Here is a 57671-nt window from a genome sequence, read left to right on the forward strand (position 1 = left end):
CGAGCGCTCATCGACGTCACATCGGCGGCCTACTGCTGTGCGCGCGGGATGGCGCCCGTCGGGGCTTCTTCATCGACGGTGCTGTGCCGGGCCGTCGTGGCGTCCGGGAAGGCGCTGCCCGAGTGGGTGTTCGAGCCTTCGAGGTCGGCACGGATGGCTTCCTGCGCCTTGGGCGGCAGGGTGTGCATGATCTCGCGCACCCGGGCCTGCCTGCGGTAGACGGCCTGGCGCTCCGGCATACCGGGCGTCGCCTGGATCTGCGGCGGCACACCCTCGATCTCCTCGACACCGCCGTCGTGGTGACCGGCGTCGATCATGGCCTGCTCTTCGGCCATCGTCGACTCGTCCTTCTCCTCGGACATACCGATCGGACCGATACGGCGACCGTTGAGGAACTGCCGCACGACGGGCTCGTCGCTGGTCAGCAGCACCTCGCGCGGACCGAACATCACCAGGTGCTTGCGGAACAGCATGCCCATGTTGTCGGGCACGGTGCGGGCGATGTTGATGTTGTGCGTCACGATGAGGATCGTGCAGTCGATCTGCGCGTTGATGTCGATCAGCAGCTGGGAAAGGTAGGCGGTACGAACCGGGTCCAGACCCGAGTCCGGCTCGTCGCAGAGGATGATCTGCGGATCGAGTACCAGGGAGCGGGCCAGCCCGGCACGCTTGCGCATACCACCGGAGATCTCGCCGGGGAACTTGTTCTCGTCGCCGGCCAGACCGACCAGCTCGAGCTTCTCCATGACGATCTGGCGGATTTCGCTTTCCTTCTTCTTGGTGTGCTCACGCAAGGGGAAAGCGGTGTTGTCGTAGAGGCTCATCGAGCCGAACAGCGCGCCGTCCTGGAACATCACGCCGAACAGCGTGCGGATCTCGTAGAGCTCCTTGGCGGTGCACTGGATCACGTCGGTGCCGTCGACGATGATGCTGCCGCGCTCCGGGCGCAGCAACCCGATCAGCGACTTCAAGAACACGGACTTGCCCGTACCGGAGGGGCCGAGCAGAACGCTCACCTCGCCGGGCGGCAAGTCGAATGTGACGTCCTCCCAGATTCGCTGGGGGCCGAAGGACTTGGTCAGTCCCTCAATCTGGATGCCAATGCCCACGCGAGATCCTTCCGCCAATCATCGTCACGCCACAGGCTTCACCGCTTGTGGCTTGAGTCACTGTAGCCTACCGCTTCCGGCCACAACACGAGTCTGGTGTCGATTGTGACCCACCGAGAAAACGACTGTGGGGCCGACCCGTTTGCTGGATCGACCCCACAGTTGTGGTAGTGCCGGCGAGCCGGCGTGGTGTTACTTGACGGTGACCGTCGCGCCCGCGGCCTCGAGCTTGGCCTTGGCGTCGTCGGCGGCGGCCTTGTCGACCTTCTCGAGCAGCGGCTTGGGAGCGCCGTCGACGAGGTCCTTGGCCTCCTTGAGACCCAGGCCGGAGACGATCTCGCGGACGACCTTGATGACGCCGATCTTCTTGTCGCCGGCACCCTCGAGGATGACGTCGAACTCAGACTGCTCCTCGGCGGCCTCGGCGGGGGCGCCACCGGCGGCGGGGCCGGCAGCCGCGACGGCGACCGGGGCAGCGGCGGTGACCTCGAAGGTCTCCTCGAACTTCTTGACGAACTCGGAGAGCTCCAGCAGCGTCAGTTCCTTGAACGCGTCGAGCAGCTCGTCGGTGGACAGCTTGGCCATGAGTGGTCCTTTCTGATTCTTACTTCTAGTTGCGATTTGCGGAGTCCTGGCGGCGGTCAGCGCCGGTGCGGCTCCACAAATCGCGGGTTGGGGTGGGTTAAGCGGCTTCTTCGCCGGCCTTCTTCTCTTGCAGAGCGGCGGCCAGCCGGGCGACCTGCGACGCCGGAGCGTTGAACAGGCCGGCGGCCTTGGACAGATTCGCCTTCATCGCGCCGGCCATCTTGGCCAGCAGCACCTCGCGCGACTCCAGGTCGGCGATGCGCTCGACCTCGGACACGCTCAGCGGGCGGCCGTCCATATAGCCGCCCTTGATGACGAGGGCCTTGTTGTCCTTGGCGAACTTCTTGATCGCCTTGGCGGCGTCGACGGCCTCGCCCTTGACGAACGCGATCGCGGTGGGACCGACGAACAACTCGTCGAGCCCCTCGATGCCCGCCTCCGCCGCGGCACGCTTGACCAGCGTGTTCTTGGCGACTGTGTAGGTGGCGGAATCACCGAGCGAACGGCGCAGGTCCTTGAGGTTGGCCACCGTCAGCCCGCGGTACTCGGTGACGAGCGTCGCCGAAGCCTCCTTGAACTGCTCGGCGATGTCGGCAACCGCGGTGGCCTTGTCAGCCTTGGCCATGCATGCCTCCTCGTGGATGGGGACCGTGGGCCGAGTGAGGGTTGCGGGGCCGAAAAACGACGAACGCCCCGACGCAGACAGGTCGGGGCGCACAAAGCTGTAGCCTCGTCCTCCTGCGTGGGCCGCCCGGGTGATCCGGGACCTTCAACCGATTGCTCGAGCTATGTGCTCTTCGCGCGAGCGCTCATCGGTGACCGACGGTCTTCGGTGGAACGCCGTCAAGAATAGCCGACCGCCCCCTCATCAGCCAAAACGCACCTCCCCCATCTCCGCGAGCGTGCGCGTTTGCCCACGACACGCCCCGATTTTCCAGCCGCTTGCGCACGCTCACCCGGTCGCGAGCGTGCACAAACCGCCTACACCCCGGCGAGTGCAGCGACCGCCAGCCCGAACACCACCACAAGGAGGCCCACCCGCCGCCAGTGCAGCCGGTCCCACTGGCGCGCCAGCCCGCGGTCGGCGTCGGCGCCGCCAGACCAGCGCCCGATCCGGTTGTTGATCGGCACCATCAGCGCCACGGTCGCCACCACCGCCAAGGCCATGGTCAGCGCCGCGGTGATGAACAGCCAGTCCACCCGCAACAGCACTGCGGCCACGATCAACACCACCAGCGCCCCTGCGTACCAGAACGGCATCACCGTGCCCAGCACCCGCCCGCTGTCGCTGCGGGCCTGCGCGAACGCCCCGTCGGGCAGCCGGCCCAGGACGGGGTTCAGGAACACCGCGACCGCGAGCTCGACGCCGACCAACGGTCCGACGATCAGCAGGGCCAGCACTCCAATGATTGGTTCCATCCCTCGACCGTGCCCGTTACGCTGCCACAAAACAAGGTACTGCCAAATTTGTCAGCTCAGGAGGAGTCGTGGCGGTTTCCAAGAAGGGCGTCAACGAATGCCCGATCGACACCGCGCTGACGGTCATCGACGGGCGGTGGAAGGGCACCATCCTGTGGCGACTTCAGGACGGTCCGATGCGCACCGCGGAACTGCGGCGCAGCATCCCCGACATCACCGAGCGCATGCTCATCCGCCATCTGCACGAGTTGGTCGCCGACGGCATCATCGACCGCCACGATGCCCGCACCGTGCCGCCGTGCGTGCACTACTCGATCTCGGAATACGGCATGACGCTTGCCCCGGTGCTGCAGAGCCTGTGCGACTGGGGCCGAAACCACATGGACCGCAGGCACTCCCGGCAGACACGAAAGCGCACGCAACCGGCTTAGTCAGCCGTCTCCCGTCTGCTGCCGCAGCAAGGCCGCCGCCCCGACGAGGCCCGCGTCGCCGCCGAGTTCGGCGGGCACCACCTCGATGCCGCGGATGAAGTCCAGCCCGGCGTAGGAGGCGAGTGCTTCCCGGACGGGGTCGAACAGCAGCGCCCCGGCCTTGGCCACGCCCCCGCCGATCGCGACCCGGTCCAGGTCGCAGACCGCGCCGACCGACGCGATCATCGCGCCCACCGCGACTGCACCACGGCGAAACGCGCTCAGCGCCAGGGGATCTCCTGCGTTGGCGGCGTCGGCCAGTTCCTTGGCGTCGGCATCGGCTGGCGCATCCCACCCCTGCTCCCGTGCCCACTGCGCCATGCGCGGGCCCCCGGCGATGGTCTCGACGCAACCGCGCCCGCCACACGTGCACGGCGCGCCGTCCGGATCGACGACGATGTGACCGACGTGGCCCGCGTTACCGGTCCGGCCGTCGTAGGGAGCGCCGTCGAGCACCAGTCCGCCGCCGACACCGGTCGAAACCACCATGCCGAGCAGGAAGTCGGCGCCGCGGCCCGCACCGCGCCAGTGCTCTCCCATCGCCATGCACAAACCATCGCCGGCGAGTCGCACCGGCGTGCCGACAACTGAAGCCACCCGCGAGACGATCGGAAACCGTTGCCACGAGCCGATATTGATCGGGCTGACGGTGCCGGCCGACAAGTCGATCGGCCCGGCCGAGGCGATCCCGACACCGCGGATCCGTCCACCGGCGGTCGCCAACGCCTCGGTGATCAGCGAATCCACCGCGGCCCAGGTCGTTTCCGCATCACCGTCCGGCGTCGGTGATGCGGTCCTGTGCACCAGCGTGCCCGCACCGTCGACGAGACCGACGGCGATCTTCGTGCCGCCGATATCGAGGGCGAGAGCGAGATCGGCCATCAGTGCCGGTGGGTGTTGTCGGGTTGACGGGGATCGCCGGGATGTTCATAGCCGGGGGCGAGTTCGACGGCCGCCACACACCGGACGTCCAGCCACAGCCGGAAGGCCCGGCGACGCGCGGCGGCACGCAGATGCGCGGCGACCTCCGCTGTATTGCTGAAGCGCAACGGGTTTCGCTCCTGGTACGACGCCACCTCGTCATCGGCGACGTCGATGCCCGCCGTCATCTCGGCGAACAAGGCGCGGGCCAGCGGGTCAGCCAGCAGCGAAGCCGCCACGCTGCCGATCTCCATCCGCACGGTCATGTCCGGCAGCACCTCGGCCTCGGACGGCGCGCCATCGACGTTCAACCCGCGTGCCGCGGCCTCCGTCGCCACGACGCGCTCGGCAACCAAGAGCTGGGTCAGCCAACGCCGCAGCTGCCGACCCTCGCTGGTGCCGGGACGCGGCAGCGAGGAGGAAATCCGCGAAGCCCGCAGCGAGGCTTCGCGCGCGTCGACCTCGTCGAGTGACACTGGCACACCGTCCACCGTCGCCGCGACGCCCGCCCATGCCGACGCGCTCACCGCACCGTCACCTTCACCGCGGGTGAATAGACGAGTTGTCCGGCGGCGGCCAATCGGATCAGCGCCCACCATTCGCCCGGTTCGACCCATTCCGGCGGTGCGACGTCAAAGCTGATCTCGGTCGTGCCCCTAGCGGTCAGCTCGACACCGGATACTCCCGGTCCCAACCATTCCCACGTGCCCCACGGGCTGATCAGGTGTGCTTCCACCGCCACGTCCGCGCACGCATCGGTACCGACCCTGACCCCGATACGGGACGTCTCACCGGCCACCACGTCGACCGACTCAGGCCCGGCGACGAGCCGCAACAGGGTGTCGTCGGGAGGCGCGTCGACCGCGACGACGCATACGTCCTCGACCACCTGACGCCACGACGGCGGAATCGAGACATGCGCACCCGTCAACGCGAGTTCGGCGCGTATCGGATACAGCCCCGGTGACACCGCTTTCGGTGGGGTCACGTTCACGGTGGTGTCGACGTATTCACCCGGAGGCAGCATGAACGGCAGTACGCCGGGTTCTGCGGTCCAGCCGTCCGGACACAGCAGCCGCACCCGACCGTGCAGAACCTCGTCGTAGCAATCGCTGGCCACGGTGAGACGAAGCTGCACTAAAGAATCCGACGCCATGATGTGCTGCGGGTGCAGGTGGGCGACGGCCGGCAGCCCGCCAAGCGGTGCCGGACCGCGGTTGTGCAGCCAGTACCTGGCATAGAGCGGCTGGGCCTGCTCCGCCTCCGGCGCGAGGACGGCATGGTCGGCATGCAGAACCTGCGGCAGATTGAACCGGGCCAACACGGTAGCGACCTCGAAACCGTGCAACGACAGCCCGTCCGGCGTCACCTCCTGCACGCGGGGTTGCTCGAGCAGATCCACCCGGACCGCGGCGGACACCCGGCGCAGCCCCGAGGTGACCGTGACTTCGGTTGTGCTGCCGATGGTTTCGACCAGCCGCATCGCGACCCCGTCAGATGGGTGTACCGGCCGCGCGCTGCCGCTTGCCAGTGGGTTGCCTGCGGCCTTCAGCGCACCGAGCCGCACCGAGCCCGCCGGCTGAATCTCCAACAACGATCCCGACGGCGGCAGGCCACCCGCCGCTCCTGACTTCTCCGTCACCGCCAGAAGCGGGTTCGAGAACTCGGCGCTGCGAGCGAAGACGCCTGCCCGGCGCCAGTCGCCGTCCCCCGAGACCAGCGCGTAGTCGAACGTGTGCGTCCAGTGCTGTAACTGGAAGTTGGACCCGTCCGGCGCCGTGCGGCGCGGCGGATCGATCCACGTGCCCGAGGGCCAACCGGTACACGACCGCATCAAGGAAAGATTCAGCGTGCCATCCGATTCGACGGCAAACCCGGGCACACCGCGGTTCAGCACCACCACCGTACGGTCCTCGAACGCTTCCATATCGGCAGGCGCCGACTGCTCGACGAGGATCTCGAAGTCGGCCAAGTCGTCGACCATACCCGCCACCACATCGTCCAGAACCGGGCCCGCGAGAACCAGCACCGGTAGTGCCCGCACATCGCGCAGGTCCGCGCTCGGCACCCACGCCTCCGCCAGCCGGACGGCCGCAGGCACCCAGACCCTGGCCGCACCGGTCGCATCGAGCTGTCGCTTCACCTCCTCGCGGTACACCGAATCGACGGCTTCGAGAATGGTTGTGGTGAACGCGTTTTCGCAAGGACCGCCGAGTGCGATCCGCACATCCGGAAGGTTCGAGTCGACGGCGAGATCACCGTAGCGCGGCCTGTCTGAGCCGCTGCACGTCGCGGTGACACCGCCGCGCGCAAGCGCAACCATCAGCGGTCGCGCCATCGCGGAATCGCTTTCGGTCGGCATGATCACCTCGGCAACCGAGACCGCCCGACACCCCTCGCCGACCCGGACCCGCACCGTCGACGACAGCCCGAACCAGCCGTATGCCGGGTTGTCCAGCGTCCACGGATGCGTCGCGGCGTCGACCGACGTTTCGCGGTCATGTTCGTGCAGCAGCGCGAACCCGCGTCCGATCACCGCGTCACCGACCTCGCTGACCGGCATCGCACCGGGCACCGGGCACGGCCAGCGCAGCCGCAACAGCTGGTCGGCGCCGGTGAATTCGTTGATCGTGGTCCGGCAGTCGACGCGCGCCACACCGTGCCACAGCGTGAGAACCTGCGTGTAGCGCAGCACATCGGCGACGACGCCCTCGATGACCAGCCGCTCCCCGAGCGCTCCGCGATAGGCCTGCACCGTGGCAGGCGAGGACGACGAGCGCGCCACCGGGCCCGTGGGCAGGAGGTGCCACGGCCCCTCACCCGCCTCGGGATGCGCCGGGTACTCGTCGTACACCGCCAACTCGTTGCCGACCTCACCGTCAGCGATCACCGACCGGCCCGAACCACATTCGACCAACGACTCGACCGCGCCGCCTCGTGACGGATCGACCCGCAACCGGTAATGGTCGTTGCCGATCTCGTTTCCGCTCACCGGTTCCCACGCCACTGCCGCGCCATCACCGTCCAGGAGCCGGTAGGACTGCCACCCCAGCGACGGCACATCGCGGGCGAGCCAGCTGACCGTGCGCCCGCCGTGCTCGACGTGAGCGGGCATCTCCTCGCCCGCAGAATCGACGACACGCACAGATTCGACCGCCTTCGGGATGTGAGCGGTGACGACGTCGGTGCGCCTGTGCGCGAGGGGATTCCATACGACAACCGGTTTGTCGACGGCTCCCGACAGCACAGCCAGCGCATGGTCACGGGCGGCCCTTCCCAGCTCCCACGCGTCTCGCCAGCTCGTCAGCAGGTCGAGGTACACCTGGTCGGATTCCGAGCCGGTGATCGCATCGTGGTGCGCGCCGTATGCCAATTGCACCCACGCCTTGGCCAGGGCCGCCTGAGGGTACGTGGCACCACCGAGAAGCCCGGCGAACACCGCGAACTTCTCGGCGTCGAGCACGACGTCTTCGGCAGCCCGGTTAGCCTGCTTGGTGTCGATGTAGGAGACGTCTTTGCCGGTGTAGATCGGGTTCATGTCCCGGGTCTGCGGCGACGCCTGAACACCGGCCTCGGCGAGTTCGGCGCGGACCGCGGCGAAGAACTGGCTGGGTATCGCGCAGATGAACCGCGGCCAGGTGTAGCGGGCGTTCCAATCTCGATGAATATCGGTGACCCACTTGTTCGGTGGCGTGTAGTCGGTGCCGACGGGCAGGAGCACATTGCGAGTCAGCGCCACCTTCTTCAACGACGTGAACAGTTGATAGGTCTCGGCTTCGGCGTCCGCCAGCGTCGGCGCCGAATCCATCCACCAACCGGCCGCGTAGTGAGCAGGCATGTAATGCGTCAGCAACCCGCGGCCGGACGGGGATAGCCAGTCGAATTCACTGCTGAACTGCATGCGCTGTGGGTCGCCGCCGCCGGCCATCGGGCCCCACTGATGGTGCGGGCCGCGGGCCCATGAACTCGACGTCAGCCCCGCATCAGCGGCCATCCCCGGAAACTGCGGGTCGTGGCCGAACTCGTCGAGCTGCCAGGCCGTCGCCGGGTCGGCTCCGAGTACGTCGCACTGAAACCCGATGCCGTGCACGAAGTTCCGGATGGTCGTCTCGGGACTGGTGAGGTTGGTGTTCGGCTCGTTGTACGTTCCGCCCATGATCTCGACGCGGCCCTCGGCGATGAAACGGCGCAGATCGTCGCGATCCTCGGGGTGGGTGTCCCAGAACGGTTTGAGGTAGTCGACCTCGGCCAGCACGAACTTGTATTCCGGTTCCCTGCGGGCCATTTCGAGATGAGCGCTGACCAGATCGAAGCCGTTGGTCTGGCGGCACCGGCCCGGCGGGTCCTCGCTCCACACACTGGTGTAGGCGGCCTGCGTGTTCCACCACACCGGGTCGTAATGAAAGTGGCTGATCATGTACATCGTCCAGCCGGGTTCGGCGACGGTGAAGACGAACGGCGTGATGCCGTCGCCCGTGACGACCTGCGCCGGCCGCTGCTCACCGGGGACCGGGTCGATGACGGTGACCGCCACCTCCACGGTGCCGTCGCCGACCGCCGCTCGCGCGTGGCCCGCCAGCCCGTCGCCGTCGACGCGCACCTCGCCGGCCCCATCGGTGTAGGTCACCCGCACGATCTGCGACAGCGCGTCCGCGGGCCCGACGAACAGATCCGTCGACTCCGCCGAAATGACCCGCACAACCAAACCCTACGGCGGTTTCGGTCGACGGTCGGCGCAGCTGAGAAATCAGGCGCGGGTGATGTCGACGACGAGTGCGCGGTGGTCCGAGATCGGAAGCGAAGGCGCGCAGCACCGCTGCACCCGCAGGCCACTGTCGTCGGTGACGATGTGGTCGAGTTGACGGTCGGGCTCATCGGCCGGGAACGTGACCGCCGAGGCGAGCGGTCGCAGGCGGGTCCAGCGATGAATCGTTTGCGGCACCATGTTCAGATCACCCATCAGCACTCGCGGCGACGGGAAGCCGCGCATGTCACGCAGAAGTCGGCGCAGCTGCATCCGATTCCACCCCGGCACGAACGACAGATGGGTGTTGGCGACGGTCAGAGGCCCCAGCGGAGTGTTCAACTGGCCGACGACCGCCGCGCGCGGCTCCTCGTTGACGACCTTCACCCGGTTCGGTCCCGGCAGATACATCGGAAACGGCACCGGAATCCGCGGCAGCCGCAGCACCTGCCACGACTCGGCGGGAAACCGCGACAGCAGCGCGATGCCGTAGGCGGCGGTCCCCGGCTGTTCGTCGCCGGTGGCCGCCATCCACGTGGCACCGGGTGTGCCGGAGATCGCCGCCACGAACCGGTGGCTCACCGCACCCATCGCTTCGGCGGCGACCGCGGTCAGGTCGGCCATCCCCGAGCGCGGCTGGTCGAGGTCGACCTCCTGCAGGGCCAGAATGTCGGCGTCGAGTTCCCGGACGGCCTCCACGAGGCGGTCTCGGTGAACGAGCCCGTCGTGCACACTGCGCCCGTGCAAGATGTTGAAGGTGGCCATCCGCATCTGCATGGGTACTAGCTACCCACAATGGCTGCTAGCCCATCAGTCGGCCCCAGGAGAGTAGTGCCCCAGAGAAACGATGATCTGCGCGACGCGCTCAAACGCGCGGCGTCGGCGCTGCGCGCCCAGGGCCCCGATTTCGCTCTCGGCGGCAGCTACGCGCTGTGGGTGTTCGGTGGTCCAGAACCCGTGCACGACGTAGATTTCGTGGTCGCCGAGCCCGACACCGAGAAGGCCGCGGCGACGCTGGAGGAGGCGGGTTTCCGGGTCGAGCGCACTCCTGAGGACTGGTTGTTCAAGGCGTGCGTCGAGGACGACTTCGTCATCGACGTGCTGCACCGGCTCAACGGCGTTCCGGTCGACAAGGAAACGATCCTGGCGGCCGAGGAGTACGACGTGCTCGCGATCCGGATGCGCGTGCTGGCGCCCACCGAGGTCATGCGCGAGAAGCTTAACTCCCTCAACGAACACCATTGCGACTTCGCCGCACTGCTTCCCGCGGTGCGAGCGGTCCGCGAACAACTGGACTGGGAGCAACTTCGCGCCGAGACCGCCGACAACCCGTTCGCATCAGCATTCCTGATGCTGGCCGACCGCCTCGAGCTCACCGGCTGACGCTTCGTCGCAGCCGCTTCGAGACCGCCTCCACGGCCTGTATCACCTCCGGCGGTGAGAGCACCCGGAAATCGCATCCGACCGTCGCGAAGTAGAGCACCATACGTTCGGGGTCGTCGGCACCGGCCGTGACGACGCATGCGTGCGGACCGTCGGGTTCGATCGTCGCCGATGACGGTGAGAAATGCTGGGCGACAACATCTTCCGGGGCGTCGAAGTGGACGCGCGCGACGTAACGGTACGGTGAGCTGCTGATCGACCGCCGCACGTACGTCGCCGCGTCGGGCGCCTCGCGGGGCACGAAGGTGCTGCCTTGGGCGCGCACGTCGTTCATCCGGTCCAGCCGCAGACTGCGCCAGTCCTGCTTGTCGCGGTCGAAGGCCAGCAGGTACCAGCGCCGGCCGGTGGTGACCAGCTGATAGGGCTCGAGCCGGCGCTGGGTCGCGTTGCCGCGGATGTCGACGACGTAGCCGGCGGCCACGTGCTCGTGGTCGCGGCAGGCCCGCGCGAGGGCCATCAGAACGTCGGGTTCGACCGGTGTATCGGAGGTCGGGGCCATCAGCGTGACGGTAGATTCGTGCACCGCGGCCACCTGCGACCGCAGCTTGGACGGCATCACCTGATCGAGCTTGCTCAGTGCCCGCAGCGCCGATTCGCCGACGCCCGCCACTGTTCCGCCCGCGGCCAGGCGCAGGCATACGGCCATCGCGACGGCCTCGTCGGGGTCGAGCAGCAACGGCGGCAACGCCGCACCGGCGCCGAGTTGATAGCCGCCGCCGTGGCCCTTGCTGGCGTGGACGGGGTATCCGAGGTCGCGTAGCCGTTCGATGTCGCGACGCACGCTGCGAGTGGTGACCCCCAACCGTTCAGCGAGGCCCTCACCAGTCCACACCCGCCGCGACTGCAGCAGGCCCAGCAGCTGCAGTATCCGGCTCGTCGTCTCCGACACAGCCGAAGAGTGTCACAGATTCAGGACTGTTTCTGTCCGCTGATCGCAACGGCTTGCAAATTCCGTGCCTCGCGCCGGTAGCACACGAATCGCTGGAGATTTAGGACCGGAACTGTCCTAAGGTTCTGCCACGCTATCGACATGAGTACGACAGCGAGGATCACCGACGAGTTGGCCGAGCAGACCGACTTCCACTGGACCAACTTCCTGCGCCCCCGGTTCCAGGGGCTCACCGACGACGAGTACTTCTGGCAACCGGTTCCGGACTGCTGGACCGTCCACCCGGACGGATCGATCGACTTCGACTATCCCGAACCGGCCCCGGCACCGTTCACGACGATCGCCTGGCGCCTCGCGCACGTCATCGTCGGCGTGTTCGCGATGCGCAACCACAGCCACTTCGGCGCCCCGTACGCCGACTACCAGTCCTGGCGGTACGCCACCGACGCCGCGACGGCGCTGCGACAGCTCGACGAGCAGTACCAAACCTGGATCGGCGGGGTGCGCGGGTTGTGCGACGAGGACCTGAACCGACCGTGCGGGCCCGCAGAAGGCCCCTACGCCGACCATCCGCTCATCGCGCTCGTCCTACACATCAATCGCGAGTTCATCCACCACGGCGCCGAAATCGCTTGCCTCCGAGACCTGTACGCCCACACCAACCCGAAGGGAAACTGAAGATGCCCGCTATGCCCCCACCTGTCGCCGACGAGCGCCAGGGTCTGCGCGAGTACGTGGCCGCCCAGCAGTACGCCTTCCGCGCCGTGGCGTTCGGCTTGACCGACGAACAAGCGCGGTCGACACCGTCGGTCAGCGCGCTGTCGATCGGCGGCTTGATCAAACACGTCACCAACTGCCAACGCGGGTGGATGCAGCGGGTCGCGGCCGCTCCCGAGCCGACCGAGAGCGACCGACGGCCGATGGAGGACCAGCAGGCCGACTATCAGGGCGAGTTCATCATGGGCGAGGACGAAACCCTCGCCGGCATCCTGACCAGGTTCGACGAGCAGAACGCCGAGACACTCCGATTGGTCGAGACCGCCGACCTGAACGCAGCGGTGCCGATCCCGCCGCATGTGCCCTGGTTTCCAAAGGACGTGTCGGCATGGTCGGTGCGCTGGGTGATCTTGCACATGATCGAGGAGCTGGCCCGGCACGCCGGGCAGGCCGATATCATCCGCGAAACCATCGACGGTGCAACGCTTTACGAGCTACTCGCCGGTCTTGAAGACTGGGAACCGACGCCGTGGCTGACGCCGTGGGGCAAGGAACCGGTCGCCGGGAAGGTGTAGAAAGCTGGGCATGCAGGTTCGTAGCGGCACCGCGGTATGCGGGGACGTCGGCATCTTCTACGAGGATCTCGGCGACCCCGCGGATCCGCCGGTGCTGCTGATCATGGGTGTCGGGGCGCAGTTGCCGATGTGGCCGGACGGGTTCTGCGCGCGGCTGATCGACCAGGGCTACCGGGTGATTCGCTTCGACCACCGCGACACCGGGTTGTCGACGAAGCTCAACGGGCAACGCGCGGACGGGTCGGTGTATCCGCGGGTGCTGCGGTATCTGCTGGGCCGCGCCAGTCCGGTGCCGTACACGCTGGTCGACCTGGCCGACGACGCGCGCGGGCTGCTCGACCATCTCGGCATCGACTGCGCGCACGTCGTCGGGGCGTCCATGGGCGGGATGATCGCGCAGGTGCTGGCGGGCCGCCATCCCGAACGGGTGGCATCGCTGGGACTGGTGATGACGAGCGCGGGGACGCCGTTCTCGTCGCTACCCGCTCTGCGGGTGATCCGGCTGGCGTTCGGCGCGCCCGCCCGCGACGCACCACTCGAGCAGCGCCTGGCCCACGAGGTCCGCAACGTGGCAATCATCAACGGGCCCAACTTCTTACCGCCCGCCGAGCAGCTACACCGCCGGGTGCGGGAGCTGCGCGAGCGCAGCGACTACCCGCAGGGCATGCTGCGTCAGTTCGATGCAATCCTCGGCACCGGCAGCCTGCTCCGCTACACCCGTCGCATCACCGCACCGACCGTCGTCATCCACGGCACGAAGGACCCGCTGGTGCGACCGCGCAACGGCCGCACCGTCGCACGGGCCGTCGACGGCGCGCGTTACGTCGTCGTCGATGGAATGGGGCATGACCTACCCGAACCGGTGTGGGGTCCGGTCGTCGGAGCGCTGAGGGAGAACTTCGCCGGCCCTACCGCAGCACCTGACTGACGGCGTGCTCGACGACCGCGTCCAGATCGGTCCCCAGCCTGCCCGCCAGCCACTGTTGCGCCAGCTCGGCCATCGCACCGGTGTACATCGCCGCGCCGACCTGGGCGGCGACCGAGTCGGTATCGGGCTGTAACCGCCAGCCCTCGGTGAGCACGCCTTCGCGCAACAAGTCCTGTGTCGCCGCACGCCGGGCCGCCAGCACCGGATTCGACCGCGCATCGGTGAACAGCACCCGGCCGCGGCGCGGGTCCTGGGAGCTGAAGCCGAGCACCGCGGCGATCCCGGCCCGAGTCCTGGCCCGCAGCGATTCGCCTGCCTGCGACATGGCCCCTTCGATCGCTTCGGCCAGTTGGGCGCTCACCTGGTCGTAGACAGCGCCGAGCAGGTCGTCGGTATCGGCGAAGCTCTCGTAGAAATACCGTGTGTTCAGCCCACATTCGCGGCACACCGACCGCACCGACACGGCAGCCTCGCCGCCATCGCCGAACAGCCGGAAGGCGGCGTCGATCAGCTGCGCTCGGCGCTCGGCGCGGCGGTCCGTCAGCGGCACGCCCGCCCATCGGGTCGGACTGGACACGACCCCAGCGTAGGCGCCATCACGTCCACTCTGGTCACATACGTGACCAAAATGTATTCTGGCTACAGCCGTGACCAGAGTTTGGAACCGAGGAGCCGACGTGATTCTGCTGCCGCACCAGTTCATCGGAGAAGCGCTCAACCAGCGCTTCGACAAGGACATCCGGCGCAATTACTTCCGCGGTATGCAGTTCGCCGCGCCGGTGGGCGATCCGGGCTGGTTCGGCCCCGGCAGCGCGGTCTGGCACGTGCACTCGCACATGCAGGCGCTGATCTTCGGCCTGCAGTGCGCGGCGTTCATGGAGCGGCTGGATCCCTCGATCTACTGGATGGGCATGCACCACTCACGGCTGGTCAAGCGCGACCCGAAAACGGGGGTCGCCGTTCCCGAGATCGACCCCAAGGGCGCGGTGGTACGTCTCGGCCACTCGATCGCATTCTTCATCGGCACCGCCTACGGCTCGACCGAGACCGCCGAGCGTCTGGCGAAAGCTGTCCGTTCGATGCACCACACCATCAAGGGCACGCGCCCCGACGGCGCCCGTTACGACGCCGACGACCCGGACTGGTTGCGCTGGAACTACGCCACCGTGGTGTGGGGCCTGGCCACCGCGCATGAGCTTTACCATCCGAACCCGTTGCGCGGCAACAAGATCGATCGTTACTACCGCGAATTCGTGCGGGTCGGCCACGCGTTGGGCGGTACCGACCTGCCCGAGACGAAGGCCGAGGTCGCCGACTGTCTCGAGTCCTATCTACCGCGGTTGGCCGTCACGCACGGCACGGCGCTCGCCACGGGGCCGGGCCTGCCGCTGGCGCAGAGCGCGATCAACTGGGCCATCCGCGACACGATGCCGCGCTGGGCTAAGCAGTTGATCCAGCACAAGGACCCGCACATCCTCGAGCGCACCGCGCGCCGGGCGACCGTTTGGTCGGTGATCAACGGGCTGCATATCGCGCAGGGCCAGATACCGGAGTTCCGCCAGGCGCAGGCCAGGGTGGCCTCGGGCACCGATGTGCCGCACACGCTGCTGACATACCGGCTGGGCGACGACGAGATCCGCACGCGCGACGAGGTCGAGCGCAGTTTCGCCGAGGCATGAATCAGCCGCGAAATGGCATTCCAGCAGGAAAAGTGCGAGTAGCGGCCTGCTGGAATGCAATTTCGGCGCAACAGGGACCCCGCAACAGGGGGCCCGTAGAAGGCCGACTGTGAGCCGGTGCACAGGTTTTTACGGGCCACCGCGGATTTTGAGACACTGGCCGTTATGAGTGCCACGCGAAAGACGCAGCACCGCGACGTAGCCAAGCTCGACAGGGTCCCCCTGCAGATCGAGGCGGCCCGCGTCGGTGCCACGGGTTGGCAGATCACCCGTACCGGCGCGCGGGTCGTTTCGAAGATCGCCGGCCGCGGTTCGCTGCAACAGAAGATCATCAAGCAGGTCCCGCAGGCGTTCGCCGACCTGGGGCCCACCTACGTCAAGTTCGGCCAGATCATCGCGTCGAGTCCCGGCGCGTTCGGGGAACCGCTGTCAAAGGAGTTCCGCAGCCTGCTCGACCGGGTTCCGCCCGCGGACCCCGAAGAGGTGCACAAGCTGTTCGTCGAGGACCTCGGCGACGAACCCGCGAACCTGTTCAAGAGCTTCGACGAGAAGCCGTTCGCGTCCGCGTCGATCGCCCAGGTGCACTACGCGACGCTGCACAGCGGTGAAGAGGTCGTTGTCAAGATCCAGCGCCCCGGCATCCGCAGGCGGGTCGCCGCGGATCTGCAGATCCTCAAGCGCGGCGCGCGGCTGGTCGAGTTCGCCAAGCTGGGTCAGCGCCTGAGCGCTCAAGACGTCGTCGCCGACTTCGCCGACAACCTGGCCGAGGAACTCGACTTCCGGCTCGAGGCGCAGTCGATGGACGCGTGGGTCGCGCACATGCACGCCTCCCCGCTGGGCCGCAACATCCGTGTGCCACAGGTCTATTGGGATCTCACCAGCGAGCGCGTGCTGACGATGGAGCGCATCCAGGGCACCCGTATCGACGATGTGAAGACCATCCGGCAGAAGGGCTTCGACGGCACCGAACTGGTCAAGGCGCTGCTGTTCAGCGTCTTCGAAGGCGGCCTGCGCCACGGGCTGTTCCACGGCGACCTGCATGCGGGCAACCTCTACGTCGACGACGACGGCAAGATCGTGTTCTTCGACTTCGGGATCATGGGCCGGGTCGACCCGCGCACCCGCTGGCTGCTGCGCGAACTCGTGTACGCGCTGCTGGTGAAGAAGGACCACGCCGCAGCGGGCAAGATCGTCGTGTTGATGGGCGCAGTCGGCACCATGAAGCCGGAGGCCCAGGCGGCCAAGGACCTCGAGAAGTTCGCGACACCATTGACCATGTCGACGCTGGGCGACATGAGCTACGCCGAGATCGGCAAGCAACTGTCGACCCTCGCCGAGGCATATGACGTCAAGCTGCCGCGCGAACTGGTGCTGATCGGCAAGCAGTTCCTCTACGTCGAGCGCTACATGAAGCTGCTCGCACCGAAGTGGCAGATGATGTCGGATCCCCAGCTGACCGGCTACTTCGCCAACTTCATGGTCGAGGTCAGCAGGGAGCACGACACGGAACTCGACAGCGAGGTCCGCGGCTGAATGCAGGTCCGAACCGGATTCGCCAAGTCCGGCGATCTCGACATCTACTACGAGGACATGGGCGATCCGAACGACCCGGCGGTCCTGCTCGTCATGGGACTCGGCGCGCAGCTTCTGATGTGGCGCAAGGATTTCTGTGAGCGGCTCATCAACCAGGGCCTGCGGGTCATCCGGTTCGACAATCGAGATGTCGGCCTTTCCACGAAACTCCGGGGGCTGAGCACCGACGCCCCGCTGGTGCCGCGGATGCTGCGCTCGCTGCTCGGGATGAGAAGCCCGGCCGCATACACACTCGAGGACATGGCCGATGACGCGGCCGCCCTGCTGGACCATCTCGAGATCGAGCGCGCCCACATCGTCGGCGCGTCGATGGGCGGGATGATCGCCCAGGTGTTCGCCGCCCGGCACAAACCGCGCACCCGGTCGTTGGCGATCATCTTCTCGAGCAACAACCAAACGCTGCTGCCACCACCGGGTCCGCGACAGCTGATCGCGATCTTGCAGCGGCCCAGAGCCAACACCCGCGAGGCGATCATCGAAAACGCCGTCCGGGTCACCAAGATCATCGGCAGCCCGGGCTTCCCCGCCTCCGAGGAGCGGCTGCGCGCCGACGCGATCGCGGACTACAACCGCTGCTACCACCCCGCCGGGATCGGCAGGCAGTTCTCGGCGATCCTGGGCAGCGGCAGCCTGTTGCGCTACGACCGCGAGATCACGGCTCCCACGGTGGTGCTGCACGGCAAGGCCGACAAGCTGATGCGCCCGTCAGGAGGACGCGCGATCGCCAAAGCCATCGCAAACGCCCGGCTGGTGCTGTTCGACGGTATGGGTCACGAACTGCCCGAGCCGCTGTGGGACGACATCATCGGGGAGCTCAAAACCGTTTTCGCCGCAAATATTTGACGTCGGCGCAAGCGTTCCTCGGGTGGCCAGCAAGCACGGTTGCGCGTACATTCGTCCCGAGTGCTTCCGGGCTTGAACTGTCACAGGCGACGCGAGCTCTGATTCCGCCCAGAAAGGCACAACAGTGGCTGCAACACGCAACTTGACGCCGCACTTCGCCGACGTGCAGGCGCACTACGACCTCTCAGACGAGTTCTTCCGGCTCTGGCTGGATCCGTCCCAGACCTACAGCTGCGCCTTCTTCGAGCGCGATGACATGACGCTCGAGGAGGCTCAGCGCGCCAAAGTCGATCTCGCGTTGGGCAAATTGCGCCTTGAACCGGGGATGACGCTGCTCGACGTCGGCTGCGGTTGGGGTTCGACGATGATGAGGGCTGTCGAGAAGTACGACGTCAACGTCGTCGGCCTCACCTTGAGCGAGAACCAGCACGCCCACGTCGAGAAGGTCTTCGCCGGATCCGACAGCCCGAGGTCCAAGCGGGTGTTGCTTCAGGGCTGGGAACAGTTCGACGAGCCCGTGGACCGAATTGTGTCGATCGGTGCGTTCGAGCACTTCGGCAGGGACCGCTGGGACGACTTCTTCACCATGGCCCACCGCGTGCTGCCCGACGACGGGGCGATGCTGCTGCACACCATCACCGCGCTCACACTTCCGCAGATGGCAGAGCAAGGTATGCCGCTGACGTTTTCGGTGGCCCGGTTCGTGAAGTTCATCCTCACCGAGATCTTCCCGGGCGGATACCTGCCGACGATCGAGCTGGTCGCCGAGCACGCCGAGAAGGCGGGCTTCGAGTTGACCCGGCGACAGAGCCTGCAGCCGCACTACGCGCGCACGCTTGACTGCTGGTCAGCGGCGCTGGAGACGCACAGGGACGAGGCGATCGCCATCCAGTCCCAAGAGGTCTACGACCGCTACATGCACTACCTGACCGGCTGTGCACACGGCTTCCGCGTCGGATACATCGACGTCAACCAGTTCACGCTCCAGAAATAGCCCCCGCCTCCCACAAATTGCCGCCGGAGTGGCGGCACGCCGAATTAGGGTTCGGCAACGGCCGACGATAGGGTGTCGACCAGATCATCACGTGACGACGTGCAGGTCCGCGTCACGTCATTGGGAAAGGCCAAGCAGGGGAAATATGTCTGACAACTCAACCGGCACGAAGGATATGCGGCCTCATTTTGAGGACATCCAGGCGCATTACGACCTGTCGGACGACTTCTTCGGCGTGTTCCAGGACCCGACGCGCAAATACAGCTGCGCATACTTCACCGGCCCGAACGTCACGCTGTCGGAGGCGCAGATCGCCAACGTCGACCAGCACCTCGACAAGCTCGACCTCAAGCCGGGTATGACCCTGCTGGAGGTGGGCTGCGGGTGGGGCCTGACGTTGCAGCGTGCGATGGAGAAGTACGACGTCAACGTGATCGGGCTGACCCTGTCGAAGAACCAGCAGGCCTACTGCAACCAGCTGCTGAGCAAGCTGGACACCGAGCGCACCTACGACGTACGCCTCGAGGGCTGGGAGCAGTTCCACTCCCCCGTCGACCGCATCGTCTCCATCGAGGCGTTCGAGCACTTCGGCTTCGAGCGCTACGACGACTTCTTCAAGACGTGTTTCGACATCCTGCCCGACGACGGCCGGATGACCATCCAGAGCAGCGTCGGCTATCACCCGTACGACCTGGCCGCACGCGGTAAGAAGCTGACCTTCGAGATGGCCCGCTTCATCAAGTTCATGATCACCGAGATCTTTCCCGGCGGCCGCCTGCCGACGACGCAGATGATGGTGGAGCACGGCGAAAAGGCGGGCTTCCAGGTGCCCGAGCCGCTGTCGTTGCGTAACCACTACATCAAGACGCTGGGCATCTGGGCCGACCGCCTCGAGCGCAACAAGGACACCGCGATCGCGGCCGCCGGCGAGGAGAACTACGACCGGTACATGCGCTATCTCAAAGGCTGCCAGTGGTACTTCATCGACGAGGGCATCGACGTCAGCCTGGTTACGTATCTGAAGCCCGGCGCAGCCGCGTAAGGGACGAAACGTAGGGAAATACCTGATTCGCCCGGCGTGAGGAGTCGCTACCGTTCGACAGATGAGCGGGAGTCGGGAATCCGCGTGCTACCTGGCTGAATGGTATCTGCCCGAGCTCACTGAGCAATCCGTCGAGGACCTCGTCGCACGTCTTGACGCCGCGGCCGCCGTCGCCACTGGCGAGGGCACTCCCGTCGAGTTGCTGATCACGCTGGCCGTACCCAGCGACGAGGTGCTCTACGGCGTCTTCGGCGCCGGCTCCCGAGAGATCGTCTCCCGGACCTGCCTGGCCGCCGGGGCACCACACCAGCGGCTGTCCGCTCCTGTGGGCACCCGGATCCGGCGCCACCACCGCGCTTGACGTTGCCGGACACCTCCGCACTCCTTGGCTCTGCCTATTAAGCGCTCCTCTTAGCTGCATATCGGCGGCCCACGACTACTGCGCCCTCATATGTCAGCGGGATATCCTCGATTTGCTGTCGATGAGGGGTGTGGTTCTGGTGTCCGGCGTAATCGAGCGTCCGGCCGAATTCCGGGCGGTCGGCGATTTCCTGGAATCCGCCGACAGCGCACCATGTGCACTTGTCATCGAGGGAGAGGCCGGAGCCGGCAAGACCACCCTGTGGCTGACGGGTATCTCTGCGGCCCGTCAACGCGGCTTCCGGGTGCTGACGGCGCGCGCCGGCCAGGCCGAGACGACTCTCGCGTATGCGGCCGTCGCCGACCTCTTCGGCGACATCCCCTCTGAGGTCTTCGCCGGCCTGCCGGACGTGCAGCGCCTGGCTGTGGATCGCGTGCTGCTGCGCGCGGACGGCGACGGCCCGCCGACAGATCAGGGCGCGGTGGCGGCGGCCTTCGCCGGTGCCGTCGAGCACTTCTGCGGCGACGGGCCGGTGCTCATTGCCATCGACGACGTGCAGTGGCTGGATCCGTCCAGTCAAGCCGTGGTGGCCTTCGCCGCCAGGCGGTTCAGCGGTTGCGTGGGCGTGCTGGTCACCGAACGCACCGAACACGAGGGCGCCGACGCGGCGAGTTGGCTGCAGGTAGGCGACCCGTCCGGTGTCCGCCGGGTGCACGTGGGTCCCTTGAGTCTCGGCGGGCTGCACGCCCTGATCTCGGCGCGGCTCGGCCGAACTTTTCCTCGCCCGACGATGGTCCGGATCGCCGAAATCTCCGGCGGCAACCCGTTCTACGCCCTCGAGTTGGCGCGCGCGATCGACGCGGGCGATTCCCAGTCGGTGTTGCCCGCGACGCTCGCGGAGTTGATGCGCAGGCGCATCGGTCGGCTGGAACCCGAGACGCAGATCCTCCTGCTGGCCGCCGCATGTGAGGCCGCTCCCACCGTCGACCTGTTGGCTCGTGTCACGCACAGCACGGGCGATCGCACCGCCGAACTGCTGGCCGAAGCCAGAGACAAGGGAATCCTGACCATCAGCGGTGACGCCGTGGCGTTCTCGCATCCGCTGTTGGCGCGCAGCGTGTACACCGATGCCAAACCGAGTGCGCGACGCGCCATGCACCGGTCGCTGGCCGAGGCGGCGGTACTCGACGAGTCCAGAGCCAGGCATATGGCACTGGCCGCCGCCAGCGCCGACCCGGCCACGCTGGAGGCGCTCGACACCGCCGCCGATACGGCGGTGGCACGCGGTGCACCCGCCGCGGCCGGCGAATTACTCGAGCTGGCAATCGGTCTCGGCGGTGATACACCAACGCGGCGGATTCGCGCGGCCGACCACTACCTGCACGCCGGCGATCTGGAGCGCACCCGCTCGCTGCTGGACGGATTGACCGAGCGTATTCCGCGTGGCGCGCACCGGGCGATGGCGTTGAACTTGTTGGCCAGCATGCGGATTCAACACAACAGCTTCACCGACGCCGTTATCCTCTTGGAACAGGCGCTCGACCATGATGAGGGTGACCGCGAGGTCCGGGTCCGCACGCTACTGCTGCTGGCGTATGCGCGCCTCAACGCCGGTGAGTTCGGGGCAGCGCTACAGAGCGCGGAACGGGCCGCCGCTTACGCGGAAGACGTTGGGATCGCCGACCTTACGAGTCAGGTTCTCGCGGTGCGCACCAACATCGCCTGCATGTGCGGTCGCGGCGTCGACTGGGCGGGCATCGACCGGGCGTTGGCACTGCAGGATCTGAGCAGCGAGGCGCCGATCGCGTTCCGCGCCAGAGCCAACCACGCCTTGCTGCTGGCGTTCGTGGGGCGCTTGGACGAGGCGATGGACCAGATGGCTTTCGTGCGTCAGCGTTGCCTCGAGCGAGGGGCCGAAACCGATCTGATCTTCGTCGCGGTGTTCAGCGCGTTGATCGAGATCTGGCGGGGACGCTACGACGACGCGACCCGCATCGCCGAGGAGACCGTGGAGCGGGCACAGCAACTCGGCGGTGAGCACATGCGAGTGGTCGCCAAGACCATCCAGTCCGCAGTCGCCGCGTATGCCGGTAGGGAGGGTGAGACCCGCGCTGTCGCCCGGAAGGCGATCGATCTCGCCGAGCGTTGCAGTTCCCCCCGGCTGGCTGACTGGGCTTCGGTCAACCTGGCGTTCCTCGAGGTGTCGTTGGGCAACTACGAACAGGCGCTGCAGATCTTGCAGCCGCTGGTCGACCGGTTCCCGTTCCTGCCAGGCACGGAGATCATCACCGCGGGATTCGTCCCCGACGCGGTCGAGGCGATGGTCGCGCTCGGCCGAGCCGCCGAAACCGAGCCGATGATCGAGGCGCTGGAGGCCAATGGGCGACTGTTGGACAGGCCGTGGATGCTGGCCATGGCCGCCCGGTGCCGCAGCCTCTGGCTGGCCGCGCAAGGTGAGGTCGACGAGGCGGCCGATATGGCGAGACGCGCGCTCGCGCACCATGAGCGCCTGCCGATGCCCTTCGAGCGTGCTCGAACCCTGTTGCTGCTCGGCCAGTTACAGCGACGTCAGCGGCAGAAGGAGGCGTCGCGCACGACGATGACCGAGGCCTTGCACGCGTTCGAAGGCTTGGGCACTCCGCTGTGGGCGCAGCGGGCCCGCGCCGAGATCGCGCGGGCCGGCGCGTCGAGCAATGGACATCTGGGTTTGACGCCGTCGGAGCACCGCGTCGCCGAACTCGCGGCGTCGGGGATGACGACCAAGGACGTGGCCACCGCGCTGTTCATCAGCCCCAAGACGGTCGAGACCAACCTCTCGCGCATCTACCGAAAACTTGGAATCAGATCGCGGGCCGAACTCGGGCGCGTCTTTGGCGAGAATTTTTGAGCTTCAGGGTGTTTCGATGGATTCGTGCCGAACGTAGTTCACCAGAGAAGCGTCCGCGTCGGCGGGTTCGAAACCGACCGACTGGATCTTGGCGAGATCGAGGACGCTGTTAGCCGGTCGAGGCGCGACGAGTTTCGTTGCGTCGGCGAAGTACTGCTCGGTCGTGACATCGGTGATCCGGCCCGGGTCGTGACCGGCGAGTTCGAACGTTCGCCGCGCGATGTCGGCCCACGTGCTCACCGTCCCCGAGCCGGTGACGTTGTAGACGCCGTACGGGGCGTGCGCGTCGGTCAGATGCCGGATTGCCCTTGCGATTTCCGATGTGAACGTCAGGCGGCCGCGTTGATCATTCACGACGGAGGGATTCACCCCGCGGTTGGCGAGGGAGAGCATCGTGCGCACGAAGTTGTTCCCGTCGCCGATCACCCATGAGGTCCGAATGATGTAGTGCCGGTCCACCGTTGCCACGACGAGGTCACCGGCGGCCTTGGTTTGGCCGTACACGCCAAGTGGCGACACTGGATCGTCCTCACGGTATGGCTCGGAGGCGTCGCCGTCGAAGACGTAGTCACTGGAGATGTGCACCAGCGTGATGTTGTTGTCGGCGGCGGTACGCGCCAGCGCGGCGACACCGGCGACGTTGGTGGCCCACGCCGCCGCACGGCCTTCCGGCGTTTCGGCTGCGTCCACACCCGTGAAGGCGGCGGCGTTGATGATGGTCTCGTATTCGCGCCAGCGGCGCGCGGACTCGATGCCGGCGGCGGTGAGGTCGACGTCGGCGCGTTCGGCGAATTCGACACCGGAGGTACCGGCGTACGCCTCGCGCAGCGCCCGGCCCAGTTGACCACCGGCGCCGAGAACCAGGGTCTTCCGTGGCGGGATGGGCTTGACCTCGGCCAGACGCGGATTCTCGCGATCCTTCGCCGACAGCTCCGCGCGGTCCAGCGGGATCGGCCAGTCGATGGCGACGGTCTCGTCGGCGAGGTTCACCGAGGTGTACTGGGCATCGGGCGAGTAGTGATCGTTCACCAGGTAGATATAGGCGGTGTTGTGCTCCAGATTCTGGAATGCGTTACCGACCCCCCGAGGGACGAAAACCGCTCGCGACGGGCCGATTTCGGCCGTGAAGGTGACACCGAACGTGGGGCCGTCACGCAGGTCGACCCACGCGCCGAAGATCCGGCCGGTCGCGACGGAGATGAACTTGTCCCACGGCTCGGCGTGAATTCCGCGTGTGGTGCCCGCACTCTCGTTGAGCGACACGTTGTTCTGCACCGGCTTGAAATCGGGCAAACCGAGCGCGACCATCTTCTCGCGCTGCCAGTTCTCTTTGAACCATCCCCGGTTGTCTCCATGCACGGGCAGTTCCCACACGACCAGCCCCGGGATGGGAGTCGTCAAAGCGCGCAGGGGCTTACCGAAATCAGTCACAACTGGGCCTTCTTCACTGACCCATCCGAGCGTAAAAGCTCTCGGTGGCGTCTTTGGCGGGGGCCCACCAGTCTTCGTGGTCGCGGTACCACTGGATCGTTGCGGTCAGACCTTCTTCGAAGTCTTGGTACTGCGGTCGCCAACCGAGTTCCTCGCGCAGCTTGGTCGAGTCGATGGCGTACCGCAGGTCGTGGCCCGCTCGATCGGTGACGTGGTCGTAGGCGTCGGCGGGCTGACCCATGAGGGTGAGGATCGACTCGACGACGGTCTTGTTGTCCTTCTCGCCGTCGGCGCCGATCAGATACGTCTCACCGATACGTCCCTTGTCGAGCACGGTCAGCACCGCTGACGAGTGGTCGTCGGCGTGAATCCAGTCCCGCACGTTGCGGCCCTCGCCGTAGAGCTTGGGGCGGATTCCCCGCAGAACATTCGTGATCTGTCGCGGGATGAACTTCTCGACGTGTTGATAGGGCCCATAGTTGTTGGAGCAGTTCGAGATCGTCGCGGCCACACCGAACGATCGAACCCAGGCCCGTACCAGCAGATCGCTGCCGGCCTTGGTCGACGAGTACGGAGACGACGGGTTGTACGGCGTCTGCTCGGTGAACCGGCGCGGGTCGTCGAGCTCCAGCTCCCCGTACACCTCGTCGGTCGAGATGTGATGGAAGCGCGTGCCGTGCCTGCGCGCGGCCTCGAGCAACGTGAAGGTGCCCGCGAGGTTGGTGTGCAGGAACGGCTCCGGGTTGTCCAGCGAATTGTCGTTGTGCGATTCGGCGGCGTAGTGCACGACCGCGTCCACCGACGCGAACAGCTCGTCGACCAACGGGGCATCCGCGATGTCGCCGTGCACGAACGTCATTCGGTCGTCGGGCAGTCCCGCGAGCGAGGCGCGGTTGCCCGCATAGGTCAGCTTGTCGAGCACGGTGACGTGATGATCCGTGTGGTCGATGACGTACCGCACGAAATTCGAGCCGATAAAGCCCGCTCCACCAGTGACGAGGAGACGCGACATCACCGTCCCCTGTTCAGAAGGTCCAATAGATAGCCGCCGTAGCCAGACTTCATTAAAGGCGTGGCACGTTCCCGTAATTCGTCGTCGCTGATCCAGCCCTGCAGCCAGGCGATCTCTTCGGGAGCGCCGATCTTCAGACCGGTGCGTCGTTCCATGGTGCGCACATACTCGGCGGCGTCGGTCATCTGGTCGAAGGTGCCGGTGTCCAGCCAGGCGGTTCCGCGGGGCAGCACGTGCACCTGCAGCCGCTCCTGCTCGAGATAGCAGCGGTTGACATCGGTGATCTCGTACTCACCGCGGGCACTCGGCTTGAGGCCCTTGGAGATCTCGACCACGTCGTTGTCGTAGAAGTACAGACCCGGTACGACGTAGTTGCTTTTGGGCTGCTCGGGTTTCTCCTCCAAGGAGATTGCCGAGCCATTGTCGTCGAACTCGATCACACCGTATGCGGACGGCTCCGCCACCCAATAGGCGAAGATTGCGCCGCCGTCGATCGTGGTGAACCGTTTGAGCTGGCTGCCCAGCCCCGGGCCGTACAACAGGTTGTCGCCGAGCACGAGGGACACGTTGTCGGTGCCGATGAACGTCTCACCGATCGTGAAAGCCTGTGCCAGACCGTCAGGGGACGGCTGTTTGGCATAGGTGATCGACACTCCGAAGCGTGAACCGTCACCGAGCAGGCGTTCGAAACCGTCCGCATCGTGGGGCGTCGTGATCACCAGGATGTCGCGTATGCCCGCCAACATCAGCGTCGATAGCGGGTAGTACACCATCGGCTTGTCGTAGACGGGCATCAATTGCTTAGACACACCCAGGGTTATCGGATGCAGGCGCGTGCCGCTCCCGCCCGCCAAAATGATGCCCCTCACGAGCCCAATCGTGACACACAGCGCATTTGCGCTCGCAGAGAGACGCTGGTCCAGCAGCCCGAGCCTGCTCGGTCAGGCTGCGGCCGGTTCGGAATCCTGCGAGTCGTCCGCGGCGCCGGCGCCTTCGAGGTCTTTCGCGGTCCCGTTCGGGTCGGTCTTGGTCGTGAGGCCCTCAGAGGGTTCGGGGCTCGCCGGGGTGATTCGTTGCACGCCGCCGTTATCGCCGTCCGCAGGCCCCGCGGCAGGCTTGTTCGGCGAGGCGTCCAGCGACACGCTGCGACCGTTGGCATCGATCCGGTTCTGTGCGGGATTCGTTGTGACCTCGGAATCCTTCTTGACGTCGGGGTCCTTCACGGCGACGACGACATTGCCGTCGGCGGGGTCGGTCGTCTTCTCGCCCACGACTTCTTGGGCGACGATCGGAGTGGTTTCAAGTACGGGCCCCTGCGGCTCCTCGCCCTCGATGATCTCTCCTTCGGCAAGCTCCGTGATGACCTCGCCCTCGATCGCTCCCTCGACGACCGGCGTCCCGGCACCTTCAGTCAGCGTGAGATCCCCCTCGCTGTTGACGGTGAGCATCATCTCGTCGGCGTCGCCACGCGCGGCCAGCAGCCGCGAATCGTCACCCTGGTTTTCGTCGGCATCCGCCAGAAGCTTGGCTCCCGGCGGATCGCCCTGCTCATCCGCCGCAGCGGGAGGAGCGACCGGTGCCGGCACCGGATCGGGGGTGATCGTTATCGGCTTCGGCGCCAGCTCCGGGATGAAGTTGCCGAGGAAGTTGACCACACCCTGGAAAACAGCCGGAATCATCCTGAGCACCAGCGTGATCGGGTTGAAGAACGGGATCAGTCCGATCGGGGAATACTGCCCGAACGGGATGTTGCGGTTGTATCCCGTCTCTTCGATGAGCACCTCGAGGATGGGCTCCCAGAAATCTGCGATCGGCTTTCCGATCAATGGGATCGAGTGCAGCGGACGCACTATCGGTAGCACCTTCGGCCTGACGGTGTAGTACGTCGTGTCTCCGTACTGCTGAATCTGGACGAGATCCGGGTGCTTCTCGGGGTATGTGGTGAGCTCTTTCCATTCGGCGACGGTGTATCCGGCGGGGGTTTCACCGGGATCACTGTCCTCGTTGATCGCGAGATAGGTGCCGTGGTCGTAGTAGAAGCCCAAGACCGAATTGATGATGGCCAGCGGATTGAGCAGATACTGCGGGAAATCCGCGATGCCCTCCCACCGGATCGCCCAGTCCTTTGTCTTGAACGGCGTGTTGGTCGGCGTGGGCTGGCCGGTCGTCACATCCAGGATCGGGATGTGGCCGAGAAATCCGAACCGCGAGAGGATTCCGCCGTTCGGGCGATTCGGGTTGCCGATGTAGACGAACTCTATGGAGTCCGCATTATCGACCAGATCTTTCCACTGGCCGCTGGCGAACTGCATCTTCGAGATGGTGACCACGCGGGACCCCTGTGAATACCCGGCGATCACAATATCCCCGTCGTAACCGAGGCTCTCCATCGTCGTCAGCACTTCATTCAGGTTCTTCACGCCATCAGCGACGGACACGTCGAACTTCTCGCATCGACCCGGGTCGCACCAGCCCGGCAATGGAATCGGCCAGAACGATGCGAAGTAGTCGATACCGTCCAGCTGGCAGTTGTTGGCGACGGTGCAATCCGTGCGCTTCATGTAGTAGTCGCGGTAGTTCGGCATGTAATCGGTGACATCGTTCGCGTTCGGCGTTCCGGTACCCGGCACGATCAGCGCGGTCGTAGCGGCCAGACTGACCGCTGCCAACAGTGCGGTCGCGGCGCTGAGGACGGTAGCGCTCAGCAGGCCCAGCAAAGAGAGAAAGACGACCCGGATGCACTTACGCATGGGTCAACTTTCACATAGGCGCGGCGGCAGCGACGACAAAACCCGCGAAGTTCCCGGGGTAATTTCTGTCGGCCAGATACCTACCGGCCCAATGCGGCCGTCGCATCCCCGAGGTCGCTGACAGCAACGCCTAGCCCCCGCTTCCGGTTCGAAAAGCAGAGAACACGCTCGGGCATTCTCTGCTCAGTCGTCGGACGCCGCGGTGCAAACCCGCGAACGGGCGGCTTCTACGCTCCGGCTTCGGTGAAGTTGCGCGTCACCGACGGGTCGACCGGAATGCCCGGGCCGGTCGTGGTCGAGATGACGACCTTCTTGAGGTAGCGGCCCTTCGACGACGACGGCTTGGCCCGCAGGATCTCGTCGATCGCGGCGCCGTAGTTCTCCGCCAGCGCCTTCTCGTCGAACGACGCCTTGCCGATCACGAAGTGCAGATTGGCCTGCTTGTCGACGCGGAAGTTGATCTTGCCGCCCTTGATGTCAGACACGGCCTTGGCGACGTCGGGCGTCACGGTGCCGGTCTTCGGGTTCGGCATCAGACCACGCGGACCGAGAATGCGCGCGATGCGGCCGACCTTGGCCATCTGGTCGGGCGTCGCGATCGCCGCGTCGAAGTCCAGCCAGCCGCCCTGGATCCGCTCGATCAGGTCGTCGCTGCCGACGGCGTCGGCACCGGCGGCCTCGGCAGCCTCGGCCTTGTCGCCGACCGCGAACACCACAACGCGGGCGGTCTTACCGGTGCCGTTCGGGAGGTTGACGGTGCCGCGCACCATCTGATCGGCCTTACGCGGGTCGACACCCAGCCGGATCGCCACCTCGACGGTCGCGTCCTGCTTCTTCGATCCCGTCTCCTTGGCCAGCTTCGCTGCCTCCAGCGGCGTGTACAGCCGGCTGCGGTCCACCTTCTCGGCGGCTTCGCGGTATGCCTTGCTCGTCTTGCTCATCTGTTTCTCCTAGTTGCTGAGTTGTGGTCTGTGATGATTGCTCTTCGCGCGAGCGCTCATCGCCGGGCCGAAGCTGGCCCTCCCACGAAAATTCCGGTCGAACTACTCGACCGAGATTCCCATCGACCGGGCGGTGCCGGCGATGATTTTGGCGGCCTGATCGATGTCGTTCGCGTTCAGGTCTTCCTTCTTGGTCTCGGCGATCTCGCGCACCTGATCCCAGGACACCTTGGCGACCTTGGTCTTGTGCGGCTCGCCCGAACCCTTCTGGACGCCGGCAGCCTTCAGCAGCAGCTTGGCCGCGGGCGGTGTCTTGAGGTTGAACGTGAAACTGCGGTCCTCGTAGACGGTGATCTCCACGGGGATGACGTTGCCGCGCTGGTTCTCCGTCGCGGCGTTGTACGCCTTGCAGAATTCCATGATGTTGACGCCGTGCTGGCCGAGCGCCGGACCGACCGGCGGGGCGGGGTTGGCCTGCCCGGCCTGGATCTGCAGCTTGATCAGCCCGACGACCTTCTTCTTCGGGGCCATGGTGTTGGTTGTTCCTCTCTCGGTTCTCTGCGACTTGTGCACACGTTGTTGCGCCGAGCGCTCCTAGGCGTGCACAGATCGCTGGCTTAGATCTTGGCGACCTGGTTGAAGGTCAGTTCGACAGGTGTTTCGCGGCCAAAGATGGACACCAGCACCTTGAGCTTCTGCTGCTCGGCGTTGACCTCGCTGATCGAGGCGGGGAGCGTCGCGAACGGGCCGTCCATGACGGTGACCGACTCGCCGACCTCGAAGTCCACCTCAATCGGCGCGCGCTCGATGCCCCCGGCCTCGGCGGCGGCTGCACCGGCCGCAGCGGCGGCCTTGCCCGGCTTCTTCGCCGCGGCGGGCGGCAGCAGGAACTTGACGACGTCGTCCAGCGACAGCGGCGACGGCCGCGACGTCGCACCGACGAAGCCCGTCACACCCGGTGTGTTGCGCACCGCCCCCCACGACTCGTCGTTGAGCTCCATGCGCACCAGGATGTAACCGGGCAGCACCTTGCGGTTGACCTGCTTGCGCTGGCCGTTCTTGATCTCGGTGACCTCTTCGGTCGGCACCTCGACCTGGAAGATGTAGTCGCCGACGTCCAGGTTCTGCACGCGGGTCTCGAGGTTGGCCTTCACCTTGTTCTCGTAACCGGCGTAGGAGTGGATGACGTACCAGTCGCCCGGCTTGGTCCGCAGTTCCTTCTTCAGCGCGACCGCCGGATCCTCTTCCTCGGGCTCGGCTTCAGCGGGGGCCGCCTCACCGGCCGCGTCGTCCGCGGTGGCCGCCTCGTCGCTCACGGCGTCACCGGCGACGTCGGCATCCTCGGTCGCCGGGTCGGTGGTCGCGTCGGTCGTCGCCCCAGTCGTTTCGTCGATCAGGTCAACGCTCTCGGCCGAAGGCGTATCGCCCTCGAAGCTAGTCACTTGTCAGTCCTCTCGAAATTCTCATCCGTCGCGCGTACTCGTCAGCCGAACACCAGCGAGACCAGCTTGGCAAGGCCGAAGTCGACGCCGCCGATCATGGCCAACATGAAGGCCAGGAACAGCAGCACCACGCCGGTGTAGGTGACCATCTGCTTGCGGTTCGGCCAGATCACCTTGCGCAGCTCGGCGACAACCTGCTTCAGGTAGTTCCAGACGAACAGGAAAGGATTCCGCGACGGCCCGTCGGCACGCTTCTTGGCGGCCTTCCTCGCGGAGCCCGACCCGTTCTTCGTGGGTGACGCCGCGGTGCCCGTGGACAGGTCGACCGCTTCGCTGGCGTCTTCGCCGGCGGCTGCCCGACGGGTCCGCTTGCCCGACGGGCGGGTCGGTCGGGTCACGACGGCACCGCGGGCGTTCTCGGTGTCGGAGCCGGCATCGTCGTGCTCGTCGCTCACCGCATGCTCCCTTGTCTGGTCATCTGGTTTGTGGGTCACCTTCCAGTGTCCACACTTGTCGAGTATTCAGTTGAGCAGGGGCGACAGGACTTGAACCTGCAACCTGCGGTTTTGGAGACCGCTGCTCTGCCAGTTGAGCTACGCCCCTTCAGAGTGGCACTGCGACAGGCCACCCGTTCGGGGCTCACACAATTCGCGCGCTCCCCGATCGGCCGATCTTCAAACCGACGGACAGCGCGCTGGACTGGGAAAACCCCGAGGACCGAGTGTAGCGCGCCACCCGTGGTAGTTACTAATCCACCGGCGAGCCGATCATGATGCGATCGACGAGCCGGTGATCACGCTCCGACCGGCAGGCCGGTCATCAAACAGACGCCTCGCCGTTCACGCTATCGCCGCCATCGGGATCCTCGGCGGGATCATGGACGACGGGCTTGCGCACGACCTGTCCCGTCTCCGGGTCCCAGCCGGCCGAGATCGAATTGTCGCCCTCGTGGCCCATCAGCGTGGTGAACGATTCCATCACGAGCTCGCCGTGTTGGTCCACCAGCTTGTTGCGGGTGGTGACGATGTCGGCGCCGAACCGTTCGTCGACGGTCAGGATTTCCATCGTGCCGGTCAGTTCGTCACCGACCTTGATCGGTCGATGGAACTTGAACTTCTGGTCGACCTGCACGATCTGCATCGTCTCGAAGCCGATGTCGTTGTGCTGAAAAAAGTGCCGCTGGATCATCACCGCGAAGATCGACATGAACGTCGGTGGCGCGATCAGTCCGTCGTGGCCGGATGCCTTGGCGGCCTCGACGCTGTGGCTCTGCGGATCGTGGGCCTTGACCGCGTTCGCGTACTGACGGATCTGCTCCGTGCCGACGACGTAGGGCTCCGGGTACTCCCAGACCATTCCCTTGATATCGATTTTCAGGGCCATGGCTACGCCAGCTTCGCGACGGCCACGGCGCGGCCGAAGATCTTCTTGCCCCCGGTGGTGGCCGACAACGCGATGGTCACCGTCTTGGTCTCGGGCTCAACGGATTTCACCCGTCCGTTGAAGACGATCTCCGCCCCGATGCCGTCGTTGGGCACCGGCACGACAGCGGTGAACCGCACGTTGTACTCGGTGACCGCCGCCGGATCGCCGACCCACTCGGTGACGTATCCGCCGCCCAGGCCCATGGTCAGCATGCCGTGCGCGATCGCGGTGTCCAGTCCGACCTGCTTGGCGATGTCGTCGTCCCAGTGAATCGGGTTGAGGTCACCCGACACCCCCGCGTAGTTGACGAGGTCCTGCCGCGTCAACGGAATCACCTTCTCGGGAAGCTCGTCGCCCTTCTTCACCGAGGCGAACTCACGCAGTGGCATCTGAAAAACCCTCTTCTCCGTCACCCGTCCGACCCGCCAGGGTCGTGAACGTCTCCTGCACGACGTCACCGGCTTCGTTGGTGACGATGTTCTTCAATACGACGATGTCGGTGCCGTGGGCCTGCCGCACAGAGTCCACCTGCACCTCGCAGTAGAGCTTGTCGCCCGCGAAGATCGGCTTGGTGAACTTGACCACCTGGTCGACCTGCACGATCTTGGCGTCTTTGATCCCCACGTTGGCGTGCTCGAAAAACGAAATCTGTGCCATGTACCCGAAGACGCTCATGAAGGTTAGCGGTGCAGGCAGGGCCTTGTGGCCGAGTTCGGCAGCGGCGCCCTCATCGAAGAATGCGCGATCGTCGTTTTTCACCGCGACCGCGTACTCGCGAATCTTCTCGCGACCGACGACGTAGTAGTCGGGGTAGCGGTATTGCATCCCGACGATCCGCTCGGACAACGACACAGTTAGTGAACCTACCTACCACCCTGGGCGACGCCTGCGGGCTGACTCGTCTTAGCGCGATTCCTTATGCGGCTGGTGCTTGCCGCAGTTCGGGCAGAATTTCTTGATCTCGAGCCGGTCCGGGTCGTTACGGCGGTTCTTCTTCGTGATGTAGTTGCGGTGTTTGCACACCTCGCACGCCAAAGTGATCTTCGGCCGTACGTCGGTACTGGAGGCCACGGTTCTTCGTCCTTCGTTTACGCGTTCGATGTTGCCTGTAGCGGTGGGGGGGCTCGATCCCCCGACCTCACGATTATGAGTCGTGCGCTCTAACCAGCTGAGCTACACCGCCCCGGGATCCGGGCGGATGTCCGCCCGCTCACCGAGCCCCCTAACGGAATCGAACCGTTGACCTTTTCCTTACCATGGAAACGCTCTGCCGACTGAGCTAAGGGGGCCTGCCTACTTCGCGGTTCGCGCACCGCGGCGCGAGCCTTAAAGAGGGTACATTCTCGCCGATTGCCGCGCCAAACCGCTGATCACCGCAACCGTTACAGTCCGACTCTAGTCGGACAGTGATAGGACGGAACAGTGACCGAACCCGGCGCGACCCGTGTCGCGGTGTACCTCGACTTCGACAACATCGTGATCTCGCGGTACGACCAGATCCACGGGCGCAACTCGTTTCAGCGCGACAAGGCTGCAGGCTTTCACAAGAATCCGGGTCGGCTGACGCAAGCGACCGTGGACGTCGGCGCAATCATCGACTACGCGTCGTCGTTCGGCACGCTGGTGCTGACCAAGGCCTACGCCGACTGGTCGACCGACGTCAACGCCGACTACCGCGACCAGCTAGTCGGGCGCGCAGTCGACCTGGTGCAGCTGTTCCCGGCCGCCGCGTACAGCAAGAACGGGGCCGACATCCGGCTCGCGGTCGACACCGTCGAGGACATGTTCCGGCTGCCCGATCTGACCCACGTCGTCATCGTCGCCGGCGACTCCGACTACATCCCGCTCGCGCAGCGGTGCAAACGCCTCGGGCGCTACGTCGTCGGCATCGGCATCACCGGGTCGATCAGCCGGTCGCTGACCGCGGCCTGCGACGAGTACGTCTCTTACGACGCGCTGCCCGGCGTTCCGGCGGTCAAGACGGAAACCCCGAAGCGGCGACGCACCAAGGCCGACGCCGAGCAGGACGCAGAACAGCCCGACCCGCAGGCCGCCGGGACCGCGCTGCTCGAGCGGGCGCTGCGCATCGCACACGGCAAGGACGACTCCGACTGGCTGCACAATTCGGCGGTCAAGGCTCAGATGAGGCGGATGGACCCGTCGTTCTCGGAGAAGTCCCTCGGGTTCAAGTCGTTCAGCGACTTCCTGCGCTCGCACACCGACCTGGTCGAACTCGACGAGAGCAGCACCATCCGCATGGTGCGGCTGCGCAGCCAGGACTGAGCCCCGAAATCTGGGCCCAGATACGCTGACGGTCATGGCTTCGGATCGGCTCTACTTCCGTCAGTTGTTGTCCGGTCGCGACTTCGCGGCCGGCGACATGATCGCCCAGCAGATGCGCAACTTCGCCTACCTGATCGGCGACCGCGAGACCGGCGACACGGTGATCGTCGACCCCGCCTACGCCGCAGGCGATCTCATCGACGCGCTGGAGGCCGACGGCATGCGGCTGTCCGGCGTGTTGGTCACCCACCACCACCCCGACCATATCGGCGGTTCGATGATGGGTTTCGAACTCAAGGGGCTCGCCGAACTGCTCGAGCGCACGAGCGTGCCGGTGCACGTCAACCAGCTTGAGGCCGACTGGGTTTCGAAGATCACCGGCATCGGGCGCAGCGAGCTCAGCGAGCACCAGCACGGCGACGTCGTCAAGGTCGGTGACATCGACATCGAACTTCTGCATACGCCCGGCCACACCCCCGGCAGCCAGTGCTTTCTGCTCGACGGGCGGCTCGTCGCCGGTGACACCCTTTTCCTGGAAGGGTGCGGACGCACCGACTTCCCCGGTGGCAACGTCGACGACATGTTCCGCAGCCTGCAGGCGCTGGCGAAACTGTCCGGCGACCCGACGGTGTTCCCCGGCCACTGGTATTCCGCCGAGCCCAGCGCCTCCCTGTCCGACGTGCGCCAGACCAACTACGTCTACCGGGCCAGCAACCTCGACCAGTGGCGCATGCTGATGGGCGGCTGACCGTCCCGACACCGGGTGTGGCGTGCGAAAAAGCGCCGGTGTGAGTAGTGCTGCGCTAGTCTCCCGTTTGCTCGGCGCCTATCGGGAGGACCGCTTGCGATGACGAGACCACCCACTCCCGCAGGCTGGTATCCCGACCCCGATGGCGCTGGCGGCCAACGGTATTGGGACAGTTCGACGTGGACCGAGCACCGTTCGCCGGGCCCGACGTCGCAGCCCGTAGAGCCGCCGTCGGCCATCGAACCGCCGATGCCCGCCGAACCGCGCTTCAACGACAACCGCACACTGCTCACCCGCTACCTCGCCGTGTGCGGCGCCCTGCTGCTCGTGCTGATTCTCGCCCTCGCCTACGGGTTGTTCCGCGATGACAACGACGACGGCCTCAGGTCATTCACGACGACGTCGCCGCCTGAGACCGCCGGCCAGCCGACCACGACGGCCGAGGAACAGGCCGGCACTACCACGCCAGGGGCGCTGCCGCCGCTCGCCGGAGCGACCGTCGACGGAGTGCTGTCGTTCACGGTGGTCGACGTCGAGACCGGGACGACGGTTTCGTCGACCGAGGCCCCGGTGGAGAAGACCGCGACCGGTGAATACGTCGTCGTACGCCTGTCGGTGGTCAACGACGGCGACGCCACCGCGCAGTTCCTCGGCACCCTGCAGAAGCTGCACGCCGGAAACACCGTCTACTCCATCGACGGCGAGGCGACGTTCTATGTGGGCGGCGGGTTCGTTGAGATCCCGCCCGGCGCCGAGGCGCTGGTCGGCCTGGCCTACGACGCGCCGCCGGGCACGGTGCCGGAGTTCATCGAGGCGCATGCCGATCCGCTGAGCCCGGGTGCGCAGATCCCGTTGTCCTAGCGTTGCCACGACTGGAGGGCGCATCGACGTTCGGCAACTGTGCGCCGAACTCGGCCGACGGTTCGGCTCCTGACATTTTCGCAGGTGCCTACGGCATAACGGGTCCAAAGACACAAATTTCTGGACAAGTGGGCCGCGCGGGGGCAAACTTGAAGACCCTAGCGTCAATTTTTCGGGCCGGGGGGCCGCTATGAAGAAGCTAGTGCTGTGCTTCGACCGCACTCGTGGCTATCCAGAACCCCAACTGGCGACGAACGCGCATCGACTCTTTCATCTTCTCGACGACGTCCCCGAGCAGCTCACCTGGTATCACCCGGGAGCCACGCCGAACCCTGGAAAGACGCTGCGGCCCTTCAGGGCCGCCGCCGACGATGCTCGCGGTGTCATCGCCGAGGCTTATCGCTTCCTGGTCGACAGCTGGGACCCCGGCGACCCGATCTATCTGTTCGGCGTCGGTCGCGGCGGTTACTGCGCCCAAACCCTGACCCGCTTACTGGCCACCGTCGGGGTGCTTCCGGAGCTGATGGATTTCGTGCTCGGCGCGTATGCCCTGCCGCGGACCGGCCGCGACCAGCAGGACTGGACGCGCGTCACCCAAATCGCCTCCCGGCTGGAGCAGCAGCGCGAAATCCCCGTCCCCGTCCGGTTTCTGGGCATCTGGGACGCGGTGAGTATCCCGGGCTTGACGCGCCGGTCGATGCCCGCGCCGATGCCCAACGTCGAATCGGGTAGGCACGCTGTCGCGATCGACGGGCGCCCCGGCGAACGGTTGACAACCTCAGCGTCGAAGCGCATGGAGGAAGTCTGGTTCCGCGGCGCCCACTGCGACGTCGCCGGAGGACCGGGGGCCTGCACCCCGCTGGCCGAGATCAGCTTCGACTGGATGCTGGACGGGGCGCTGCGAGCCGGGCTGTCGATTGCCGACGAACGTATGGACACGCTGCCCACCCCCGGTCAGTACGACGCGCTCGCCGAGACCGCCCACACGATCTCGCTGCGCAAGCTCCCCGACAACGCGGCCGTCCACTCCAGTGTCGAGTTGTACCTGCGTGAGCATCCGCAGTATTGGAAGCGCTTACCGGCCCGCGTGAGGTGGTCGGACCTCGACTGGGCGGCACGCGGTGAGCGATTGGTCCACCCGAGTGATGCGACGGCCGAGAAACTGGTCGCCGACTTGGGGCTCGCGTCGTTCGGCGAGCTGGTCAGCAATACCGCGCAGCTGAGGCCGGCAAGCCTATTGTGACGAATTCCGCCGGTCACGGTTGTCGGTGACGGGTGCTCTTATCGACGCGCACGCCAAAATAGCAAAGGGTGTGTGATCCGCGGCTGCGTGATATACAGCGGTGCGTGGATGCGGATGGGGTCCTCGGCCTCTCGGCCGGCATGTGGACGGCGCTGGCCGCCTGGCTCGCCGTCGTGGTGGGAATCGCCACCCTGATGTACGCCTGGCGGCAGTATCAGCGGGGACGGCGGCAGAGCGAAGAGCTCATGGCACCCAACGTGGCGATGTTCATGGAACCGGCGGCCAACGACTGGCATCTGATCGAGCTCGTGGTCAAGAACTTCGGCCGGACACCGGCGTACAACATCCGGTTCGACTTCGCGCATCCGCCGACGGTGGCCAAGTACGAGAACGTCTACGACGACCGTTATGTCGACATCACGCCGCTGAACCTGCCCGCCGAGATCCCGTATCTGGCGCCCGGACAGGAATGGCGCATCGTCTGGGATTCGGCATTGGACCGTCGCGAACTCGGCGAGGCCATCGCATCCCGGTTCGACGGCGCCGTCACCTACTACGACCAGAAGGGGCACGCCAAGAAGAAGGGGTCGCGCCACCGGTACCGGTCCACGGCGGTGCTGGACTGGTCGACGCTGCATCCGGTCGAGCGGCTGGAGCTGTTGACCACGCACGACCTGGCCCGCCAGGAGAAGCAGAAGCTCGAGCTGCTGCGTCATCTGCTGACCTACTACCACTACGCGGCGAGCGAGAGCCGCGAAGACGTCCTGCGCCAGGAGATCAACCGCGTGCGGTCCTCGGTCGACGAACTCCGCGATCGGTACCGCACGGAAACCGAAGGGCCGCAGCGCACACCGCGCAACGGGACGGTCCCCGGCCGGCGGGTCGACATCGACGCCGAATTCGAGGAAGCGCACACCCAGATCCTCAAGACCAACACGGCGCGGCACCGCATCGCGTGAACCCGGGTAGGTGCGATGAAGCCCGGCAACCCCTCGCTGCCGGGCTTCTTGAACGGTACGAGGGCCGCAGACGGGCGTCGCGCGTAGCCGACTACCCTAAAAATCCTTGGCAATCGTATCGATGTTTCGTAACATCGATCCGATTGCCCGTCCGCATTCAATAAGGAGAAGCGATGAGCAGCCTCGTTGACTATGAACTGAACGAGTCGGTCGCCACGATCACGCTGGACGACGGCAAGGTCAATGTCCTCGGCCCGGCCATGCAGACCGCGATCAACGAGACGCTCGACCGCGCGGAGAAGGACGCCGCCAAGACCGTCGTGCTGGCAGGCAACGGGCGCGTGTTCAGCGGTGGTTTCGACCTGAGCGTATTTCAGTCGGGCGACGCGCAGGCCGCGCTGGGGATGCTCGCCGGCGGGTTCGAGCTCGCGGTGCGGTGCCTGACCTTCCCGGTGCCGGTGGTCATGGCCGCGACGGGTCCGGCCATCGCGATGGGGTCGTTCCTGCTGTTGTCCGGGGACCACCGGGTCGGTCAGCCGAAGACCCGCTGCCAGGCAATCGAGGTGGCGATCGGCATGACGATCCCGGTCGCCGCGCTGGAGATCATGCGATTCCGTCTAACCCCGGCGGTCTATCAGAGGGGCGCGGCGCTGGCGTCGACGTTCGCCGGTGACGAAGCCGTCTACGGTGGGTGGCTCGACGAGATCGTCGAGGCCGATCGCGTGTTGGCGCGGGCGCAGGAGGTGGCCACGGAACTGGTGAACACCGTGCACACCGGCGCGCACGTCGCGACCAAGCTGAAGGCCCGCGAGTCCGCGCTTGACGCCATTCGGGCCGGAATCGACGGGCTGGCAACCGAATTCAGCCTCGGGTAGGCCAGCCCGATGCCGAGGGCGAAGCAGCGCACGCCCGAGCTGAAGGACCACCTGCTCGAGGTGGCGATCGCGACGCTGTCCGAGGACGGGATCTCGGGGTTCACCACGCGCCGAGTCGCCGAGCGGGCGAGCACGTCGGTGCCCGCGGTGTACGAGCTGTTCTCCGACAAAGCGGGACTGCTGCGGGCGATGGTGTTCGAGGGCTTCCGGCTGCTGGGCGCCGAACTGGAGACGGTTCCGCTGAGCGAGGATCCACTCGCCGATCTCGAACGGCTCGTGCCGGTCTTCCGGTCGTTCTGCCGGTCGTATCCCCGGCTCGCCCAGCTGATGTTCGGGCGGCCGTTCGCCGAATTGGAGCCTGGGCCCGACGAGGCGGCGGCAGGCGCCTCGGTGCGCGCGGTGCTCACCGGCCGGATCCAGCGCTGCGTCGACGCGGGGCTGCTGGCAGGCGACGTCGCCGACATCGCTCACGTGCTGCTGGCGCTCGCGCAGGGTTTGGCGGTCCAGGAGCTCGGGCGGTGGCTGGGGTCGTCCGCGCCGTCGATCGAGCAGCGGTGGCGACTCGGCGTGCGCTCGCTGCTCGTGGGGCTGCAGCCCGCCACCTAGGCGATTTCCCCACTTTTGGGGCGTTCGCCTCATGTCGGCGGCCCGCCCGGCGGCGCACGATCACGGCATGACCACAACACCTCAGGCCTTCGCCGCCGCCACCAAGACCATGCCGCTGCCCGATGGAGACGAGGAGCGGGTCGTCGGCTTCGGCGTCATGGGCCTGCCGTTCGCCAACGGCCACTACCTCGCCTACCGGGATTTCCCCGAGACGTCGTTCTCCCCCGCCTACAAATCGGTGTGGCATCGCACGCCGGACGGGGTGTGGACGTTCTACGCCACCACACCGGGACCGCAGAGCTGTTCGCGGTACTTCAGCTCGGCGACACCGGTAGACCCCGTTGTCTGCGCCATCAACGCCGAGTGGCTCACACCGTGGTCATTGTCGATTTCCATTGCCGGAGTGCTGGATTGGCGTGTCGACATCACAAGCACCGCGGCCACCCGTCTGATGAGCGCCGTCGGATCACGCATTCCCGCCGCCGCGGCACGCAACCGCCGAACGCTGATGGCGATGAGCCGCATCGTCGGCCCCGTGTTGGGCATCGGCAAGGTTCGGCTGACCGGCAACCTGCCCAACGGTCAGGAGTTCCGCATCGCACCTCGGCGGGTGTGGGCAGTGGCCGACTCGTCGGCCGTCGCACACGGCGTCGATCTCGGTCCCGTCGGGCCGCATCCGATACAAGGCAACCTGGCCGACTTCCAGCTGCCGCAGCGGGGTATCTGCGTGGTCGCCCAGGGCCGGTTCGAGGCGTTCGACGTCACTCGTCACCGCGATGCGGTCCGTCTTGACTTATCGCACTGATCCGGCGATGCAAACGGTGCAGAATCGGGCTGTGGCCGGCGCTCGCACCCCGCAGGAGCCTCCGACCCGGGCGGAAGTGCTCGCGGCGCTTTCGGTCGCGGTCGACCTCGGGCTGGGTCAGCCCGCCGAGCACATGCTGCGGTCCGCGCTCATCGCCGCACGGCTGGCCGACCGGATGAAACTGCCTGCGAAGCAGCGTGATTGCATCTACTACGCGACGCTGATCATGTGGATCGGTTGTCACGCCGACTCGCATGAGTACGCCCGGTGGTTCGGCGACGACATCGCGGTGCGGCGAAGCTCCTACCTCGTCGACTGGTCGGGCCTGCCGTATCAACGCTTCCTGCTGACCAACGTCGGCCGCGGGGAGTCACTGCTGACCCGGCTAAGGACGGCGGCGACACTGTATGCCAATGCGCGAGGGCATATCTCGCAGCTGATCCACTCGCACTGCACGTCGGCCGGCCTGCTTGCCGAACGTATCGGCCTGCACGCCGACGTACAGCACGCGCTGCGGTACACCTTCGAACGCTACGACGGCGGCGGGCTGCCGACCGGCGCGTCCGGCGACGCGATACCAATCGAGATGCGGGTCGCTCAGGTCGCCGACATGGTCGAGGTGCACCAGCGCGAGTACGGCATCGACGGCGCGGTCGCGATGGCGCGCAGCAGGCGCGGCGGTCAGTTCGACCCGGCGGTTGTCGACGCGTTCGTCGCCGATCCGGCCGACGTGCTCGCGGTCCCGTCGACCGGAGACGTGTGGGCGACGGCGCTGCGGCAGGCACCCGATCGCGGAACGCGCCTTGACTCCGGGTCGCTCGACACGCTGCTGATGGCCCTCGGCGAGTTCGTCGACCTCAAATGCCCGTTCACACTGGGGCATTCACGCGCGGTGGCCGATCTCGCCGCATCCGCCGCCGAGGCGCTCGGGCTCGACGACGAGGCCGTCGCGACGACACGACGCGCCGGGTATGTGCACGATCTCGGCCGCATCGGTGTGTCGAACCAGGTCTGGTCGAAACCCACCGCGCTGACCATGGCGGAGTTCGAGCGCATGCGGCTGCATCCATACCTGACCGAGCGGATCCTTTCTCAGGTGCCGGCTCTCAAGGACATCGCGTCGGTGGCGGCCAACCACCACGAATGTCTCGACGGCTCCGGGTATCCGCGGGGGCTGGCCGCACGGCAGCTCTCGATGCCCGATCGGCTGCTGGCGTGCGCGGTCAGCTACCAGAGCGCGCTCGAACCGCGGCCGTACCGGGAGGCGCTCGGCCCCGCGGGGGCGGCGAGGCGACTGCGCGAACGGGTGTCGAAGGGGCAATTGGACTCCGCGGCCGCCGATGCGGTCCTGCACGCGTCCGGGCACGCTTCGCGCAGGCGCCAGCCCCGCCCGGACGGTCTCACGAGCCGAGAGGTCGAGGTGCTGCGACTGGTCGCACAGGGCGCGAGCAATAAGGCCATCGCCGCGACGCTGGTGCTCAGCGAGAAGACGGTGCGCAATCACGTCGAGCACGTGTACGCCAAGATCGGCGTCTCGAACCGGATCGGGGCCAGCATGTACGCACTCGAGCACGGGCTCGTGTCGGGCTGAAGACGTCCGTCAACGCGGGCCGAGCAGCTCGCCGGCGCGGCGGTGGTCGTCGTCGGCGTTGAGGGTCAGCACACCGACGACGTCGCCGCCCGCCTCGTACCAGACCGTGAACCCGGTGTGGTGGTCGACGAACCGGACCTCGTCGAAGTCGACACCCCAGCCGCGGTACTTGAGCACGGAAGTGCCGACAGTGCAGGAGAACCCCGGCACGGTGTCCCAAACTGCGCGGTAGCCGGCCGCGGTCAGGCCGGCGACATGGCCTTGATGCGCCGCGTCGCGCCAGTGTTCGGCGGCGATCGGCCTGCCGGCGGTGACGTTATGCGCCAGCGCCGCATCGCCCGCGGCGTACACGTTGCGTGCCGACGTGTGCATGTGCGCGTCGACGACGATGCGCCCATCGCGGGTCTGCAGTCCGGCGGTTTCGGCGAGGCGGATGTCGGGGCGCACACCCGTCGCGCACACGACGAGGTCGGCGTCGACGGCCTCACCGCCGTCCAACACCACACGGGTGTCCTCGATCGCGGCGACGGTCGTCTCACCGGCGAACCGGACCCCGTTGTCCGACAGCAGTTTCGCGACGCGCTCACCGGCCTCAACCCCGAACCGGCGCTGCAGCGGGACGTGTTCGGCGGCCACGACCATCGTCGCGACCCCACGCTCGGCGAGACAGGATGCGGCCTCGCAGCCGATCAGTCCGCCGCCGATGACCACGGCGCAATCGGAGTAGCGGGCGGCCATCTTGAGCGCGACAGCGTCGGCGAACGACCGCAGCGTCAGCGCCGACTCGATACCCGGGATGGGCGGTCGCACCGGGATGGACCCGGAGGCGACCACGAGATGCCAGTAGGGATAGCGCTGACCACCCGCTGTCACGACCTCCTGGCGGTCCACGTCGATGCGCTCGACGGTGATGCCGCGGATGAGGTCGACGGCATTGCGTTCGAACCAGTGCTCGCTGTGCAGCGCGAGCCTGGTGTCGCGGCCGCACAAAAAGTCCTTGCTCAGCGGCGGCTTCGCGTACGGCAGCGCCGGGTCGGTGGTCAGGATGCGCACGGGGATATCGGGGTGCTTGCTGCGGAACGTCTCCGCGGCGCTCACCCCGGCAGCACCGCTGCCCACGGCAACGAACCCTGGAGCCACCACGGAATGTGAGTACCAACTTCGGCGCCGCGATAACCGTGGGTCAGCAAATCGCCTTCGCCGCTAGTCGGCGATGCCCCAGACCAGACAGAACGTGTGTCCGGCGGGGTCGCGAAACACCCGAAACTTCGCGTCCTCCTCGGCGTCGGACACCCGGGTGGCGCCGAGGTCGAGCACTTGATGTTCGGCGGCGTCGGGGTCGTCGACCGCGATGTCGAGGTGAAACTGTTGCGAACCGCGCGGATCAGGGAAGCGGGGCGGCTCGTGCTCGGGCGAGAACTGGAAGGCCAGCCGTCGGCCGTGCGGATCGGTGAGCACCACCCAGGTGTCGTCCTCCTTCTCGATCTGTCCACCGAGGACGTCCGCATAGAAGGTGGCCAGCCGCATCGGGTCACGGCAGTCGACGACGGTGGATCGCAGCTTCCCAATCATGATCGTCGGGTTGCCGGTATTCAGGCGGCACAAACTACGGTGTGGCACCATCTGCGCATGAAACCCGACGACGACCCGGAGGCGCGTATCCGGCAGCTGGAGCAACCGCTGGCCGACTACGGCGCGGTCGAATTGGGCACCTCACAGCCGCCCGGCACCGACTACCAGACGTCGGCCCTGCCCCCGCCGGTCTACGGTCCGCCGCACCAGCAGCCCTATCCCGCGCAGTCTCCCTACAGCGCACCGCCGTTCGGAGTCTCGTTCCCCCCGGGGCCGACGAAGAGCGGCGCGCCGTTCGGACTGATCTTCGGATTGGTCGGGGTCGTCGTGGTGGTCATCGTCGCAGGCATCGGCGCGCTCGTGTGGACACTGTCGTCGGCGACGGAGGAGATCGCGGGCCGCCCCGGCATTTCCATCGCCACCGGGGATGATCCCCGCGGCGGCAGCGTAACGATCGGGCCGTCGCGCGAGGCGCCCACCGCACTGCCCACGCAGCTACCCGACGAGCCGCCGAAGGTCGCGGTCGCGCCCGCGGGCGGGCAGTACAGCGTGTCCGGGGTCGACGAGAACGAGACGATCGAGTGCAATGGCGCCAACATCTCCGTCAGCGGCGTCAACAACACGGTGACCCTGCTCGGTCACTGCCTGAGCGTGTCGGTGTCGGGCGTCGAGAATCAGGTCACCATCGACAGCGTCGACCAGATCGGCGCGTCGGGGTTCGACAACCAGGTGACCTACCACTCCGGAGACCCTGAGGTGAACGTCACGTCGAGGAACACCGTCACCCGGGGCTAGGTGCGCCACTGCAGGATTCGCTCGGCCAACTCGGGCCCGCAGTCCTCCTGCACGAAATGGCTTCCGTTGACGCGGGCGTGGGGTTGGCCGGCCGCGCCGGGGACATGGTCGATCAACGGGCGGTCTGCGCGGCCGAGGATCGGATCCTTGGCGCCGAACACGCACAGGAACGGTTTCTCCCAGCGCCCCAACGCTTCCCAAGCCGCGCGGTTGGCCGGTAATGCCGGATCGTCGGGCTCGGTCGGTACCAGCGCCGGGAACGCGCGCGCCCCGGCCTGAAATCGCTTGGCGGGAAACGGCGCATCGTATCCGGCCCGGATGCGCGCGGGTACGTCGGTGACCGTGCCGAAGGCGACGATGCGTCCGGCAGGCAGTATCGGTGAGTGACGCGCGAACGCCCGCCAGATCCGAAACGGTAGGTTGGCCGGGGTCTGACCGGCAGGCAGAAAGCCGTTGGCAACGACGATGCGCGCGACGCGATCGTCTTGTTCGGCAGCGATGCGCAACCCGATCAACGAACCCCAGTCCTGCACGAAGATCGTCGTGTCGCGCAGGTCGAGCGCCGAGAACCACGACGTCACCCATTCGACGTGACGCAGATACGTGTAATCCTCGGTGCGACTGGGCTTGTCGGAGCGCCCGAACCCGATCAGGTCGGGGGCCAGTATCCGGTAGCCGCCGGCGGCCAGCGGCGGAATCATGGTGCGGTACAGGTAACTCCACGTCGGTTCGCCGTGCAACAGGACGACGACCGGGCCGTCGGGTGGGCCTTCGTCGACGTAGTGCATGCGCAGCGCCTCGGTGTCGGACGCGGTGACGTCGACGTAGTGCGGCGCGAAGGGATAGCCCGCGAGGTTGGTGAAGCGGTCGTCGGGCGTGCGCAGAACGTCCATGAGGTGCTCCTATCCGCCTCCTGCAGCTTAGGACCTGTCCCCCGATCGGTGGACACGGGATTCGTCCGGTTCACCCGCCGGTCGGTCGACAGACATCGGCGCCGCGGTGCACCACTGTTGAGTCATCGCCGGAACACCGGCGCACAACCGGACTCGACGAGGAGATCCCGACATGAACGCCAACACCACCCGCCGCACCGCCCAGTTCTTCGCCCTGCCGATCACGGCAGCCGCAATCCTGGCCGGGGCCCTCGCCTTCGCCGGAGCCGCCAACGCCGAGACCAACTCCCCGACCCCCGCGCCGCGGCCGCCCAGCATCGTCGCAACGCCGACGGTCACCGCGCACCCGGCCCCCGGCACCCCCCACACTCACGGCATCCCTCATCTGCAGCAGGTTCAGCCCGGCTACCAACGCTGACCCATCACAGAGGCCCTCCAGGTCGCTCTATCTCTGGAGGGTCTCAGTCATGGTCGGGAGCCGCGCGCCACGGGACGCGACGGGTCCGAACTCCATTGCGACCATGAGCCGGGAAACAGCGCGGCGTCCACTCCCAGCGCGGCGAGGCCCGCGATCGTCACCGCCGCAGTGACACCCGACCCGCAGTAAACCGCCGCCTCGCCGCCGCCCACATGCCCGAACGTCCGGGCCAACTGGTCGTCGGCCAGCAGTGTTCCGTCGTCGGCCAGCAGGCTGGTGCTCGGCACGTTGAGCGCACCGGGAATGTGGCCGGCGACCGGATCAACCGGCTCGACCTCGCCGCGGAACCGTTCGGGGGCCCGCGCGTCAAGGACCAACCGGCCCGGTTCGAGCAGCGCGTCGGCGGTGACTGTCCGGCGAGCCCCGGCGTACAGGTCGTCGTGGGCGACGGTCACGTCGCCGGGCGAGGGTGCGACGACGCCGGATTCCAGTCGGCCGCCCGCCGCAGTCCACCCCGCGAGGCCGCCGTCGAGGATGCGGACGTCGTGGATGCCTGCCGCGGTCAGCACCCACCAGGCCCGCGATGACCCGGCGCGGTTCCAGTCGTCGTAGGCGACGACCGGCCTCCCGGCCCGCACGCCCCAGCGGCGGGCGGCGGCCTCGATCGCGGACCCGGTCGGCAACGGGTGCCGCCCAAGGTCTTCGACGGTGTGATCGCTCAGCTCGCCCTCGAGCGAGACGTACACCGCCCCGGGCAGGTGTCCTTGTTCGTAAGCGGCGCGGCCGTCGGGTGCCGCGAGGCTCCACCGCACGTCCAGCAGTGTCAGCGGTTCACCCGCTTCCAGCCGCCGCGCCAGCTCTGCGGCCGAGATCCAGACGGTGTCGCGTGCGCTCATAACTCAGACGGTAGCGGCGACCGGCGGGCCGATCTCCTCGGCCAATGTCTCGACGACGCGGGACAGTTCGTCGACCAACCAACTGTCGCTGCGGCGCTGATACACCTCGAGCAGCGAGCGGTAGTACCACAGATGCTCGTGCGGGTCGTCGGTGTTGAAGCGCTGCCACACCTTCGGGCCGAAGCGGCGCAGGTCGCGCAGGATCGCCCTGGCGTTGTCGAGCTTGTCGGCCATCGACACGCGAATCGTGCTGTCGGAGGCCGTGTTCAGGTGTTGGATGTAAGCCTGCTTGCGCTCGCGCCACGGCGGTTTCGGTGTCACCATGGTGTCGCTGCACTCCTCGACGATGGCCGCGACGTCGGGGCCGAACCACTCCTCGATGCGCACCAGTGTCGCGTCACCGCCCTGGTCCTCGGCGGCGTCGTGCAGCAGCGCCGCGATGGCCTCGGTCTCGGTGCCGTCGGCCTCGATCACCAGCCCGGCAACCGACAGCAGGTGCCCGACATACGGGACCTCGCTGGCCTTGCGGGTCTGGGTGCGGTGCAGTTCGGCGGCGAACCCCAGCGCCTCGTGGAACTTCGGGCCAAGGCGCGGTGACGTGGTGTCGCTCACCTCGCGCTCCTTCCTCAGACCGTCGGTGGCGGCGGATCGAGCATGACGGCGCGATCGCCATTCCAGCGGTACCGCGCGCTGTGGATGGCCGCGGGTTCGCAGGCATTGCATTCACCCGGCACCTTGTAGGTCAGCACCACCGTGTCGTCGCTGCTGGCGGCGGCATCCAGTGACGTGAAGCCGTACGCCTTGGAAGTGCCCGTTCCCAGATATTCGCCGCGATGAAACAGCAGCGCCTGCACGGGCGAGCTACCGGTGCCGCCCTCGGTGGTCACCAGGATCGTGGACAGCTTTGCGCACGGGTCGTAGTTGCTGTCGACGGGCGTGGTGTCCCACCTGGCGCCGGTGAGCGGCTCGAACGGCAGCTGCGCGAATGCCAGGCGCAGCGCGTCGGCCTGGTCGGGACCGCACGATGGCTGGGCGTTCGCGACCGGCGTCGCGACCAACGGGATACAGGCGGCCATGGTCATCATCGCGGCCATCGAACGAAACATCGAATGTTGGCTTCCCTGGCTTCTTCGCTTGCAAACGTGCACCGCCACCGTAAACCCCGCGCCGCGTCGTACCGACCTCCTATCGTGGGCTGTGATGGCGCTTCACATCCATCGGGCAGAACGCACCGATCTTCTCGCCGACGGGCTCGGCGCACTGCTTTCCCATCCCCTACCTGACCCGTTCGCCGAAGAACTGGTGATCGTTCCGGCCAGGGGTGTCGAGCGCTGGCTGAGCCAGCGACTGAGCCACGCGCTCGGGCGTGGCGCCGGAACCGACGGCGTCTGCGCCGGCATCGCGTTTCGCAATCCCCGCTCGCTGATCGCCGAGCTGACGGGAACAGAGCGCGACGATCCGTGGTCGCCCGATGCCATGGTGTGGCCACTGATGGAGGTCATCGACGTCACCTGCACCGAGGACTGGTGCACACCGCTGGCCACCCACCTCGGCCACTTCGAATCCGGCGAGGAGAGGGAGCTGAGGCAGGGCCGGCGTTACGCCGTCGCCCGCAGGCTGGCCGGGCTGTTCGCCTCCTACGCCCGCCAACGCCCGCAACTGCTGGTCGACTGGGAGAACAGCGCCGACGGTGACATCCCGGCCGACCTCGCCTGGCAGCCGCCGCTGTGGCGTGCGCTCATCGAGCACATCGACGCCGACACGCCGCATATCCGGCACGCCAAAACGGTTGTGAGGCTGAGGGAGTCGCCGACCGATCTGCCCGAGCGGCTGTCGCTGTTCGGGCACACCCGGCTGCCCAGCACCGAGATCGAACTGCTCGACGCACTTTCCACCCACCATGACCTGCATCTGTGGCTGCCGCATCCCAGCGACGACCTCTGGCAGCAACTCAAGGGAACACGCGGCCAGATCCCTCGTCGCGAGGACACCAGCCATCGCCGTGTCGGTCACCCTCTGCTCGCCACGCTCGGCCGCGACCTTCGCGAACTGCAGCGTGCGCTGCCCGACGATGCTCGCACCGACGAATATCTCGGCGGCCGGGCCCACCCGAGCACGCTCCTCGGGTGGCTGCAATCCGACATCAGTGACAACACGATCCGGCGAGAAGGCCGGAGGCACACCGCCATCGACCGTTCGGTGCAGGTGCACAGCTGCCACGGGCCGGCCCGTCAGATCGACGTGCTCCGCGAAGTCCTGCTCGGACTGCTCGTCGACGACCCGACGCTCGAACCACGCGACATCCTCGTCATGTGTCCGGACATCGAGACCTACGCGCCGCTGATCGTGGCCGGTTTCGGGCTGGGCGACATGATCAAGGGCGTTCATCCCGCACATCAGTTGCGCGTGCGGCTCGCCGACCGGTCCCTCGTCCAGACCAATCCGCTGTTCGGGGTCGCGTCCCAGTTACTGGCGTTGGCCGGGGGGCGGGCCACATCCAGTGAGGTGCTCAACCTCGCGCAGGCCGCGCCGGTGCGGGCCCGCTTCGGCTTCAGCGACGACAACCTCGAGGACATCACCCGCTGGGTGCGCCAGGCCAACATTCGCTGGGGCTTCGACACCGAGCACCGCAAGCCGTATGGCGTCGACTTCGTCCAGAACACATGGCGTTTCGGCATCGACCGGGTGCTCGCGGGGGTGGCCATGTCCGACGACTCCCAGGCCTGGCTCGACACCACGCTGCCCCTCGACGACGTGAGCAGCAACCGGGTCGACCTGGCCGGCCAGCTCGCCGAGTACATCGACCGCCTGCGACATGCCGTGCAATCCCTCACCGGGACGCGACCACTAGAGCAGTGGCTGCAGGCGCTGACCGACAGCATCGCCTTGCTGACCCGGGTAAACGATGACGATGCCTGGCAGACAGCGCAACTCGAGCGCGAGTTCGCCGACGTGCTGGCCACCGCGGGCACCCGCGCAGACACTCTGATGCGGCTGTCCGACGTCCGCGCGCTGCTCGACCGGCACCTCGCGGGCCGGCCGACCCGCGCGAACTTCCGCACCGGCACCCTGACGGTGTGCACGATGGTGCCGATGCGGTCCGTGCCCCACCGGGTCGTGTGCCTCGTCGGTCTCGACGACGGCCTGTTCCCCCGGCTGGGAGTGGTCGACGGTGACGACGCGCTCGCTCGCGAGCCGATGACCGGGGAGCGCGACATCCGTTCCGAGGACCGGCAATTGCTGCTCGATGCCATCGGTGCGGCCACCGAGACACTGGTGATCACCTACACCGGCGCCAACGAGTACTCCGGTCAGGACCGACCGCCCGCCGTTCCGCTCGCCGAACTGCTCGACACCCTCGACCGCACCACCGAGCACCCGGTCCGCGACACGATTTTGGTGAATCATCCACTGCAGCCGTTCGACACCCGCAACGTCATCCCCGGCGAGCTGATCCCGAAAGAGCCGTTCACGTTCGACTCCACGGTGCAACGCGCGGCGCTCACCCGCGCGGCCGAACGCGCGGAACGGCCGGCATTCGTCTCGGGACCGCTACCCCCGCCCCCACCCGACGACGTCGTGCTCGCAGATCTCGCCGGGTTCTTCCGCGATCCCGTCAAGGGGTTCTTCCGCGCCATGGACTACACGTTGCCGTGGGAGGTCGACGGGGTTGAGGACGCGATGCCCGTCGACATCGATGCGCTCGAGGAGTGGACGGTCGGCGATCGCGTGCTGCGGGACATGTTGAGCGGCATGGATCCCGACCAGGCGCGCCAGGCCGAGTGGCGGCGCGGCACGCTGCCTCCCGGCCACCTCGGATGGCGTCGCGCGAACGGGATCTGTGAGCAGGCCTCGCTCATCTCCGATGTCGCGCGACCGTACCGAAGCGCCGATGCGACGGCGATCGACATCGACGTCGAGATCGGCGGTGGTCGGCGGGTCACCGGAACCGTCACGCCGGTCTACGGTGAGCGGCTGGTCTCGGTCACCTACTCAAAGCTCGACGGCCGTCATCTGCTGCAACCGTGGATCCTGTTGCTGGCGTTGCTGGCTCACGAACCCGGTTGCGAGTGGAAGGCGATCAGCATCGGGCGGGCCAGGCGCGGCACCACGCCGCGGGTCGAGTCGATGGGCAGGCCGGCCGAGCACGCCCGCGATCTGCTCGCCGATCTCGTGGCGATGTACGACCAGGGCCGCCGCGAACCGCTCCCGCTGCCGGTGAAGACGTCCTACGCGTGGGCAGAAGCCGTGCACGGCCACGGCGATCCTGAGCAGCGGGCCGGCTACAAGTGGCGGTCCGGCATGTATCCCGGCGAGGAGACCGAACCCGCCTACCAACTGGCGTTCGGCAAGAACACATGGTTGCAGCACCTCGTCGAACGCGGCCTCGACACATACGCCGGTCGGCTGTGGCTGCCGATGCTGCGGGCGCTGGAGACCTGATGAAACCCTTTGATCTTCTGGGTGAGCTACCCGCCGAACGCTCCACCACCGTGCTGGAAGCCAGCGCGGGAACCGGTAAGACCTTCGCGTTGGCCGGGCTGGTCACGCGCTACCTTGCCGAGGGTGTCGCGACGCTCGACCAGATGCTGCTGATCACGTTCAGCCGCGCGGCCAGCCAGGAACTGCGAGACCGGGTCAGGCGGCACATCGTCGACGCCGTACAGGCTTTCATCGACCCGTCGAGCGTCGACACCAACGAGATCATCGACCATCTGCTCAAGGGCACCCCCGACCAACTCGCCGACCGCGAACGCAATCTGCGCGACGCGCTGGCCGCGTTCGACGCCGCGACGATCGCCACCACACACCAGTTCTGCCAGCTGGTGCTCAAATCACTGGGCGTCGCCGGCGACAGCGACTCTCGCGTCACTCTGGTCGAGAGCCTCGAAGAACTCGTCGCCGAGATCGTCGACGACCTCTACCTGCACCACTTCGGTCGCGAACGCGACAACCCGCTGCTGACCTATCCCGATGCGCTACGGCTGGCCAAACAAGCCGTCGAGCACCCGGCGACCGAGCTGCGGCCGAAGGACCCCGCACCGGACTCACGCGCCGAGGTCTGCGTCCGGTTCGCTAGAGACGTCCTCGACGAGCTGGAGGTCCGCAAGCGGCGCAAGGGGATTCTCGGTTACGACGATCTGCTGAGCCGGTTGGCCGATGCGCTGGAGGCCGACGACTCCCCCGCGCAGCTGCGCATGCACCAGCGTTGGCCGATCGTGATGGTCGACGAGTTCCAGGACACCGATCCGGTGCAGTGGCGGGTAATCGACCGCGCGTTCACCGGACGATCGACGCTCATCCTGATCGGCGACCCCAAGCAGGCGATCTACGCCTTCCGCGGCGGCGATATCGTCACCTATCTGAGCGCCGCCTCCAAGGCCGACGTCCAGAAGACGTTGGCCACCAACTGGCGCAGCGACGAGGCGCTGGTGAACCGGCTGCAGGCGGTGCTGTGCGGCGCGCAACTGGGCCACGAGAAGATCGTCGTGCACGACGTCGCCGCCAAGCACAAAGGTTCGCGGCTGGTCGGCGCTCCGTGCGACGATCCGTTCCGATTGCGGGTTGTGCGCCGAAACACGTTCGGCCGCAGCGGAACCAGTGTCTTGCCGATCGATCAGCTGCGCGCCCACATCCCCAAGGATCTGGCGGGCGACATCGGTGCGCTGATCGACGCCGGCGCCACGTTCGACGGTCGTCCCCTCGGGGCGGGAGACATCGCGGTCATCGTCGAGAACCACCGCGATGCGCGGGTCTGCTACCGGGCGCTGTGCGACGCGGGCATTCCGGCGGTGTACACCGGCGACTCCGACATCTTCAGCTCCGACGCCGCCGAGGACTGGTTGGCGCTGCTCGAGGCGTTCGATCAGCCGCACCGGCCCGGCGTCGTGCGTGCGGCGGCCGCGACCATGTTCTTCGGCGAGACCGCCGAGTCACTCGTCGCGGGTGGCGACCGATTGACCGACCGCATCGCAGAGACGCTGCGGGAGTGGGCGGGTCACGCCCGGGAGCGGGGGGTGGCGGCGATCTTCGAGGCCGCGCAACTGGCCGGCATGGGCGACCGCGTGTTGTCGTGGCGTAACGGTGAGCGCCAGATGACCGACCTGGCGCACATGACCCAACTGTTGCAGGAAGCCGCCCACCGCGAACACTTCACGCTGCCCGCGCTGCGCGACTGGTTGCGGGCCCAGCGCGACGAACGCAACGGCGCCGCTGAACGATTCCGCCGCCTCGACAACGACGCTGCGGCCGTTCAGGTGATGACGGTGTTCGTCGCCAAGGGCCTGCAGTTCCCTGTCGTCTACCTGCCATTCGCGTTCAACCGTCACGTGTTCGAACCGGACCTGGTGCTCTACCACGAAGGCGAAACGCGGTGCCTGCACATCGGCGGCAACGACAGTCCCGACTTCCACGCGGTGTCCAAGGTGGGCCGCGAGGAGGACGCCAGCGACGACAGCCGCCTGATGTACGTCGCGATGACGCGGGCCCAGTCGCAGCTGGTCGCCTGGTGGGCACCCTCCCGCGACGAACCGAACGGCGGGCTGTCGCGGCTGCTGCGCGGTCGGCGGCCCGGTGAGCCGGTGGTGCCGGATGCCGTTGTCCCCGGCAAGGTCTCCGACGACGACGCGATGGCCCGCTTCAGAGAGTGGGAGGCCGTCGGCGGCCCGGTGATCGAGGAGTCGGTGCCGCGCCCGAGACCCACGCGCCCGGAGCCGCCCGGCCCCGAAGAAGTCCGCGCCCGCCATTTCCACCGTCTCATCGACACGGCGTGGCGTCGAACGTCCTACAGCGGGTTGATCCGCGCGGTCGAGGCGACACCGGTCAGCAGTGAGCCCGAAGTGGTCGAGCTCGACGACGAAGTCGCCGAAATCCCGCTGACGACCGCGACGGTCGGCACCGACGTGTCCTCACCGATGGCCGAGCTGCCCACCGGCGCGAAGTTCGGGTCGTTGGTGCACGCGGTGCTCGAAACCGCGGATCCGTTCGCCGCCGACCTCGCCGCGGAACTTCAGGCTCGGATCCGTGAGCACTCCGTGTGGTGGCCGGTCGACGTCGACGCCGGTGAGCTGGCGGCAGCGATGGTGCCGATGCACGACACGCCGCTCGGACCGCTCGCCGGTGGCGCGACACTTCGGCAAATCGGGCTGCGGGACCGGATGCTGGAAATGGACTTCGAATTCCCGTTGGCAGGCGGCGATTTGCGCGGCTCTGCGCCCGACATTCGGCTCGCTCACGTTGGTGAGCTGCTGCATGCGCACCTGCCCGCGGGCGACCCGCTGGCGTCGTACGCGGAGCGGTTGACCGGAGCGGGCCTGGGACCGCAGCCGCTGAAGGGCTACCTGTCGGGCTCGGTGGATGCGGTGCTGCGGATCGACGGTCGCTACCTCGTCGTCGACTACAAGACGAACTGGCTCGGCGACCCCAACCGAGCCCTCACCGCGGCGGACTACTCCCGCCCGCGGCTGGCCGAGGCGATGCTGCACTCGGACTATCCGCTGCAGGCGTTGTTGTACAGCGTTGTGCTGCACCGCTTCCTGCGGTGGCGGCTGGCCGGGTACACGCCCGAGCGGCATCTGGGCGGCGTGCTGTATCTGTTCCTGCGCGGGATGTGCGGGCCGGACACCCCGATCGAGGACGGTCATCCCGCCGGTGTGTTCAGCTGGCAACCGCCGCCGGCGTTGATCACCGGGCTGTCGGATCTGCTCGACGCTGGCAGGGCCGCGGCGTGACCGGCGTGGAGTGGCGGCGGGCGATCAGCGCCACCGGGCTGCTGCGCACCTTCACCGACGCCGAAGTTCTCGATGCGTCGGATGTACATGTTGCACAACGGCTCTGCGATCTCGTCAAGGCGCCCGACGAGCAGGTGTCGCTTGCGATCGCGCTCGTGGTGCGCGCACTGCGCAACGGGTCGGTATGCCTGAACCTGCGCACCGTCGAGCAGCAGGTCGGCATCGACGGACTGCCGTGGCCCGCCGTCGACGATTGGTTCGGCGCCATCGCCGCGCACCCGCTGACCGGCCGGCCACCGGCGCTGCACATCGACGGAGACCTGCTGTACCTCGACCGGTACTGGCTCGAGGAGCAGCAGGTGTGCGGCGACATCCTGTCGATGACCTCCGGCAGGCCCACCCCTCCGTTGCCGGATCTGGACAGGCTCTTTCCGCCGGGCTTCGAGGAGCAGCGCGCCGCCGCGAAACTGGCGCTGTCGCAGGGTCTGACGGTGCTCACGGGCGGGCCGGGCACAGGGAAAACCACGACGGTCGCGCGCCTGCTCGCGCTCCTCACGAGTGGGACACGGCTGCGGATCGCGCTGGCGGCGCCGACGGGGAAGGCGGCGGCGCGTCTGCAGGAGGCCGTGCAACTGGAGGTGGACAAACTCGACTCCACCGACCGCCAAGCGTTGTCCGGGCTGCACGCGACGACGTTGCACCGCCTGCTCGGGAGCCGCCCGGACACGTCGGCGCGGTTCCGGCACAACCGCCACAACAGGTTGCCGCACGACGTGATCGTCGTCGACGAGACGTCGATGGTGTCGCTGACGATGATGGCGCGACTGCTGGAGGCGGTGCGGCCGGACGCCCGGCTCGTCCTGGTCGGCGACCCGGACCAGTTGGCCTCGGTAGAGGCCGGTGCGGTCCTCGCCGACCTGGTCGACGGTCTCGGACAGGACCGGATCGCGGAGTTGAAGACGTCGCACCGGTTCGGCGAGTCGATCGGGCGGCTGGCCACCGCGATCCGCACCGGCGACGCGGAGACGGTCATCGACGTGTTGCGCTCGGGCGGAGACCACATCGAATGGGTGGACACCGAGGAACCGTCCGAGCAGCTCCGTAAGGTGTTGGTGCCAAACGCGATTGCGCTGCGAACGGCGGCGGTTCTTGGTGACGGCGACGCGGCGTTGGGCATCTTGGCCGAACACCGGTTGCTGTGCGCGCATCGCCGCGGCCCGTTCGGGGTGCGGTACTGGAACCATCAGGTGGAGCGGTGGCTGTCGGAGTTGACCGGCGAGCCGATCTGGTCGACGTGGTACGCCGGGCGGCCGGTGTTGGTGACCGCGAACGACTACGGGCTCAACCTCTACAACGGCGACACGGGTGTGACGGTGCTGCGCGACGGGGTGCTGCGCGCGGTTATCGCCGGCACGGAACGGTTGGAGTTCGCGACCAGCCGGCTCGCCGAGGTCGACACGATGCATGCGATGACGATTCACAAGTCGCAGGGCAGCCAGGCCGACGAGGTCACAGTGCTGCTGCCGCCCGAGGGTTCGCGGCTGCTCAGCCGCGAGTTGTTCTACACCGCGGTGACCAGGGCGAAAGAGAAGATCCGGGTCGTCGGCCCGGAGGCCTCGGTGCGGGCCGCCGTGCAGCGCCGGGCCGTGCGCGCATCGGGCCTGGCCCGCCGCCTGCGCCCCTGACTTCCCCCGCGCCGCCTGCGCCCGCCGCCTGCGCCGCCGACTTCTGGCGCGAACGTGGGTTACCCGCACACTGATCGCGCCGGATGCGTGCGGGTAACCCACGTTCGGGCGACCGGCTGGATGCGCTCGCGATGTTTAGCCCCGCCCGCTGACCGGGCACTCCCTCCCGGCGATTGTGGCGTTGCACACACCACCGGGTGGACGGAGCCGGCAATGAGCACGGAAAACCAGGTCACACCGACCGATGTCGACAAGGCACTGCTCGGCAGCGCGACCTACCGAAGCCTGGGCGAACAGAAACTCTCACCGCGAGAGGAACGGTTCGAGAAGGGCCGCCGCACGCTCGGCCTGTTCCTCGCTCCGCTGCTGACCGCCGTCTTCCTCGTCCTGCCGATGGACATCCCCCGCGAGCAACAGGTGCTCGGTGCGGTCCTGCTCGGCGTGATCGCGCTGTGGATCACCGAGGCGGTGCCGATCCCGATCGGCGGCCTACTCGGCGTGGCGGTCGCAGTGTTCCTCGGGGTCGCACCCGTCGACGACGTGCTCGGCCCGTTCGGATCCTCGACCATCTTCACGTTCATCGGGGCGTTCATCCTCGCCCAGGCGATGCTCAAACACGGTGTGGCACGGCGCTTCGCGTTCCGCATCCTGGCCCTACCGCGAGCCGGCCGCTCGACCACCGGCGTCATCCTCGCGTTCGGCGCGATCACGTGTCTGCTGTCGGCGTTCGTCTCCAACACCGCGACGGTGGCGATGCTCCTGCCGACGGCGATCGGCATCCTGTCCGTGATCGCCAAACTGCTCCAGCAGCGCGGCGACGTCGAACCCGACTTCGACCCGCAACGCCTGCGGGTAGGCGCGGCCCTCATGCTGATGCTCGCCTACGGCGCCAGCGTGGGCGGCCTGCTCACTCCGGTCGGCAGCCCGCCGAACCTGATCGGGCGCGGGCTGATCGAAGAGGCCACCGGCGAGCGGATCAGCTTCGGACAGTGGATGGTGCTGGCGATTCCCATCTGCTTCGTGATGTTCCTGCTGTTGGCGCTGATCCTGCTGCGGCTCAACAGACCAGAGATCAAACGCATCGACGGCGTCGCCGAGTACGTGGCCAGCGAGCGCGAGAAGCTGGGCAAGCTGTCACGGGCGGAGAAGAACACCCTGATCGCGTTCGGCATCACCGTGACGCTGTGGATCCTGCCCGGTGTGGTCGCGGTGATCACCGGAACCGAGTCCACCACCTACGAATTCGTCAGCGATCGCCTCGACGAGGGCGTGGTCGCGGTGTTCGGCGCGTCGCTGCTATTCCTGCTGCCCACCGATTGGCAGAGCCGCGAGTTCACCCTGCGCTGGAAGGACGCCGCCGAAATCGACTGGGGCACAATCATCCTGTTCGGTACCGGCATCATCTTCGGCTCGCTGATCTCCTCGACCGGGCTAGCCGAGACCATCGGCACCTCCGTCAACGACGCGCTCGGCCTGACGAGCGGCATCGCGATCACCATCTTCGCGGTGAT

The 57671-nt window shown here is 67.0% G+C and carries 55 protein-coding genes and 3 tRNA genes (1 of these 58 only partly in view); 27 read left to right on the plus strand and 31 right to left on the minus strand.

What is annotated here, in order from left to right; genetic code table 11:
• Positions 1-29: 29 nt before the first annotated feature.
• The 4 genes from CEX88_RS09880 to CEX88_RS09895 form a co-directional block, all read right to left on the minus strand.
• Complete coding sequence (locus CEX88_RS09880; RefSeq protein ID WP_066849591.1) at positions 30-1109, minus strand: ABC transporter ATP-binding protein; 1080 nt, start codon at positions 1107-1109, stop codon at positions 30-32.
• Between the two features lie 192 nt (positions 1110-1301).
• Positions 1302-1694: a 50S ribosomal protein L7/L12 gene (rplL, locus tag CEX88_RS09885; RefSeq protein ID WP_064345556.1), complete on the minus strand. Its 393-nt coding sequence runs from the start codon at positions 1692-1694 to the stop codon at positions 1302-1304.
• Between the two features lie 97 nt (positions 1695-1791).
• Positions 1792-2319: a 50S ribosomal protein L10 gene (rplJ, locus tag CEX88_RS09890; protein WP_059101516.1), complete on the minus strand. Its 528-nt coding sequence runs from the start codon at positions 2317-2319 to the stop codon at positions 1792-1794.
• Positions 2320-2675: 356 nt separating this feature from the next.
• Positions 2676-3113, minus strand: a complete 438-nt coding sequence (locus CEX88_RS09895; RefSeq protein WP_094293336.1) for an anthrone oxygenase family protein — start codon at positions 3111-3113, stop codon at positions 2676-2678.
• A gap of 68 nt (positions 3114-3181) precedes the next feature.
• Here CEX88_RS09895 and CEX88_RS09900 point away from each other — a divergent pair, with 68 nt between their 5' ends.
• Positions 3182-3544: a winged helix-turn-helix transcriptional regulator gene (locus tag CEX88_RS09900; RefSeq protein ID WP_068201377.1), complete on the plus strand. Its 363-nt coding sequence runs from the start codon at positions 3182-3184 to the stop codon at positions 3542-3544.
• On the opposite strand, the gene CEX88_RS09905 is transcribed toward CEX88_RS09900, so the two are convergent.
• The 4 genes from CEX88_RS09905 to CEX88_RS09920 are packed head-to-tail and all read right to left on the minus strand — an operon-like array spanning position 3545 to position 10019.
• Positions 3545-4465 (minus strand): ROK family protein, encoded by a 921-nt coding sequence (locus tag CEX88_RS09905; RefSeq protein WP_094293337.1) that lies wholly within the window; start codon positions 4463-4465, stop codon positions 3545-3547. It abuts the gene before it with no gap.
• Positions 4465-5031 (minus strand): DUF7158 domain-containing protein, encoded by a 567-nt coding sequence (locus CEX88_RS09910; RefSeq protein ID WP_094293338.1) that lies wholly within the window; start codon positions 5029-5031, stop codon positions 4465-4467. Before CEX88_RS09910 ends, CEX88_RS09905 begins: the two co-directional genes overlap by 1 nt.
• Positions 5028-9203 carry a glycoside hydrolase family 38 N-terminal domain-containing protein gene (locus CEX88_RS09915; RefSeq protein ID WP_094293339.1) on the minus strand — a complete coding sequence of 1392 codons (4176 nt, stop codon included), beginning with the start codon at positions 9201-9203 and terminating at the stop codon, positions 5028-5030. The genes CEX88_RS09910 and CEX88_RS09915 overlap by 4 nt, the downstream gene beginning before the upstream one ends.
• A gap of 48 nt (positions 9204-9251) precedes the next feature.
• Positions 9252-10019 carry an endonuclease/exonuclease/phosphatase family protein gene (locus CEX88_RS09920; protein WP_064400210.1) on the minus strand — a complete coding sequence of 256 codons (768 nt, stop codon included), beginning with the start codon at positions 10017-10019 and terminating at the stop codon, positions 9252-9254.
• 60 nt (positions 10020-10079) lie between these two features.
• Here CEX88_RS09920 and CEX88_RS09925 point away from each other — a divergent pair, with 60 nt between their 5' ends.
• Positions 10080-10631, plus strand: coding sequence for a nucleotidyltransferase family protein (locus CEX88_RS09925; protein ID WP_094293340.1), 552 nt, complete (start codon positions 10080-10082; stop codon positions 10629-10631).
• Here the strand turns inward: CEX88_RS09925 and CEX88_RS09930 are convergent.
• Positions 10621-11580, minus strand: coding sequence for a helix-turn-helix transcriptional regulator (locus CEX88_RS09930; protein WP_094293341.1), 960 nt, complete (start codon positions 11578-11580; stop codon positions 10621-10623). The two genes, CEX88_RS09925 and CEX88_RS09930, sit on opposite strands and share 11 nt — an antisense overlap.
• Before the next feature lie 141 nt (positions 11581-11721).
• On the opposite strand from CEX88_RS09930, the gene CEX88_RS09935 reads away from it, so the two are divergent.
• Genes CEX88_RS09935 through CEX88_RS09945 form a run of 3 tightly spaced genes read left to right on the plus strand, consistent with a single transcriptional unit; the run spans position 11722 to position 13800 of the window.
• Positions 11722-12258 (plus strand): DinB family protein, encoded by a 537-nt coding sequence (locus tag CEX88_RS09935; RefSeq protein ID WP_094293342.1) that lies wholly within the window; start codon positions 11722-11724, stop codon positions 12256-12258.
• Between the two features lie 2 nt (positions 12259-12260).
• Positions 12261-12872, plus strand: coding sequence for a DinB family protein (locus CEX88_RS09940; protein WP_094293343.1), 612 nt, complete (start codon positions 12261-12263; stop codon positions 12870-12872).
• Between the two features lie 10 nt (positions 12873-12882).
• On the plus strand, positions 12883-13800 hold the full coding sequence (locus CEX88_RS09945; RefSeq protein ID WP_094293344.1) for an alpha/beta fold hydrolase: 918 nt from the start codon (positions 12883-12885) through the stop codon (positions 13798-13800).
• Here the strand turns inward: CEX88_RS09945 and CEX88_RS09950 are convergent.
• Entirely contained in the window at positions 13781-14377 is a 597-nt protein-coding gene (locus tag CEX88_RS09950; protein ID WP_064400169.1) for a TetR/AcrR family transcriptional regulator, read from the minus strand. The genes CEX88_RS09945 and CEX88_RS09950 overlap by 20 nt on opposite strands.
• A 103-nt stretch (positions 14378-14480) precedes the next feature.
• Here CEX88_RS09950 and CEX88_RS09955 point away from each other — a divergent pair, with 103 nt between their 5' ends.
• The 7 genes from CEX88_RS09955 (at position 14481) to CEX88_RS09985 (ending at position 23199) form a co-directional block, all read left to right on the plus strand.
• Positions 14481-15479, plus strand: a complete 999-nt coding sequence (locus CEX88_RS09955) for an oxygenase MpaB family protein (RefSeq protein ID WP_094293423.1) — start codon at positions 14481-14483, stop codon at positions 15477-15479.
• A 165-nt stretch (positions 15480-15644) separates the two neighbouring features.
• Complete coding sequence (locus CEX88_RS09960; RefSeq protein WP_094293345.1) at positions 15645-17012, plus strand: ABC1 kinase family protein; 1368 nt, start codon at positions 15645-15647, stop codon at positions 17010-17012.
• Entirely contained in the window at positions 17013-17915 is a 903-nt protein-coding gene (locus CEX88_RS09965; RefSeq protein ID WP_094293346.1) for an alpha/beta fold hydrolase, read from the plus strand. It abuts the gene before it with no gap.
• Between the two features lie 124 nt (positions 17916-18039).
• The gene (locus tag CEX88_RS09970) at positions 18040-18909 is read left to right on the plus strand and encodes a cyclopropane mycolic acid synthase family methyltransferase (protein WP_094293347.1); all 870 of its coding nucleotides are present in this window, start codon (positions 18040-18042) and stop codon (positions 18907-18909) included.
• A gap of 145 nt (positions 18910-19054) precedes the next feature.
• The gene (locus CEX88_RS09975; RefSeq protein ID WP_064400173.1) at positions 19055-19951 is read left to right on the plus strand and encodes a cyclopropane mycolic acid synthase family methyltransferase; all 897 of its coding nucleotides are present in this window, start codon (positions 19055-19057) and stop codon (positions 19949-19951) included.
• A 61-nt stretch (positions 19952-20012) separates the two neighbouring features.
• Positions 20013-20312: a hypothetical protein gene (locus CEX88_RS09980; protein ID WP_066849627.1), complete on the plus strand. Its 300-nt coding sequence runs from the start codon at positions 20013-20015 to the stop codon at positions 20310-20312.
• Positions 20313-20433: 121 nt separating this feature from the next.
• A complete protein-coding gene (locus tag CEX88_RS09985) occupies positions 20434-23199 on the plus strand; it encodes a helix-turn-helix transcriptional regulator (RefSeq protein ID WP_094293348.1) in 2766 nt (921 codons plus the stop codon).
• A gap of 3 nt (positions 23200-23202) precedes the next feature.
• Here CEX88_RS09985 and CEX88_RS09990 read toward each other — a convergent pair whose 3' ends face one another.
• The 15 genes from CEX88_RS09990 to CEX88_RS10060 form a co-directional block, all read right to left on the minus strand.
• Positions 23203-24630, minus strand: a complete 1428-nt coding sequence (locus tag CEX88_RS09990; protein ID WP_094293349.1) for a sugar nucleotide-binding protein — start codon at positions 24628-24630, stop codon at positions 23203-23205.
• A 13-nt stretch (positions 24631-24643) separates the two neighbouring features.
• Entirely contained in the window at positions 24644-25642 is a 999-nt protein-coding gene (rfbB, locus tag CEX88_RS09995; protein WP_094293350.1) for a dTDP-glucose 4,6-dehydratase, read from the minus strand.
• On the minus strand, positions 25642-26511 hold the full coding sequence (rfbA, locus tag CEX88_RS10000) for a glucose-1-phosphate thymidylyltransferase RfbA (RefSeq protein WP_094293351.1): 870 nt from the start codon (positions 26509-26511) through the stop codon (positions 25642-25644). Before rfbA ends, rfbB begins: the two co-directional genes overlap by 1 nt.
• A 72-nt stretch (positions 26512-26583) precedes the next feature.
• Positions 26584-28392: a PE-PPE domain-containing protein gene (locus tag CEX88_RS10005; protein WP_094293352.1), complete on the minus strand. Its 1809-nt coding sequence runs from the start codon at positions 28390-28392 to the stop codon at positions 26584-26586.
• A gap of 227 nt (positions 28393-28619) precedes the next feature.
• Complete coding sequence (rplA, locus tag CEX88_RS10010; protein WP_064400180.1) at positions 28620-29333, minus strand: 50S ribosomal protein L1; 714 nt, start codon at positions 29331-29333, stop codon at positions 28620-28622.
• Between the two features lie 102 nt (positions 29334-29435).
• Positions 29436-29864 carry a 50S ribosomal protein L11 gene (gene rplK / locus CEX88_RS10015; RefSeq protein ID WP_094293353.1) on the minus strand — a complete coding sequence of 143 codons (429 nt, stop codon included), beginning with the start codon at positions 29862-29864 and terminating at the stop codon, positions 29436-29438.
• A gap of 86 nt (positions 29865-29950) precedes the next feature.
• On the minus strand, positions 29951-30775 hold the full coding sequence (nusG, locus tag CEX88_RS10020; protein WP_066849641.1) for a transcription termination/antitermination protein NusG: 825 nt from the start codon (positions 30773-30775) through the stop codon (positions 29951-29953).
• A 41-nt stretch (positions 30776-30816) separates the two neighbouring features.
• The gene (gene secE, locus CEX88_RS10025; RefSeq protein WP_094293354.1) at positions 30817-31230 is read right to left on the minus strand and encodes a preprotein translocase subunit SecE; all 414 of its coding nucleotides are present in this window, start codon (positions 31228-31230) and stop codon (positions 30817-30819) included.
• Positions 31231-31305: 75 nt separating this feature from the next.
• Positions 31306-31378, minus strand: a tRNA-Trp gene (locus CEX88_RS10030).
• Positions 31379-31594: 216 nt separating this feature from the next.
• Positions 31595-32158: a (3R)-hydroxyacyl-ACP dehydratase subunit HadC gene (hadC, locus tag CEX88_RS10035; RefSeq protein WP_066849647.1), complete on the minus strand. Its 564-nt coding sequence runs from the start codon at positions 32156-32158 to the stop codon at positions 31595-31597.
• A gap of 2 nt (positions 32159-32160) precedes the next feature.
• On the minus strand, positions 32161-32589 hold the full coding sequence (gene hadB, locus CEX88_RS10040) for a (3R)-hydroxyacyl-ACP dehydratase subunit HadB (RefSeq protein ID WP_066849650.1): 429 nt from the start codon (positions 32587-32589) through the stop codon (positions 32161-32163).
• Positions 32576-33052, minus strand: coding sequence for a (3R)-hydroxyacyl-ACP dehydratase subunit HadA (gene hadA / locus CEX88_RS10045; protein ID WP_066849653.1), 477 nt, complete (start codon positions 33050-33052; stop codon positions 32576-32578). The genes hadB and hadA overlap by 14 nt, the downstream gene beginning before the upstream one ends.
• A 51-nt stretch (positions 33053-33103) precedes the next feature.
• Positions 33104-33271 (minus strand): 50S ribosomal protein L33, encoded by a 168-nt coding sequence (rpmG, locus tag CEX88_RS10050; RefSeq protein WP_059101288.1) that lies wholly within the window; start codon positions 33269-33271, stop codon positions 33104-33106.
• Between the two features lie 38 nt (positions 33272-33309).
• Positions 33310-33383, minus strand: a tRNA-Met gene (locus CEX88_RS10055).
• Positions 33384-33416: 33 nt separating this feature from the next.
• Positions 33417-33489: transfer RNA gene (locus CEX88_RS10060), tRNA-Thr, on the minus strand.
• Between the two features lie 133 nt (positions 33490-33622).
• Between CEX88_RS10060 and CEX88_RS10065 the strand changes: the two genes are divergently transcribed.
• The 9 genes from CEX88_RS10065 (at position 33623) to CEX88_RS10105 (ending at position 42171) form a co-directional block, all read left to right on the plus strand.
• Complete coding sequence (locus tag CEX88_RS10065) at positions 33623-34483, plus strand: NYN domain-containing protein (RefSeq protein WP_066849655.1); 861 nt, start codon at positions 33623-33625, stop codon at positions 34481-34483.
• 34 nt (positions 34484-34517) lie between these two features.
• Positions 34518-35231 (plus strand): MBL fold metallo-hydrolase, encoded by a 714-nt coding sequence (locus CEX88_RS10070; protein WP_094293355.1) that lies wholly within the window; start codon positions 34518-34520, stop codon positions 35229-35231.
• Between the two features lie 99 nt (positions 35232-35330).
• The gene (locus CEX88_RS26280; protein ID WP_094293356.1) at positions 35331-36092 is read left to right on the plus strand and encodes a DUF2510 domain-containing protein; all 762 of its coding nucleotides are present in this window, start codon (positions 35331-35333) and stop codon (positions 36090-36092) included.
• A 190-nt stretch (positions 36093-36282) separates the two neighbouring features.
• Positions 36283-37335 (plus strand): phospholipase effector Tle1 domain-containing protein, encoded by a 1053-nt coding sequence (locus CEX88_RS10080; protein WP_094293357.1) that lies wholly within the window; start codon positions 36283-36285, stop codon positions 37333-37335.
• A gap of 140 nt (positions 37336-37475) precedes the next feature.
• Positions 37476-38294 (plus strand): hypothetical protein, encoded by an 819-nt coding sequence (locus tag CEX88_RS10085; protein ID WP_082961865.1) that lies wholly within the window; start codon positions 37476-37478, stop codon positions 38292-38294.
• Positions 38295-38467: 173 nt separating this feature from the next.
• Positions 38468-39169, plus strand: coding sequence for a crotonase/enoyl-CoA hydratase family protein (locus CEX88_RS10090; RefSeq protein WP_094293358.1), 702 nt, complete (start codon positions 38468-38470; stop codon positions 39167-39169).
• 9 nt (positions 39170-39178) lie between these two features.
• Positions 39179-39775 carry a TetR/AcrR family transcriptional regulator gene (locus CEX88_RS10095; RefSeq protein ID WP_094293359.1) on the plus strand — a complete coding sequence of 199 codons (597 nt, stop codon included), beginning with the start codon at positions 39179-39181 and terminating at the stop codon, positions 39773-39775.
• Positions 39776-39842: 67 nt separating this feature from the next.
• Positions 39843-40580 carry a hypothetical protein gene (locus CEX88_RS10100; protein WP_094293424.1) on the plus strand — a complete coding sequence of 246 codons (738 nt, stop codon included), beginning with the start codon at positions 39843-39845 and terminating at the stop codon, positions 40578-40580.
• Between the two features lie 7 nt (positions 40581-40587).
• The gene (locus CEX88_RS10105) at positions 40588-42171 is read left to right on the plus strand and encodes an HD domain-containing phosphohydrolase (protein WP_094293360.1); all 1584 of its coding nucleotides are present in this window, start codon (positions 40588-40590) and stop codon (positions 42169-42171) included.
• A 9-nt stretch (positions 42172-42180) separates the two neighbouring features.
• Here CEX88_RS10105 and CEX88_RS10110 read toward each other — a convergent pair whose 3' ends face one another.
• Together CEX88_RS10110 and CEX88_RS10115 are read right to left on the minus strand one after the other, a co-directional pair.
• Positions 42181-43314 (minus strand): NAD(P)/FAD-dependent oxidoreductase, encoded by a 1134-nt coding sequence (locus CEX88_RS10110; RefSeq protein ID WP_094293361.1) that lies wholly within the window; start codon positions 43312-43314, stop codon positions 42181-42183.
• Between the two features lie 60 nt (positions 43315-43374).
• The gene (locus CEX88_RS10115) at positions 43375-43743 is read right to left on the minus strand and encodes a VOC family protein (protein WP_094293425.1); all 369 of its coding nucleotides are present in this window, start codon (positions 43741-43743) and stop codon (positions 43375-43377) included.
• A gap of 57 nt (positions 43744-43800) precedes the next feature.
• Here CEX88_RS10115 and CEX88_RS10120 point away from each other — a divergent pair, with 57 nt between their 5' ends.
• A complete protein-coding gene (locus tag CEX88_RS10120) occupies positions 43801-44538 on the plus strand; it encodes a DUF3060 domain-containing protein (RefSeq protein WP_202931435.1) in 738 nt (245 codons plus the stop codon).
• Here the strand turns inward: CEX88_RS10120 and CEX88_RS10125 are convergent.
• Positions 44535-45431 (minus strand): haloalkane dehalogenase, encoded by an 897-nt coding sequence (locus tag CEX88_RS10125; protein ID WP_094293364.1) that lies wholly within the window; start codon positions 45429-45431, stop codon positions 44535-44537. The two genes, CEX88_RS10120 and CEX88_RS10125, sit on opposite strands and share 4 nt — an antisense overlap.
• Positions 45432-45603: 172 nt before the next feature.
• On the opposite strand from CEX88_RS10125, the gene CEX88_RS10130 reads away from it, so the two are divergent.
• Positions 45604-45849 carry a hypothetical protein gene (locus CEX88_RS10130; RefSeq protein WP_094293365.1) on the plus strand — a complete coding sequence of 82 codons (246 nt, stop codon included), beginning with the start codon at positions 45604-45606 and terminating at the stop codon, positions 45847-45849.
• Positions 45850-45896: 47 nt separating this feature from the next.
• Here the strand turns inward: CEX88_RS10130 and CEX88_RS10135 are convergent, their stop codons facing one another.
• From CEX88_RS10135 to CEX88_RS10145, 3 genes are read right to left on the minus strand one after another with little or no spacing between them, the layout of a single operon-like run.
• Positions 45897-46745: a sulfurtransferase gene (locus CEX88_RS10135; RefSeq protein ID WP_094293367.1), complete on the minus strand. Its 849-nt coding sequence runs from the start codon at positions 46743-46745 to the stop codon at positions 45897-45899.
• A 3-nt stretch (positions 46746-46748) separates the two neighbouring features.
• On the minus strand, positions 46749-47357 hold the full coding sequence (locus CEX88_RS10140; RefSeq protein ID WP_238382027.1) for an HD domain-containing protein: 609 nt from the start codon (positions 47355-47357) through the stop codon (positions 46749-46751).
• Positions 47358-47371: 14 nt separating this feature from the next.
• Positions 47372-47851 carry an LppP/LprE family lipoprotein gene (locus tag CEX88_RS10145; protein ID WP_094293369.1) on the minus strand — a complete coding sequence of 160 codons (480 nt, stop codon included), beginning with the start codon at positions 47849-47851 and terminating at the stop codon, positions 47372-47374.
• Positions 47852-47945: 94 nt separating this feature from the next.
• Between CEX88_RS10145 and recC the strand changes: the two genes are divergently transcribed.
• The 4 genes from recC to CEX88_RS10165 all read left to right on the plus strand — a co-directional run.
• Positions 47946-51188: an exodeoxyribonuclease V subunit gamma gene (gene recC, locus CEX88_RS10150; RefSeq protein ID WP_094293371.1), complete on the plus strand. Its 3243-nt coding sequence runs from the start codon at positions 47946-47948 to the stop codon at positions 51186-51188.
• Positions 51188-54475, plus strand: a complete 3288-nt coding sequence (recB, locus tag CEX88_RS10155; protein WP_094293427.1) for an exodeoxyribonuclease V subunit beta — start codon at positions 51188-51190, stop codon at positions 54473-54475. The genes recC and recB overlap by 1 nt, the downstream gene beginning before the upstream one ends.
• Positions 54476-54513: 38 nt before the next feature.
• Positions 54514-56160, plus strand: coding sequence for an exodeoxyribonuclease V subunit alpha (recD, locus tag CEX88_RS10160; protein ID WP_202931440.1), 1647 nt, complete (start codon positions 54514-54516; stop codon positions 56158-56160).
• A gap of 213 nt (positions 56161-56373) precedes the next feature.
• Positions 56374-57671 carry the 5' portion of an SLC13 family permease gene (locus CEX88_RS10165; RefSeq protein ID WP_094293372.1) on the plus strand. The gene runs 307 nt beyond the window's last position, so only the first 1298 of its 1605 coding nucleotides appear in the window; its start codon is at positions 56374-56376; its stop codon lies beyond the right edge, outside the window.

Source organism: Mycobacterium neumannii, from assembly GCF_002245615.1.
In the GTDB taxonomy this organism is placed as follows: domain Bacteria; phylum Actinomycetota; class Actinomycetes; order Mycobacteriales; family Mycobacteriaceae; genus Mycobacterium; species Mycobacterium neumannii_A.

Bases quoted from the DNA above. Each gene is read 5' to 3' on its own strand.
- CEX88_RS10145 (WP_094293369.1), bottom strand. From the start codon at position 47,851: ATGTTTCGTTCGATGGCCGCGATGATGACCATGGCCGCCTGTATCCCG.
- hadB (WP_066849650.1), bottom strand. From the start codon at position 32,589: ATGCCACTGCGTGAGTTCGCCTCGGTGAAGAAGGGCGACGAGCTTCCC.
- rplJ (WP_059101516.1), bottom strand. From the start codon at position 2,319: ATGGCCAAGGCTGACAAGGCCACCGCGGTTGCCGACATCGCCGAGCAG.
- CEX88_RS10090 (WP_094293358.1), top strand. From the start codon at position 38,468: ATGAGCAGCCTCGTTGACTATGAACTGAACGAGTCGGTCGCCACGATC.
- CEX88_RS10005 (WP_094293352.1), bottom strand. From the start codon at position 28,392: ATGCGTAAGTGCATCCGGGTCGTCTTTCTCTCTTTGCTGGGCCTGCTG.
- CEX88_RS09940 (WP_094293343.1), top strand. From the start codon at position 12,261: ATGCCCGCTATGCCCCCACCTGTCGCCGACGAGCGCCAGGGTCTGCGC.
- CEX88_RS10135 (WP_094293367.1), bottom strand. From the start codon at position 46,745: ATGAGCGCACGCGACACCGTCTGGATCTCGGCCGCAGAGCTGGCGCGG.
- CEX88_RS09920 (WP_064400210.1), bottom strand. From the start codon at position 10,019: ATGCGGATGGCCACCTTCAACATCTTGCACGGGCGCAGTGTGCACGAC.
- CEX88_RS26280 (WP_094293356.1), top strand. From the start codon at position 35,331: ATGACGAGACCACCCACTCCCGCAGGCTGGTATCCCGACCCCGATGGC.
- hadC (WP_066849647.1), bottom strand. From the start codon at position 32,158: ATGGCCCTGAAAATCGATATCAAGGGAATGGTCTGGGAGTACCCGGAG.
- CEX88_RS09960 (WP_094293345.1), top strand. From the start codon at position 15,645: ATGAGTGCCACGCGAAAGACGCAGCACCGCGACGTAGCCAAGCTCGAC.
- CEX88_RS10080 (WP_094293357.1), top strand. From the start codon at position 36,283: ATGAAGAAGCTAGTGCTGTGCTTCGACCGCACTCGTGGCTATCCAGAA.
- CEX88_RS10115 (WP_094293425.1), bottom strand. From the start codon at position 43,743: ATGATTGGGAAGCTGCGATCCACCGTCGTCGACTGCCGTGACCCGATG.
- CEX88_RS10095 (WP_094293359.1), top strand. From the start codon at position 39,179: ATGCCGAGGGCGAAGCAGCGCACGCCCGAGCTGAAGGACCACCTGCTC.
- CEX88_RS09985 (WP_094293348.1), top strand. From the start codon at position 20,434: ATGAGGGGTGTGGTTCTGGTGTCCGGCGTAATCGAGCGTCCGGCCGAA.
- CEX88_RS09965 (WP_094293346.1), top strand. From the start codon at position 17,013: ATGCAGGTCCGAACCGGATTCGCCAAGTCCGGCGATCTCGACATCTAC.
- rplL (WP_064345556.1), bottom strand. From the start codon at position 1,694: ATGGCCAAGCTGTCCACCGACGAGCTGCTCGACGCGTTCAAGGAACTG.
- rplK (WP_094293353.1), bottom strand. From the start codon at position 29,864: ATGGCCCCGAAGAAGAAGGTCGTCGGGCTGATCAAGCTGCAGATCCAG.
- CEX88_RS10130 (WP_094293365.1), top strand. From the start codon at position 45,604: ATGAACGCCAACACCACCCGCCGCACCGCCCAGTTCTTCGCCCTGCCG.
- CEX88_RS09935 (WP_094293342.1), top strand. From the start codon at position 11,722: ATGAGTACGACAGCGAGGATCACCGACGAGTTGGCCGAGCAGACCGAC.
- rplA (WP_064400180.1), bottom strand. From the start codon at position 29,333: ATGAGCAAGACGAGCAAGGCATACCGCGAAGCCGCCGAGAAGGTGGAC.
- CEX88_RS10105 (WP_094293360.1), top strand. From the start codon at position 40,588: ATGCAAACGGTGCAGAATCGGGCTGTGGCCGGCGCTCGCACCCCGCAG.
- CEX88_RS10100 (WP_094293424.1), top strand. From the start codon at position 39,843: ATGACCACAACACCTCAGGCCTTCGCCGCCGCCACCAAGACCATGCCG.
- recB (WP_094293427.1), top strand. From the start codon at position 51,188: ATGAAACCCTTTGATCTTCTGGGTGAGCTACCCGCCGAACGCTCCACC.
- CEX88_RS10085 (WP_082961865.1), top strand. From the start codon at position 37,476: ATGTGGACGGCGCTGGCCGCCTGGCTCGCCGTCGTGGTGGGAATCGCC.
- rfbB (WP_094293350.1), bottom strand. From the start codon at position 25,642: ATGTCGCGTCTCCTCGTCACTGGTGGAGCGGGCTTTATCGGCTCGAAT.
- CEX88_RS10120 (WP_202931435.1), top strand. From the start codon at position 43,801: ATGAAACCCGACGACGACCCGGAGGCGCGTATCCGGCAGCTGGAGCAA.
- CEX88_RS10070 (WP_094293355.1), top strand. From the start codon at position 34,518: ATGGCTTCGGATCGGCTCTACTTCCGTCAGTTGTTGTCCGGTCGCGAC.
- recC (WP_094293371.1), top strand. From the start codon at position 47,946: ATGGCGCTTCACATCCATCGGGCAGAACGCACCGATCTTCTCGCCGAC.
- CEX88_RS09895 (WP_094293336.1), bottom strand. From the start codon at position 3,113: ATGGAACCAATCATTGGAGTGCTGGCCCTGCTGATCGTCGGACCGTTG.
- CEX88_RS09980 (WP_066849627.1), top strand. From the start codon at position 20,013: ATGAGCGGGAGTCGGGAATCCGCGTGCTACCTGGCTGAATGGTATCTG.
- CEX88_RS09945 (WP_094293344.1), top strand. From the start codon at position 12,883: ATGCAGGTTCGTAGCGGCACCGCGGTATGCGGGGACGTCGGCATCTTC.
- CEX88_RS09905 (WP_094293337.1), bottom strand. From the start codon at position 4,465: ATGGCCGATCTCGCTCTCGCCCTCGATATCGGCGGCACGAAGATCGCC.
- CEX88_RS10125 (WP_094293364.1), bottom strand. From the start codon at position 45,431: ATGGACGTTCTGCGCACGCCCGACGACCGCTTCACCAACCTCGCGGGC.
- CEX88_RS09975 (WP_064400173.1), top strand. From the start codon at position 19,055: ATGTCTGACAACTCAACCGGCACGAAGGATATGCGGCCTCATTTTGAG.